We start from the raw sequence: 53,970 nt of genomic DNA, 5'->3' as shown, positions 1-53,970 counted from the left end.
CGGCCGCCCTGCGAATCCGAAGTGCAGTCAAGATGGTTGTGCTCCTTCTCGCGCTGATCCTGCCACCCTGCTCAACGCCCACCGCCCCACCCAGGGCACGGGCCACCTCCCGCCCAACAGCCGGAGCGGCCCGGACACTGCCGCCGGAACCCTTGAGGCTCAGACCCGCCCCTCGGGCAGCTCGCCCCTGAACAGCACGTGCCAGTGCTGGTGCTTGCTGTCCTGGTACTCGCCCAGGTTGGTGACGATGCAGCAGGCGCCGCGCTCCTCACGGACCCTCGCCGCCACCGAGCGGACGACCCGCATGACCTTCATCAGCAGTTCCTCCCCACCCTCGCCGAGGTCCTCCAGGGACGGGGTGTGCAGTTTGGGAACCACCACGATGTGCACCGGGTACGACGGCCGGGTGTGCTCGAAGGCAAGCACTTCGTCCGTCTCCTCGACCACCGTGATCGGAGTGTTCCCGGACAAGGCCTCCTGGCAGTAGAAGTCCGACACCTGCTCGGTCCTGGCAGCGGTCATGCCGATCACCCATCCCCTCGACTGCGGTGCCGAGCCCCGCCGGAGGCCGTCCCGACCGACGCGGCATTTCCGTGGACACCGTCCTACGGGGAGCGGTTCGGGGGCAATGCCGGGACCTCGCGGACCGTTGCTTCGTTGATCTCGGCGGTGGCCGGGACCCGGGTGGACGGGGCGGGCCGGTGCGGAGGGTGTGGGCAACGGGGCTACCCCGCCCCGATCACCGTGGGGGAGGCCGGCTACCCCTCCGTCGCCCACGCCTACTGGGCCCTGTCAGTTGCTCAGCCCGAGGCCCGGGGCACGATCGCGACGGCGGAAACAGCCTTCGCGGCGCGCAAGCTCGCGGCCGAGGCGCCTCGCCGCGAGGGCTGGGAACACGTCCGCACCGCGGTCATGACACGTCTGCTGCGCGCCAAGTACGACCAGCACCCCGAGCTCGCCGAGATCCTGTTGGCGACTGGCGACGCCACCGTGATCTACGACGACATGGACTCGGCGTTCTGGGGCGACAACGCCGGCCGAGGGCGCAACTGGACAGGCCGCCTCCTCGAACTGATCCGCTCCGAACTGCACGCGCAGCGGACCGAGCTCCCGGGTCTGTGACCGAGCCGGGCCAGTGTCTCCGGCCCGCGCCGGCTCCGGGACAGCAGGACAGTTCCCGGTTCATGACGGAGTGTTGTGCCGAGCCACGTACTCGTCGGTGAGGATGCTGCAGGTGCACCAGTCGCCCGCGCACGGGGTGCCGGCCTCGGCGCCGTAGGGGCCGAGGCCGGCCATCAGGCGGAGTACCTCGGCGCGGTCCGGCGCGGTGAGCGCAGGAAGCGGTCCACGGGGTGCCAACCGCCAGACGGCTTGGCTGTCCTCCAGGTCGCCGACGACCTCCGCGTCGACGAACAGGGTGAGGAGCGGATGCTCGGGAAAGTCATTGAGTCGCAGGACCCACCACTGCCCGTCGAGCCGGGCCGCGTAGCGGAAGACGCCTGTGCCGGTGTCGTGCCAGACCGCCTGCGGGGGCAGTGACCGATCTCCGGAGTCGATGAGTCGAGCACGAGTTGTCGAGTGGGCCGTCCGAGGACAGCGGCCTCCCCTCCGCACGGTACGTGCTGCGCCCTGCGGCATGGCTGCAGCTGCCGGGCCGCCCGGAGCAGGCGGGCGCCTACGATCGCACCTCGGCCTCGGCTCCGGCTTCGAGGAGTTCGCGGACCGCGGCTTCGGCCGTCTCCCGCGTGACGTCTTCGAGGATGGTCGCCGGGAGGCGGTCCAGGAGCAGTCTGCTGTCCCACAGGGCCATCCCGGTCCATCGGCGCAGCACTTTCACGACCTCGATCGAATGCGGCCCGGAATGGGTCAGCACCACGGCGTTGGGCACGTTGTCACAGATCAGCACGGCGTACATCTCCGCCACAGCGACTCCTCGGTCCACGGGGCGGACAACAGCGTATGCCACCGGCCGCCGACTCCGACGGGGGGACAGCCCCACCGGTCACAGGGCCGGTGGCCCGACCATGGGTCCACCTGCTGTCACCATCGCGCAGTGGATCATGGACAACGCAGGCTGAACCCAGACGCATTCCCGAACGGAAGGTACTTCCCGTGTTCAACCTGAAGCCGTCCCGTCGCCGTGCGGCCCGTCTGGCCACCGCCGGCACTCTCGCTGCGCTCGCCTGCACCACCGTCATGGCCGGGAGCGCCGAGGCCATCGTCAACGGCGGTGCCGCGACCGAGAGTTACCCGTTCATGGCAGTGATCCCGATGACGGCGCCGGACTACGGCCTGCTCGACGGCAGCTGCGGCGGGTCGCTGATCGACCGTCAGTGGGTGCTGACGGCGGCGCACTGCGTGACGGGCGAGGCCATCGAGCTGGACGGCACGGTGCGGATCGGCAGTGACCACCGGACGTCGGGCGGGACCGTCCGGCGGATCGACCGGACGTTCGTGCACCCGGGCTATCTGAACGGCGAGGGGGCGGGGCCCAACAAGGACGATCTCGCGTTGATCCGGCTCGACCGGCCGGTCGCCCAGCAGCCCGTCGGGATCGCGGGCGAGGCGGGGCGGCCGGGCACTCCGACCCGCCTGCTGGGCTTCGGCAGCACCGTGGACGGCGAGTTCGCCTTCTCGGAGCAGCTCCGGGAGCTGAGCACCCGGATCGGCGCCGTCTCCGAGTGCGCCCCGGGCTGGGCGAACTCGAACCGGCTCTGCACGATCAGCCGGAAGGCCAACGCCATGGCCTGCAACGGCGATTCCGGCGGCCCTCAGCTCCAGAAGGCCCGCAACGGTCGCTGGGAGCTGGTCGGCGTCACCTCGGGCCCCGGCGCCCCGGGCGTCCCGTGCTCGGGCGGGCCGGGCCTGTACACCAGCGCACCCGCGTACGCGAAGTGGATCAAGCAGACCATGAGGGAGGCGACCGGCCACGGATCGGCGGCCGCGAGCGGCGATGTGAACAGCAGCGCGCAGTAGGCGAGTTCAGAGCCTCCGATGGCGCAGCAGCGTTAGCAGGCCGCGAGGGAGGCGGCAAGGGGGCGGCCGCTGGCGGGATCCCGCCAGCGCGGCGAACGGGGCGATAGCGGGACATGACCGGCGGGCGGGCGGCCTCCCCCGGTCCGGTGGCGGGAGTTGGCCAATATGCGGAGGGAACCTGTCATTTCACCCTACGCATTGTCATGCTACTGGCCAACTCCCGTCCCGTTCCGCGGCGCCGTCCCCCACTCACCCTGACGGGCCGTCGAGGGTCGCACGGGAGCAGCACGTCAGCGCCCGTACCGCCTCACGGTGCCAAGCCCGGCGCCCCGGTGCGCGGCGCGACCGCGCACCTGCGGTTTCGTGGAAGGGACCCCGCACGTGAAGCGAAAGCTGACAGCCGGAGCCGTGCTCTCCGCCGCCGCCCTGCTGGCGGGCGTCGTCCAGATGGGCGCCGCCCCCGCGCAGGCGGGTGTGCCGTCGGTGGGACAGCAGCGCGACGCCCTGCTCTCGCTGGCCGGGGCCGAGGCCGCCCCGATCGCCGGGGCGCTGGCGCTGGGCGGCCAGGAACGCCTGATCGTCAAGGACGCGGTGGTGGACGCCGACGGCGACCGTCATCTGCGCTACGAGCGGACCTTCGCGGGCCTGCCCGTCGTCGGCGGCGACCTGGTCGTGCACCAGCGGGCCGACGGTTCGATCACCTCCGTCGACCGGGCCTTCGCGGGGCGGTTGTCGCTGCCGAGCCTCGCCCCGAAGCTCTCCGCCGACCAGGCCGCCACGGGAGCGGCGGACGCCGTCCGAGGCACGCTCGGGACGGCCGACGGGGAGGGGGCGGCACTCGCGCAGGTCGGTGCGGCCGGCGCGGCGCAGCTGGTGGTCTGGGCCGGCGGCGGCAGCCCGCGGCTGGCCTACCGGACGGTGGTGGAGGGCGTGCGCACCGACGGAGTGCCCAGCAGCCGGCGGCTGATCACGGACGCGGCCACCGGCGCGGTGCTGGCCGGTGACGACGGCATCCGGACCGCGACGGGCACCGGCACCGGCGTCCATGTCGGCGCCGTCACCCTGACCACCACGCAGATCGGGGCGACCTATCAGCTGAAGGACGCCACCCGGGGCAACCAGTCCACCGTCGACGCGGGCAACAAGAACGCGCTGTTCACCAGCGCCACCAACATCTGGGGCAACGGCCTCCCGTCCAACCGCCAGTCGGCCGCCGTGGACGCCCAGTTCGACGCGGCCGCGACCTGGGACTACTTCAAGAACACCTTCGGCCGGGTCGGCCTCAGGGGCAACGGCGTCGGCATCACCAGCCGGGTCCACTACGGCAGCAACCTCATGGACCTGTTCTGGGACGACACCTGCTTCTGCATCAGCTACGGCGACGGTCCGAGCGGCAACAAGCCGATGACCGAGTTGGACGTGGCCGGCCACGAGATGGCCCACGGCGTCACCTCGGCCACCGCCGGGCTGATGTACTCCGGCGAGGCCGGCGGTCTCGACGAGGCCACCTCGGACATCTTCGGGACCATGATCGAGTGGTACGCCGGCCTGCCGGCCGACCCGCCGGACTACCTGATCGCCGAGAAGCTCGACCTCGCGGGCAACGGCACCCCGGTGCGCTACCTGGACCGGCCGTCCAGGGACGGCTACTCGAAGGACTTCTGGTACCCGGGCATCGGCGGCCTCGACCCGCACTACTCCTCGGGCGTCGCCAACCACTTCTTCTACCTGCTGTCCGAGGGCAGCGGCGCGAAGGTGGTCAACGGCGTGAGCTACAACAGCCCGACGGCGGACGGCTCGACGCTCGTCGGCATCGGCCGGGACAAGGCCGCCGCGATCTGGTACCGCGCGCTGACGGTCTACTTCACCTCCACCACCACCTACGCGAACGCCCGTTCCGCGACGCTCAGGGCGGCGCTCGACCTGTACGGCGCCCCGGAGTACAACGCGGTGGCCGCGGCCTGGAAGGCGGTCAACGTCTAGCGCGGCAGCGGTTGTCCGCCGCGCCGAGGCCGAGTGGGCGACCCGCCGTGAACTGCCCGTTCGGGCGGGCGGTTCACGGGGAACGACCGAGGGCATGACGATTCCTCACCTCTCGATCGGCGCCGGCGACCACCACGTCCTGGTCCTCCACGACTGGTTCGGCACCAGCGCCGGCTGGGGCCCGTTCCTCGACTACCTCGACGGGGCCGCGTTCAGCTACGCCTTCCTCGACTACCGCGGCTACGGGCGGCGCAAGGACGTTCCCGGCGCGTACACGCTCGCCGAGATCGCCGCCGACGCGCTCGCCCTGGCCGACCAGCTCGGCTGGGACCGGTTCTCCCTGGTCGGCCACTCGATGGGCGGGAAGGCGGCCCAGCAGGTGCTCGCCGAGGCGCCGTCGCGGGTGCGGAAGCTGGTCGGCCTGGCCCCGGTGCCGGCCGGGGCGTACCCGCTGGACGAGGCGGGCGAGGCGCTGTTCTACGGCGCTGCCGAGGACCGGGAGAAGCGGCTGGCGATCCTCGACCTGGTCACCGGGCAGCGGGCCGGCCGGGTCTGGCTGGACCGCATGGTCGACCAGTCGCTGCGGCTGTCCGCCCCCGAGGCCTTCGGCGGCTACGTCCGCGACTGGGCGACGGCCGACCTGGAGAGCCGGATCAGCGGCAACCCGGTGCCGGTCAAGGTGATCGTCGGCGAGCACGACCTGGCCCTCACCGCGGACGTGATGCGCGGCACCTTCCTCACCCACTACCCCAACGCCGAACTGGAGGAGCTGGGCGGCAGCGGCCATTACCCGATGTACGAGACCCCGGTCGCCCTCGCGGCGTCCCTGGAGGGCTTCCTCCGCGACTGACGCGCTGCCACCCGCACGGGAAGCCGGCCCGGCTTCCCGTGCCCGGCAGGATCAGCCGGTGACGCGGTAACTGAGCGCCTGGTAGGGGAAGTTGGCCCAGTGCAGGCTGCCCAGCCCGTAGGCCAGGTCGCCGGTCCGGCCGGGCGCTCCGGTGCGGCAGTCGGCGTTGAAGTACACCGTGACGTTCGCCGTGGTGAAGTTGACGGCGGACTTCGCCGCGGCGGGCAGGTTGTGGCAGCCCGCGCCGGTGTCGACGGTGAACCGGGCGCCCGTCAGGTCGGCGTCCGTGGCGAAGTAGGCGACGGCCGAGTGCGGCAGGTCGACGGCAGCGGCGGGCTGGGCGAGCGCCGCACCCAGCAGCAGGGCGGCCCCGGTGGCGACGGCGGCGGTGAGGCTCTTCTGACCGGGAGCAGGCATGGCGGTCTCCTTGTCGGACGGGCGCGACGACACGCGACTCATGTGGTTATATGTTCAACTATCTCTCGGCCACCTGCCAAGACCTCTCTCCCGCCGCCCCAGCACCTGAACCGGCCGGACGTTCCCGAACGGCTCCTCTTTCACTCAACTGAGGGAACGTCAGATCGGGTGAACGCCAAAGCCGTTGCGGTTGAGCGGCCGTCCGGCGCGTCTGCGCGTTGCGGGGCGCGCAACACCCTCGCGATCCGGCATGCTGCTGTCCACCCCGGCGCAGCGGCGGCCGGGGTTGGCGCGACCGGACGGTGATGTCCGGCGGGTACGGGTGGAGGATTCGGGTGCGGCGTACATGGCGACCCGGCGGACCGATGAACGGCCGACGGGGGTGCGGAGCGTGATGGCAGGGCCCGTACGGGACGGCGGGCTGCAGCCGCTGGACCGTGAACTGAACAGGGAGTGCCGGGAGTTCGCCGAGACACTGCGGGAGCTCTTCCTGGAGCTCGGGATCTCGGTGCGCCGGTACGCGACCCGCTGCTACCTCAATCCGGGCACGCTGTCCCGGTACCTGTCGGGGTCGCGGATCGCGCCCTGGCAGTTCGTCGAGGAGTTGCTGCACCACCTCGACGAGGACTGCGGGACCAGGCTCGACCCGTCGGCGCTGGACCGGCTGCGCCGCCGGCACCGGGCGGCGCTGCGCACGGCGGCGTCGATCGGCCGGGCGGTCCAGCAGTTGGAGGGCCAGTTGCAGGCGGCCGACCGGGAGGCCCGCCGGGCGGGCGCGCGCGAGGAGCAGCTCGACCAGGCGCTGGACGACACCCGGCAGACCATCGCCGACCTGGACGCCCGGCTGGTCCGCCTGGAGTCCCGCCCGCTGCTGCCCGCACCGCCGGCGCCCGCGGACCGCGTCCCACCGCCGGGCCTCGCAGAGCCGTCGGACTTCGCCGAGCGGCCGGGCCGCGACGGGCCGCCCGCGCCGTCGGACGCCACCGCTCCCCCGGACCGCAGCACGCTGCTCGCGGAGCGCGACGCGCTGGCCCGCGAAGTGGACCGGCTGGCGGAGGAGCTGGCCCGGGCCCGGGACCGGGCGGCGTGCGCGGAGACCCGCTGCGACCTGTTCGAGCGTCAACTCGCCCTGGTGGAACAGCAGCAGGGCCTCGCGGACGTCCGGGATCCGGCCGTGCGCCCGCTGGAGGAGGGCCTGCCGCCGAAGGTGCTGCTGGTGGACGACCGGCCGGACAACCTGATGGTGCTGGAGGCCGTCCTCGGGCCGCACGGGCACCGGCTGGTGCGGGCCGAGTCCGGCCCGGACGCGCTGCGGGCGCTGCTGGAGCCGGACGACTTCGCGGTGATCCTGCTGGACGTGCAGATGCCGGGGATGGACGGCTACGAGACCGCCGCGCACATCAAGCGCCGGGCCCGCACCCGCGACATCCCGATCGTCTTCGTCACCGCGATCGGCACCGACCCGGACCATTCGATGCGCGGCTACGCGGCGGGCGCGGTCGACTTCATCCCGAAGCCGGTCGACCCGTGGGCGCTGCGCGCCAAGGTCGCCGTCCACGTCGAGCTGCACCGCGAGCGCCGGCGCCACGCCACGCTGCCCGCGCCGACCCGGCACCTGCCCGCGCCCGCCCACGCGCACGCGCACGCGGGCGCGGGCACCTCGGCGGGTGCGAAGGTTCCGAAGGCCGGTGCCCCGTCAGCGCGTTGACGGTCCGTCGGGCACCCAGTTGCCGTGCAGGCCGAGCGGGACCCGGACGGGCAGGTGGATCCGGGCGACGGGTTCGCCGGTGAAGTCCTGCGCGGCGAGGATCACCAGGTCGGCCGCGCCGCGTTCGGGGTTGTGGGCGTACGCCATCAGGTAGCCGTCGTCCTCGGCGGTGGGCGATTCGGCGGGGACGAACACGCCCTCGCCGACCGCCCCGAACCGGCCGAACTCGTGGGCCTCGACGGTGCCGCGCAGCAGGTCGTGCTTGAGCAGCGCGCTGCTGAAGCCCTCGTTCGGGCGCGGGTCGTCGGGGCCGGTGGGTGCGGCGTACAGCTCGGCCGCGGCGGCGTACCCGTAGCGGTGCGGGCGGCCGACCCGACGGGGGTCGACGCGCGGGAACTCCTGGGTGCGGTCGTCCAGCCGCTCCTCGCGGATCTTCCCGGCGGCCAGGTCGATCCGCCAGCGGTCCAGGGTGGGGCGGCTGCGGCCGAAGTCGCGGATGTCGAAGCCCTCGGGGTGGCGGACCACGTCGACGACCAGTTCGGCGCCGTCCTCGTAGGCGTTGAGGGTGTGGCCGACCAGGCAGGGGGCGACCTCGAACCAGCGCACCGGCCCGCCGCTGCGCGGCAGGACGCCGACCCGCGCCCGGTGGGTGTCGTCCCAGCTGAACGGGACGCCGGTGGGCAGGTGGGCGGGGCTGAACACGACGGGGGCGTCGAACAGCACGACGTGGTGCTCGGTCAGCGCGAAGTCGTGCATGTACGGGTTGCCGGGGGTGTGGATCAGCGTGGTGTGCCGGACGGCGCCGTACTGGTCCAGCACGATGTGCTGGACGTGGTCGGAGCCGTACCGGAACGCGAGCGAGTGCAGTTCCCGGGTGTGCGGGTCGAAGACGGAGTGCGCGTTGGCGCTGTAGCCCTCGGGGGTGGCGCCGAGGTCGCAGGGGCCCAGGGTGTCGAGTTCGTAGCCGAGTTCGTAGGGGCGGATGCCGCCCTCGATCAGCGCGAAGGTGCGGCCGGCCAGGCCGGCCACCTGGACGTTCGGGGCGAAGTCCAGCCGCGGGTCGACGGGGGTGCCGCGGCGCGGCTCGCCGAGGTGGTCGGCGACGGCGCCCGACCGCACCCAGCGGTTGCGGTACCACTCGGCGCGGCCGTCGCGGATCCGGACGCCGTGCACCATGCCGGGGCCGAGGGTCCAGATGTGCGCGGCGGGGTCCTCGATGCCCAGCGCGTTGGGGCCGTTGCGCAGGTAGCGGCCGTTCAGGTGGGCCGGGATGCGGCCGGTGACGGGCAGGTCGTGAGCGGTGACCTCTTCGGTGACCGGGGCGAAGCTGCCCGTCAGGTAGCGGTTGGTCGTCGTCATGCCGGGCGTCCTCGTCCTTGTTCCGGTGTGTGTGCGGCTCGGTCCGGGTCGGCGAGGAACGCCTGTCCGACCGCCGTCATCAGGGCGTCGAAGCGGTGGGCGGCGCTCTCCGGCGGGAAGTGGCCGGCGAGTTCCAGGCTCACCGCGCCGTGGGCCGCCGCCCAGAGCAGCTTGGAGATCTCGGGGGCGTCGCCGGGCGCGAACACGCCCGCGTCGATGCAGGCCCGGACGGCCGCCACCGAGGCGTCGAAGGCGTGGTCGGCGGCGGCCAGCGCCTCCGGTCCGGGCCGGTAGCCGGGGACGGCCTGCTCGAACATCACCCGGTAGTAGGCGGGTTCGGCGAGGGCGTGCGCCCGGTACGCGGCGCCGAGGTCGTTCAGTGCGGTCAACGGGTCGGCCGCCTGCGGCACTTGCTGCTGGGCGCGGCGCAGTCGGGCGAATCCCTCGCGGTAGAGCGCGTCGGCCAGGCCCTCCTTCCCGCCGAACATGGTGTACAGGACCTTGGTCGAGGCGCCGATGCCGGTGGCGATCCGACGCATCGTCAGTGCGGCGGGCCCCTCGGAGACCAGGAGGTCGATGGCGTGGTCGAGGATCGCGGTCCGCACGGCGCTCTGGCCGAGGCGTTGCGCGTCCTGGTAGGGCGTGTTCACGGGTAACACCGTATCCCATGGGTAACGCTGTTACCCACACTTTCCGACAATCCGCCGCGACGTCAGCATCCCTTTCCCGCACGGAAGTTCGGGGTGGCGAACTGCTCGTGACTTACCGGTAGGAAACTTTCCTTTCAACTAATCTCGTGGAGCCATCCTGCTCGAAGGGAATCCCTCATGACGACCGAGACCGCGCCCGACACCGCACCGGAGGCCGTCTGGCGGGAGGACTGCGAACGGGATTCGACCGAGCGTCCGCCGGCGGCGGCCCGTCTGGTGGTGCTGATGGTGGTCCTGGTCACCCTGCTCGGCGCCGCGCTCGGGTTCGCCCTGCACACCTGCCACCGCGACGGCTCGCACCGGGTGGTCCCGGCCGACGCCACCTTCACCCTGGACGAGCCCGGCCTGTACTACCGGGACGCCGCCTCCGGCCGGATCGCCCACCGCCCGCACGCCGACGGCGGGCCCGCGACGGTCGGCGGCCCGTCCTGCGAACGCTTCTACGCGGCGGGCGACCGGGCGCTGTGCCTGCGCGCCAGGCCCGGCCGGCCCGCCTCCACCGAGGCAGTGGTCTACGACCGGCACTTCCACCGGCTCCAGAGCTTCGCCCTGCCCGGCCTGCCGAGCCGGGCCCGGGTCTCCCCGTCCGGGCAGGTGCTGTCCTGGACGACCCTCGCGGCCGGCAGCTCCTACGCCACGGCCGGCCTCTCCACCCGCACCTCGATCGTCGACCTGCGCACCGGGTACACGGTCCGGGCGATCGAGACCATCCCGCTGACCGTCGACGGCGCCCGCCCGCGCTCCGCCGACGTCGCCTACTGGAGCGTCAGCTTCGCCGCCGACGACAACCGGTTCTACGCCACCGTCTCCACCGGCGGCCGCACCCACCTCGTCGAGGGCGACCTCCGGTCCTGGTCGGCGCACACCCTGCGGGAGGACGTCGACTGCCCGTCGCTCTCCCCCGACGGCACCCGGATCGCCTTCATGAAACGCGTCTCCGCCGGCCCGGCCGACCCCTGGCGCCTCTACGTCCTCGACCTCGCCGACCTGCGCGAGCACCCCGTCGCCGAGACCCGCGCCATGGACGACCAGGCCGCCTGGCTGGACGCCGGGACGCTCGGGTACGCCCTGCCCGCGGGGCACGGCCACGCCGCCGACCTGTGGTCCGTCCCCGCCGACGGCACCGGCCGGCCCCGCTTGCTGGCCGCCGGCGCCTCCTCCCCCGTCGCCCTCGACGCCCGCTGACCGGGCCCGCTCCGACGGCGCGTCAGCCCGTGGCGGCACGACTCGTCCGGCGCCTCGGCGTCCTCGCCCCGGGGACGCCTCACCGCACCTCCAGGTTCGCCATCATCCCCATGTCCTCGTGCTCCGCGTTGTGGCAGTGGAACAGGTACCGGCCCCGGTAGCCGTCGAAGCGGGTGATGATCTCGGCCGCCTCGCCCGGCCGCAGCGAGACGGTGTCCTTCAGCCCCGCGTCGTGCGGCAGCGGCGCGCGGCCGCCCCGGCTCAGGATCCGGAAGCCCACCAGGTGCAGGTGGACGGGGTGGTGGACGTCCGCGATCAGCCGCCACACCTCCAGGTCGCCGAGTCGGACGCCGACGTCCGCCCGCGCCGGGTCGAACGGGCGTCCGCCGATCAGCCAGCCGTGGCCCTCGCCCATCCGTCCGGCCCGGAACGCGAACTCCCGTGTCCGGACGGCCTCTTCGCGCCGCCACTGCGGCAGGTCGGTGGCCAGGGTGCGCGGCACCCGGGTGTCCTCCCGCTGCGCCCGCACCACCCGGAACGCCATCACCTCCCGGGTCCGCCCGGCGCCCAGCCGGTTCAGCAGCCGGACCGTCCCGCCGACCGGCACCGACCCGAAGTCGACCAGCAGGTCGTACCGTTCGGCCGGCGCGAGCGGCAGGCGGCGATGGGTCACGGGCGCGGCCAGCAGGCCCTGGTCGGCGCCGATCTGCACCAACTCCAGCGCCCGCCCGTCCTGGTCGACCGCCTCCAGTTCGTAGTGGCGGGCGTTGGACCCGTTGAGCACCCGCAGCCGGTGCCGCACCGCCGCCACCTCGTGCACCGGCCAGGGCGCGCCGTTGACCAGGATCACGTCGCCCAGCACCCCGGCCGTGTAGGGCTCCTGGACGCCGGGCCGGTCCGGCAGCGACGGATAGTTCAGGCTCCCGTCCGAGGCGAACGCCCGGTCGGTGATCATCAGCGGCAACTCCCGCTCACCGTCCGGGAGTTCGAGCGCCTTCTCACTGTCGTCCCGGATGATGTGCAGCCCGGCCAGGCCGCGCCAGATCGCGGGGGCGGTGTAGTCCATCCGGTGGTCGTGGTACCAGAGCATGGTGGCGCGCTGCTCGTTCGGGAAGGTGTACTCGCGCACGACGTGGCTCTGCACGGCCCGCGGGTCCGCCATCCCACCGCCGCCATGGCCACCGTGGCCGCCGCCGTGCTCGGACCAACTCGCGGGCAGCACCAGGTCGGTGGGGTAGCCGTCCGACTCGGCGGGGGTGCGCCCGCCGTGCAGGTGGACCACAGTGGGGACGGGCAGTTCGTTGCGGTGCGTCACCACGGTGGGCCGCCCGCGCCGGGCCTCGACGGTCGGCCCGGGGAAGCTGCCGCCGTACGTCCACACCGGGGTGCGCACACCGGGCAGGATCTCGGCGACCGTCTCCCGCTGGATGATCTCGTACCGGTCGACGCCCCCGGCGGTGGAGACCGGCGCCAGCACCTGCGGTCGCGGCAGCGGCACTTGGAACGCCGGCGGCAGCTCGATCGCGCTGCGCAGCAGCCTGCCCGTGCCGGCGGGCCGATGGGCGAGCGCCCCGGCCGAGGCCAGGCTGCCGGCCGTCAGCAGTCCGAACGCGCCGCCGAGCGCGAGCACCTGCCGCCTGCTGACGAGAAGTCGGCGCTCACTCACCGTCCGCCTCCGGTCCACGGCCGGGCAGCGGGGTGCGCAGCAGGCCGATGGTGAGGACGGTGAGCGCGGCGATGGTGGCCACGCCGAGCGGGAGGTGCAGCCAGAGCGTGCCGTCGAGTCCGGCGAAGTACTGGACGGTCTCGGCGATCACCACCACCGCGGTGCCGGTCAGCGGCCAGCTGATCCGGCTTCGGAACCAGAGCGCCATCGCGGCGATCAGCTGCAGGTAGCCGAGGCCGGTGACGGCGTTGGCCCCGGCCAGGTGCCACCCGAGGCCGTCGTAGGAGCCGCTGAGGTAGACGCCGGCGAACACCGGCTGCCCGTAGACGGCCACCGTGTGCACGGCCGCCAGCACGCGCAGCACCTGCCCGGCGGGGCCGGTTCGGCCGGTTCGTTCGGGGACGGCTGACACAGCCATGGCGGGAACTCCCTCAATTCTGTTGCTGCGGGCGGAACTTGCCTCCCTCTCGACGTTATGACCCGGCGGCTATCACGTCTAAGATCAATATTGCTATGGGGTTATGCCGCTCCGGGCATGGCCGGACGAGCAGCGCGGGGGACGGCCATGGATCTGCACGCACTGACCCAGTTCCTGGTGGTGGCACGGCTGGAGCACCTGAGCCGGGCCGCCGAGGAACTCCGGGTCGCGCAGCCCTCGTTGAGCCGCACCATCGCCCGCCTGGAGGACGAGCTCGGCACTCCGCTCTTCGACCGCGGCGGGCGGCTGCGCCTGAACGAGGCGGGCCGGCTCTTCCGCGGCTACGCGGAACGCTGCCTCGGCGAGCTGGAGGCCGGCCGCCGGGCCGTCGCGGAGGCGGCGGGCAACGGCTTCGGCTCGGTCCGGCTGGCGTCCGAGACCTTCCTGACCTTCACCGCGCCGCTCGCCGCGTACAAGCGCGCCCACCCGGCCGCCGAGATCGAACTGCGGCAGCTCCCAGCCGATCTGATGGCACGTCAGCTCCGCGCGCACGAGGTCGATCTCTGCGTCGCCTCCCAGCCGATTCGCACCGAGGGCCTGCACAGCGCCCAACTCCTCGACGAGCCTGTGCAGTTGGCCGTCGCCCGGGACCACCCGCTGGCCGACCGCGACTGCGTCGACCTCGCCGACCTCGGCCCGCTCCCCTTCATCACCGCCCGCCCCGGCCACTGGAACCGCCGCCTCCTCGACCACCTCTTCACCACCCTCGGCCACCCACCCCGGATCATCTGCGAGAGCGACGAACTCGCCGCCATCGCCGACCTGATCAGCTCCGGCCTCGGCGTCGGCCTGATCCCCGCCGTCGGCCGCCGGACCGCCGCCCGCCTCCCCCTCGCCGTCCTCCCCGTCAATGCCGCCGCCTGCCGCCGCACCCTCACCCTCCACTGGTCCGAGTCCGCCCGCCTGTCGCCCGCCGCGACCCTGATGCACGCCACGCTGGTCGACTGGCCCTGGCAGCAGGCCCGCTGACCGCCCGTCTCCACCCTGAAGCCCGGTTCCGATACGCGTGTTGCGTAATGGTCGCCGCTCCCGCTAGCCTCCCCCTCGTTACGAAACACGCGTAGCGGAACTCGGAGGTGGGGACATGGCCAGGCCGCGGGACACCGCCGTCGACGCCAAGGTGCTGGAGGCGGCCCGGGCGCTGCTGCGCGAGCGCGGCTACGCGGGGTTCGCGCTGGACGAGGCGGCCGCCCGGGCCGAGGTAGCCCGGACCACCGTGTACCGGCGCTGGCCCAGCAAGGACCATCTGGTGGTCGCCGCCTTCGCCACCATGTTCGAGACCGCGCCGATCCGGGAGACCGGCGATGTCCGGGCAGATCTGACGGGCACGCTCACCGCGATCGCGGCCGGTCTGCGGCTGCCCGCCACCCGGGCCCTGGTGGCCGAGTTGATCGCCGCCGGCACCCGCCACCCCGAACTCGGCGACGCACTGCGCCCCTTGTGGACGCAGCGCCGCACCGCGGCCGCCGAGCTGATCGACCGGGCCGTCGCCCGCGGCGAGTTGGCGGCCGACGCCGACCCGGCGCTGATCATCGACCAGCTGGTCGGCCCGCTCTACTACCGGGTGCTGATCAGCGGCGACCCGATCGACGACTGCTTCGCGCGCGCCCTGGTGGACACCACCTTGGCACGCCACCGCTGAACCGCCCGACAAGCAATCACCAGGGGGAGACCGTCATGAGCCTGTTCACCTGCGAGGTCAGTGCCGAAGCCGAGTTCCCGGGCAGCCCGGAGGGCGTCTGGCAGCTGATCACCGACCACGCCCGCTACCCGCAGTGGCACCCGGTGGTGGTCCGGGTCGAGGGCGAACTCGCCGTCGGCGCCCGCCAGACCGAGGTGGTGCGCACAGCCTCCGGTCGGGAGCTGACGTTCCACCCGGTGCTCACCGTGGTCGACCCCGGACGTGAACTCTCCCGGGCCGGCCGCCTCCTGGTGCCCGGGCTGCTCGACAACGCGCACTCGTACCTGATCACCGACCTCGGCGACGGCCGGGTCCGGGTGGTCCAGCGCGAGCGCTTCACCGGCCTGCTCGCGCTGTTCTTCCACGGCCGCACCGCCCGCGACACCGAGGCCCGGTTCGCCGCGGCGCTCGGCAACCTCGCAGGCCTGGCCCCGCTCGCGGGGTAGCGTGGCACGGTGAACGGCATGGAGATCGACGACGACGGCATGGTGCGGGTGCGCGGGGCGCGGGTGCACAACCTGCGGGACGTGGCGGTGGCGGTGCCGCGCGGGGCGGTGGTGGCGTTCACCGGGGTGTCGGGGTCGGGGAAGTCCTCGCTGGCGTTCGGGACGCTGTTCGCCGAGGCGCAGCACCGGTACCTGGAGTCGGTCTCGCCGTACGCCCGTCGGCTGTTGCGGCAGGTGGAGGCGCCACTGGTGGACTCGGTGACGGGGATGCCGCCGGCGGTCGCGCTGGAGCAGCGCCGTTCGGTGCCGTCCTCCCGCTCCTCGGTCGGCACCATCTCCACCATGTCGAACCTGCTGCGGATGCTGCTGTCGCGGTGCGGCGACTACCCGGCGGGCGCGGCGCGGCTGGATTCGGACGCGTTCTCGCCGAACACCCCGGCCGGCGCCTGCCCGGAGTGCCACGGGCAGGGCGTGCTGCACCGGGTGACGGAGCGCTCGCTCGTCCCCGACCCGTCGCTGAGCATCCGGGAGGGCGCGGTCGCGTCCTGGCCGGGTGCGTGGCAGGGCAAGAACCTGCGGGACATCCTGGGCGCGCTCGGCCACGACCTGGACCGGCCGTGGCGGGAGCTCCCCGCGCAGGAGCGCGAGTGGATCCTGTTCACCGAGGAGCAGCCGGTGGTGACGGTCCATCCGGAGCGCGAGCCGGGCCGGGTCCAGCGACCGTACCGGGGCAGGTACAGCAGTGCGCGCCGCCTGGTGCTGAAAGCGTTCTCCGAGTCCCGCAGCGAGGCGACCCGGGCCAAGGCGGCGGCGTTCCTGGAGCAGTCGCCGTGCCCGGTCTGCCACGGCCACCGGCTGCGTCCGGAGGCGCTGGAGGTGACGTTCGCGGGCCTGCCGATCACCGAGCTGGCCGCCCTCCCGGCCGACCGCCTCGCCGCCCTGCTGCACCCGTTCACCGCCCAGGAGGGCCCGACCGGCCTGCTCACCGCCGACCTGGCGGACCGCCTGGCCGCCCTGCGGCGGCTCGGCCTCGGCTACCTCTCGCTGGACCGCGCCGCCCCCACCCTGTCGACCGGCGAACTGCAGCGCCTGCGCCTGGCCACCCAGTTGCGCTCGGGCCTGTTCGGCGTGGTGTACGTCCTGGACGAGCCGTCGGCGGGCCTGCACCCGGCGGACACCGAGGCGCTGCGCGAGGTCCTCGCCGAGCTGCGCGCCGCGGGCAACTCGGTGTTCGTGGTGGAGCACGACATGGCGGTCGTCCGCGGCGCGGACTGGCTGGTGGACGTCGGCCCGGGCGCGGGCGCCGGTGGCGGCCGGGTGCTGTACAGCGGGCCGGTGGACGGCCTGCGCGACGTCGCCGGGTCCGCCACCCGCCGCTTCCTCTTCGCTCCCCCGGCCGCTCCCCCGTCCCGGGGCCGCACCCCGTCGGGCGTGCTGCGGCTTCGCGGCGTCACCCGGCACAACCTGCACGACGTCGACGTGGACGTGCCGCTGGGCGTGCTGACGGCGGTGACGGGCGTCTCGGGCGCGGGCAAGTCGACCCTGCTGGGCGCGGCGGCCGAGGCGGCGGCGGCCGACCCGTCGGTGGGCCGGGTGGTGACGGTCGACCAGACGCCGCTGGGCCGCACTCCGCGTTCCAACCTGGCGACGTACACGGGCCTGCTGGACGTGGTCCGCAAGCTGTTCGCGGCCACCGACGAGGCCCGCCGGCGGGGCTACGACGCGGGGCGGTTCTCGTTCAACGTGGCGTCGGGGCGCTGCCCGACCTGCGAGGGCGCGGGCGCGATCGAGGTGGAGCTGCTGTTCCTGCCCACCGCGTGGAACCCGTGCCCGGACTGCCACGGCAGCCGCTACAACCCGCAGACCCTGGAGATCGCCTACCGGGGCGCCACCATCGCCGACGTCCTCGCGCTGACCGTCGACGCGGCGGCCCCGTTCCTCGCCGACGTGCCGGCCGCGGCCCGCGTCCTGACGGTCCTCCAGCAGGTCGGCCTCGGCTACCTGCGGCTCGGCCAGCCCGCGCCCGAACTCTCCGGCGGCGAGGCCCAACGCGTCAAGCTGGCAGCGGAGTTGCACCACGCCCGCCGCGACCGCACGCTCTACCTGCTCGACGAGCCCACCACCGGTCTGCACCCCGCCGACAGCGAAGTCCTCACCGCGCAGCTGCACCGCCTGGTCGACGCCGGTGCCACCGTGCTGCTCGCCGAGCACCACCTCCCGCTGCTCGCCACCGCCGACCACCTCGTCGACCTCGGCCCGTCCGGCGGCGCCGGCGGCGGCCGCGTCCTCGCCACGGGCACCCCGGCGGTGGTCGCTGCCACCTCGACCGGCCCGACCGCGCCGTACCTCGCCGCCCACCTCCGCTCGGATTGACCCAACCGCACCACCGTCGCCCGGCGGACGCTCTACGCTCGGCCTCGGGAGAATCCGAGCTGTGGGGGACGAGCGATGGACCGTCATGACATCGAACTGGCCGACGCGATCGAGGCGATCCGCCTGGAGCTGCTGGACGCCTCCGAGCGCGGCCGCGGCCAGGCCATCCAGTTCGAAGTCGGCCCGGTGACGCTCGACTTCACCGTCGAGCTGAAGCGCGACGCCCGCGCCAAGGGCGGCGTCAAGGCCTGGGTGCTGTCCGCCGACGCGGAGGCCGGGCTCGCGCACACCCGGACCCACAAGGTCTCGGTCACCCTGACGCCGAAGGACCCGAGCACCGGCCGCAGCATCGACATCTCCAACCCCGACCTGGGCAGCCAGGACGGATTCTGACCTTGGCGCTCCGCACCCACCACGTGGCGGCGATCCGCGGCGCCACCCAGGGCAGTGGCATCCTGCTCGGTCCGCGGCTGGTCCTGACGGCGGCCCACATCGGCGGGTCGTCGCCGGAGGCCGCCGTCCTGGACGGCAACGGCTGGGCACGCTGCATCACCGTGTGGAGCTCCACCGACCTCGACGCCGCGCTGCTGCTCGCCAACCGCGACCTGGTACCCGCCAACCGCTTCGCACCGCTGCGCTGGGGCGCCGTCAGGATGCTCGACCCCGTCCCCGGCTGCCACCTGACGGGCTTTCCGCTCGTCGGACGCGACGAGGAGGGCCGACTCGACACCGTCCAAGTGCCGGCCACCCTCGCGCCCGCCACCGGGCGGCGGGCCGACCGCCAGGCCCTGCTCGTCCAGCAGTACCCGCCCCGCACCCGGCGCGGCACCGATTCGCCGTGGTCGGGCCTGTCCGGCGCCGGCGTGGTGTTCCGGGACCGCCTGCTGGGCATAGCCGTCCAGGACCGACAGCCGGACACCTGGCAGCACTCCCAGTTCGCCCTGGTACCGGCCGGCGCGCTGCTCGGCGACCCCGGCTTCCGCACCGCGCTCGAATACCATCTCGACGAACTCCCGGAGCTGGAAGGCATCTCCGCCACCGACATCGCCGACCGCGACTTCGAACGCGACTACGCGAGAGCCGTCGAGGCGGACTACGGCCGGATCCGCATCTTCGGCCTCCGTCAGGCCGCCGGCCACGGCCGCCGCGGCTGGGACCTCACCACCTCCTACCTGAGCCTGGAGATCCGCTCCACCGACACCGCCACCGGCCCCGATCTCGGCCCGCAGCGCGCCGAACAGGTCCTCCCGGGCCGCCGCCGCGTCCTGATCCGCGGCGAGGCCGGCTCCGGCAAGACCACCCTCGTGCAGTGGCTGGCCGTCGGCGCGATGAACGGCACCCTGCGCGAGGGCCTGGAGGAGTTCAACCACCGCGTCCCGTTCGTCCTCCAGCTCCGCAAGCTGTACCGCAAGGGCGTCATGACGCCCCGCCCCGAGGAGTTCCTCGCCCTCGACGACCGCATGTGCGCCGACCGCCAACCCGCCGGCTGGGCACACCGGGTGCTGGCCGCCGGACGCGCCCTGCTGCTCGTCGACGGCCTGGACGAAGTACCGGGCGAGCAGCGCGACGAGGCCCTCGGCTGGCTGGACCGGCTGCTCGGCCACTACCCCGGCACCTGGACGCTGGCCACCGTCCGCCCGTCCGCGGTGCCGCACGGCTGGCTCGGCCACCTGGGCTTCGACGAGTTGCAGCTCTGCCCGATGAACCGTCGGGACCGCGGCCACTTCATCGAACGCTGGCACCGGGCCGCGCTGCAGGAACTCCTGGCCGTCCAGCACACCGACGAGGAGGCGCAGCGCTGGCGCCGCGAGATCGAGCAGGACCGGACCGACCTCCTCCGCACCCTGGACAGCGTGCCGGAGATCGCCCAGCTCACCGACAGCCCGCTGCTGTGCGCGATGATCTGCGCCCTGAACCGCGAGTCGGACGGTGCGCTGCCGCGGCACCGCATGGCGCTGTACCGCGACGCGATGTCCATGATGCTGGTCAAACGCGACGAGGGCCGGCGGGTGCAGGGCGCGGAGCAGCTGCAGGCGTCCGAGGAGGAGCAGTTGGCGATGCTCCGCCGGATCGCCCACTGGCTGGTGCGCAACAACCAGTCGGAGGGCCGGCGGCGCGACGCGGTCGCCCAGATCGGCAAGGCCCTGCGCGACCTGCCGGGCCTGGCCAGACGGACCGGCGCCGAACGGGCGTACCTGCACGTCCTCAACCGGACCGGCCTGATCACCGAAACCGGCCCGGACACCTTCCAGTTCGTCCACCGCACCTTCCAGGACTACCTGGCCGCCATGGAGTTCCGCGAGGAGAACGACTTCGGCCTCCTGGCCGGCCACGCCGCCGACGAACAGTGGGGCGACGTGATCCGCATGACGGTCGGCCACTGCGGCCGCCGCGAACGCGCCGAACTCCTCACCGCGATCCTGGACGCCGCCGACACCGCCCCGCCCGACCACCGCCCCGCCGTCCACCTGCTCGCCGCCAGCTGCCTCCCGAGCGCCCCCGAGCTCGACGGCAAGGTCCGCCGCACCATCCTGGACCGCCTCCACCAGCACCTTCCGGCGCTCCTCACCGCCGAACCCGCTCCCGCCGAGCTGGCCGTGGTCGGCGAGGAACTCACCACCGTCGTCCGGCGGTTCGCCGAGGAGGACCCCGACGTCCTCCTCGCCGCAGGCCCGCTCGTGCCGGAAGTCCTGGCTCTCATCGGCGGGGACGAGGCGCTCGCCATGCTCGGCACGCTGGCCGAACTCCCCGCCGCCGGCGACAAGTCCCGATTGAAGGAGTCGGCCAGGCCCGGAACCCGCACCCTTCTCGAAGGCGTCGTCGACCAGTGGCAGCACTTCGGGATCCACGAGTTCAGCCGACAGGTGGTGGCCCGGGCGGACCTCTCCAGCATCCAGGTGCAGATCACGTCGTCCGACCAGATCCCCGAACTGCTCGGCCACCCGACCCTGCGCCGCGTCCTGCTGAGCCACCGGCTGCCCGTCGAACCGGAGTTGTGGAATCGGCTCGCACCACAGGTGAAGGAACTGAGCCTGTCCATGCGGGGACTCTCCGACCTCTCCTTCCTCCGACACTGGGACCCGCTGGACCGCCTGTCGATCTACCGGTGCCCCGACCTGGTCGACCTGACCCCGCTCTCCGGCCTGTCCGTCCGCAGCCTGTACCTGCACGAACTCCCCGCCGAGGCCCGGCCCGCCGAACTCCACTCGGTCCTCGGCGCCGTGGTCGGCCTGGATGCCCTCACCATCACCGCACCCGACCTGGCCGCGATCCCGAGCCCTCAACCGGTCGAACTGGTCTGGTACTTGAACCTCTCCCAGGTCCCCACCGACTACCCGCTCGACCTGCTCAACGCCTTCTTCCCCGCACTGGAGTTCCTGACCCTGGAAGTCGCCGACGACCACCCCGTCTCGCTCGACCTGACGCCCCTCGCCGACCTCCCCGACCTCAGACTCCTGATCCTCTGCCGCACCGAACGCCCGCAGTTGACCGGCCGGCACCTCTTCCCCGCCGAGCGCCTCACTGTCCAGCAGCGCGACAGCCGCTGACCCGACCGGCGGGAACCGGCCCGACGGCGGGACTCCAGCAGGCCGCACCCTGTCGACTATTCCGGGTGGTCCGGCTGCCGAGGTGGAAGAGCGCCGCCTCGATCTGGTCGGGCCGAACGGAGCGTTGCTGCGCCAGGTCGTGGACCACACCCAGGTATTGCGCATACTGGCTCGACGTCCAACCCCACAGGGGCCAACTGCCGTCGACGATCCTGAGCCTCCTGAGGGCCATCGAGACGACCCGGTCCAGAATGAGCGGACGGTGCGGCCCCGCCACGGCCCCGTCACCGGCGAAGTACAGCACCTTCGAAAAGAACGCCGGCCCCAGATACGGGATCCTGTGGTCGTTGTTGAACGCCCGGTACGCCGCTGCCGCCCCTTCCTCGCGAAGCACCGTCAGCGCCGACCCGAGTCGCGCATCGAGCTCCGCGACGGAATTGCGGGCGAATATCCGACCACGCCGCTTCACCTCACGGGCCTTGGTGCCCGAACCCCACACGAGTGCGGCGACCAGCAGCTGCCGGTTGGCCTCGACCGTCCCGGCACGGCGGGCGAGCGAGAACACGGCGCGCCGGTCGACACGTGGCCAGCTCCCCGCCTGCGGGCAGTCGTCCAGGCCGGTCGGCCACCAGGTGGCGTCCGGCAGCAAGGGCATCCAGCGGCTCCGGTCGAAGGGCACCGCCTGGCCGAGCATCGCCGCGAGATCCGGGACGGGGAAGCCGTCCGACGCCGTGTTCAGTTCGTCCCCCACTGGTGCCTGCTCTCCTCGCGGCCACGTCACGAGCGAACCGTAGCGCCGCCCGTGGGCACCGCACGGCAGAACCGGACCGTCCCGCCTTGGATCCGCAGCAGCGGACCACGGGCGGGGCCACACACCGAAGTCCGCCCGACCACCGACGCGGACAGCATGGTGGTGGGCGGACGACACACTATGGGGTACGCCGGACGCGAGGGTGGACGACGTTGTCAGCGGGCGACGCGCTCGACCGGCTCGCCGTGGACGAGCCGCCCGGGCGGCGGCAACGCGGGGTAGACCTTGTCCACCGGCCGGAGCGTCGGATACGAGTCGCCGTCCTGGCCGCTGGGCACACCACCCGTGGCCGGGGTGCCCCCGGGCGCGGCGCCATCGGCGGACAGCGGGACACCGCCGGGCGTGACGACCTCCCCCGCCAGCGGGACACCGCCGGGCGTCGCGACGTCCTCCGCCAGCGGGGCGCCGCCCGGGGTGGCGACATCGCCGAGCGAGAACGAGGTGCCGGGCACCATGATGCCGGTGTCGGCGCCCGGATTCGCCCCGGTCGGTGCGCCCGACGTGGTGCCGGCGGGCTTCGTGGCTGAAGTGGTGTTGGCGGGCTTCGCCCCAGTCGTGGTGCCGGAAGGCTTCGCCCCGGTCGTGCTACCAGCGGGCTTCGCGTTCGACGTGTTTCCGGCTGGCTTCGCACCGTTCGTGCTACCGGCCGGCTTCGCACCGTTCGTGCTACCAGCGGGCTTCGCGTTCGAGGTGCTTCCGGCGGGCTTCGCACCGGTCGTCGTACCGGTCGGCTTCGCGCCGGTCGTGTTGCCGGCCGGCTTCGCCGCCGACGTCCCGCCCGGGGCGGCGGCCGTGGTGCCGGTGGGGGCGGACTCGGAGGGCCTGGCCGGGGTGCCGAGGGCGGCGGCGGAGGGGGCGGCGAGCAGAGTGATGGCGGCGGCCGCGAGCAACGCGGTGCCTCGGAAGTGCGGTGCCATGGAGGGTTCCTCTCGATCCCGGCCGGGTGACGCGCCCTGCGGCAGCGGTCCGGCCGCGGTCGAAGCGAGTGATGGGTCGCCCGAATTCCTAACCGTTCGTCAGACCGACGGTGCGGCTCCGGCCGGCTTTCCATTCCGACGGACCATCGTTCCGGTCCGCCTTCCGTCGTTCGGTCCACCATCGTTTGCGATCGACCGGCGGCGCACCGAACATGACGGCTCATCAGCATCGTCGCGTCCCCGCACCAGCCCGGCTCCAACTGGGCTTCCAGAGCGACGAGTTCATGGAGACTCCGACGCTCCGAACCCAGCCGGTCAGCACCGCACAAGCCGTCGCCATGCCCCGACACTCGAACATCCGCACGATTTCCAGGCGGCGCGACCGCGGCACTCAGCCAGAACCACCCGGCAGGGCCGTCACCCAGCGCCGTTACCCGTAACTCCGCGATCCGCCAACTCCGCCGCCCACTCGCCTACTTGCTCATCATCGTGCAGGTACGGCTCGTCCGGTCCGGAGCGCAGATCGATGCCGTGCAGCAGGCCCAGCGCCCACCAGGACACCTCGTCCCACCGCAGCGTGTCGTCCAGCACCCATCTCGCCGCCCACCGGTCCGCCGCGTCCCGGTCCACCCGCCCCTCGGCGACGGCCTCCAACCACCCGGCGATCTCGGCCGGCCCCGGCTGCGCCTCGTTCACGACCGGCCCTCCCCGGCCGCCGCGTCCGCCGCCTCCTGGGCCGCCATCACCTGGTCGCCGTGCTCGAACGCCCAGGCTCCGAAGGCGTCGATCGGCGCCAACAGAGTGCGGCCGAGCGCGGTCAGCGCGTACTCCACGCCGGTCGCGGCCTGCGGGCGACGTTCGACCAGGCCGTGGTACTGCAGGCGGCGCAGCGTCTCGGTCAGGACCTTCGAGCTGATGCCGCCGATCCGCTCCCGCAGTTCGACGGGGCGGCGCGGGCCGTCGCGCAGCGCCCAGATCAGTACGGCGTTCCAGGTGTTGGAGAGCAGGTCGAAGGCGAGCCGGGCTCGGCAGTCGGCGAGGAAGGCGTCGGGGGTCACGTACCGAATGGTGCCCGACCGGCTCCCTACTGTCGAAGAAGATCGGTCCAACCCCGCACGGAGTGGAGCACATTGATGACCGAACCGCTCACCATCGGCGTTCTCGGCACCGGCCGCATGGCCGACGCCCTCGCCACCCGCTGGGCCCGCGCCGGGCACCGCGTCACTGTCGGCGGCCGGGACGCGGCCAAGGCCCGCCGCCTCGCCGACCGGATCGGCCACGGCGCCCGCCCGGCCGGTCTGCGTACGGCTGCGGAGGCCGGCGAGGCGGTGCTGGTGGCACTGCCGTACGGCGCGGGCGCCGAGGTGGTCGGCGCGCTGCGCGACGCGCTGGCCGGCCGCACGCTGATCGACTGCGCCAACCCGGTCGGCCCGGGCTTCCGGCTGGTCACCGGACAAGGGCCGTCTGCTGCCCAGCAGTTGGCGGACGCGGCACCCGGCGCCCGAGTGGTGAAGGCGTTCAACCTCTGCCACGAGGACGTCTGGCGCCTGCAGCCCCCGGTCTTCGACGGCCGCCCCCTCACCGTCCCGCTCTGCGGCGACCATCCGGACGCCCTCGCGCACGCCGCCACCCTGGTCCGCGACCTCGGCTGTACACCCGTCCACGCCGGCCCCCTCGCCCACGCACACCTCCTGGAGGCCACCGCGGCCCTCTTCATCGGCCTCTGGGTCGGCCAGAACGCCGACGTCCAGGCCATCGCCCCGCCCCTCACCCACGCTGCCGACTGACGCTCGCTCCACCGACCCGGGCCCGCGCGGCCATCGCCTGGCGGTCGGCGCGCCGGCCACCGCCGCACCGCGCCTCGTCACGTCCCGCACCAGTGGTCTGACCGCCGGTTGCGGCGTGATCGAATTCGCCGCTCTCGGGCGCGTCTTCGCGTTCGCCGCGCCGCTGAGCCTCGCCGTCGAGTTCCTGGGCGATGAGCGACCCCGCCGACCGGTACCGCGACGAGCCGCCGTTCTGACGCAGCCTCGGCTGGCCCCGCGGGTCTCGCGTGTCCGCCCCTGCTGCTAGACATGCCCCGTGCATACGGAACACCCCGACGCGGCCGAACTCGCCGCTCTCCGCGAAGCCTTCGCCTCCGCCGACGGCACCGCTCTCGGCTGGACGAGGGTGCACGCCTTCGAGGCGCAGCACGGCGTCGTCCTGCCGGAGCCCTACCGGACGTTCGTCGCCGAGATCGCCGACGGCTCGGCCGAAGGCCCGCCGACCTACGGGCTGGTGCCGCTGGCCGAGTTGCCCGGGGACTGGGGGGACGGCCGGCCCGAGCGGGTGCTGGGCCGGCCGTTCCCGCTGACCGAGACGTGGTTGTGGGAGGACGACGAGGACACCCCGGAGGAGGAGCTCGACGAGGCGATCGAGCCGGTGTTCAACAACGGTTCGATCGTGCTCGGCACCGACGGCTGCGGCATGTACTGGCACCTGGTCGTCACCGGCCGGCACCGCGGCCACATCTGGCTCGTGACCGGCGAGGGCGCCTCCCCGTTCGGCGACGCCTTCGGCGGGACCACGGCCGCCCCGGGCTTCGCCGGCTGGGTCGCCCACTGGGCAGCCGGCAAGGACTGGTTCGACGCCGAGGGCTGACCGGTGCGGGCGCGACCATCGAGGAGCGGCCCGGCGCAGGCCGGTCGGGTCAGGTCAGTTCCTCGGCGAGCAGGTCCATGAGCAGTCCGTCCTGCCAGGTGCCCGTCCGGTGGTCGCGCCAGTAGGACCGCATGATTCCGACGGGTTGGAAGCCGACCTTGCGGTAGCTGCGGATCGCCGCGGTGTTGGCCGCGGCGGGGTCGATGGTCAGGCGGTGGTGGCCGCGGTCGTGCACCAGCCAGCGGGCGAGGGTCCGTACGGCGTCGGTGCCGAGTCCCTTTCCGTGGTGGCGTGCGGTCAGGAAGACGTCGAGGCCGGCGTGCCGGAACTCGGGGTCGGTCTCCTCCTGGTACTGGATCGCTCCGATGACTTCGCCCTGGAGGACAACGGCGAGCATGCGCTCGAAGTCGTCCGGGGGCGACCACCATGCGGCGACCTCCGGCTCCCGGACGATCCGGGCGAGGACTTCCTCGTCACCGACGGCGACCGGCCGCAGTACGACCTCGGCTCCACGCAGTTCCATGCCCTCAGTATTCCCCGACGCACGACGCGCTCGATCGCCGACCGCGCTGTCACTCCGGCCGCCGCACCCACGGTGCGTGGCGCTCGCCAGGGCCCAACTCCCCACGCCAGTACCGGAAGACCAGGCCTTCGACGACGCGCAGTCGGCCCGCCGCGATCAGGCCCTCGGCCGGTTCGGGGCCGCCCGCGTCGGCGGTGAAGGCGATCAGGACGGATGGGGCGGCGCCGAGTCGGTCGCGTACGCCGGTCGTCTCGGCGGGCGTGGGAGCGCGGAACACCGGGTCCTGGAAGAAGGCGGGGCATGCCACCAACTCCGGTTCTTCGAAGTGCAGTTCGAGGAGGTGGTGGTACGTCAGGTCGTGGCCGGAGCCCAGGATCAGGCGGGACGAGTCCCAGGAGACCACGTCCCAGTCCCACCAGGAGCCTTCGGGCAGTTCGATCACCGCCGACGACGCTCAGCCGTCGAGGAGGGCGGCCAGGTACCGGTCGGCGTCCGCCGCCAGTTCGGCGCGGCCCAGCGGATTCGCGTGCCCGCTGCCCGCCGTCCCGTTGAACAGGACGCCGTCGCACCAGCGCACCAGCCGCCGGGCGTCCGCGGCCGGGTCGGTCGAGCCGCAGGCGCGCAGCAGGCGGACGGCCACGTCCACGAAGCCGGCTCCCAACCGGTCGTAGACGGACCGGAGTTCGGGGCGACGGGCGGCCTCCAGGGCCAGCTCGATCCGGGCCACCGTCAGCGCCCGGCCCGTCGTCAGCGCGTGGTCCAGCCCGTCCGCGACCACCGTGACCAGCAGTCGTCGCGCCGCTGCGCCCTCCCCGGGCGGCCGGGTCAGCACGTCCCCGACCATCCCGGCCGCCTCGACCTCGGCGATCCGGGTCAGGGCGACCTCCAGCAGCGCCGACCGCGTCCGCGCCAGATTGGACGTCGATCCCACGGGGAGCCCGGCCGCCTCGTCGACCGCCCGGTGCGTCAGCCCGCGCAGGCCGCGCTCCGCGATCACGGCGACAGCCGCATCGGCAATCCGGGTCGGTCGTGCCACAGTCATGGCGAGATCATCCCGCGCCCCGGCCGCTTCCCCCAAACCGCGCCGCGCCATCGGCCCGTCGAGCAGCGACGTTCCGTCAGGTCGCCGCTACCTTCTGCCACATGAACGAGCCCCGGCCGCCACGCGCCGAGCCCCTGCCGTCGCCCCGCCGACCGTCGCCGCTGTCCGGCCCGACCGCCCCCGGCGGCCCGGTGTGGTACGCGGCGTACGGGTCGAACATGCACGCCGGCCGCCTCGCCCGCTACCTCTCCGGCGGCCGTCCGACCGGCGCCGCCCGCAGCTACTCGGGCTGCCGCGACCGCACGCCACCGGAGCGGACGCTGCCGATCCTGCTGTCGGGGACCCTGTACTTCGCCCTCGAATCCTCCACCTGGACCGGCGGCACGGCCTTCTACGACCCCGCTCCGGGCGGCGACCTGCCGGCCCGGGCCTACCTCCTCACCGCCGGGCAGTTCGCCGACATCGCCACCCAGGAGATGTACCGCCAGCCCGCCGCCGACCTCGACCTCACTCGGGTCCTGACCACCGGCCGCGACCGAGTGGGGCCCGGGCGCTACGAGACCCTGCTGCGTCTCGGTGGCCTCGACGGCATCCCCGTGCTCACCTTCACCGCCCCCGGGACGCTCGCCGACGCCGATCTCAACCCGCCCTCCGCCGCCTACCTCGCCACGATGGCCGCCGGTCTCGCCGAGGCCCACGGCTGGAGCGCCGCCCGAGCCGCGACCTACCTGGCCACCCGCCCGGGCGCCGCCGCCCGCTGGACCCCCGAGTCCGCCCTCCGGGCCATCCGCTCGGCCGCCGCACCCTCCGCCTGACGGCACGCAGCTGACGGCCCGCAGCCGACGGCGCGCGAAGGAACCCGGCCCACCGGAACTACATCCGTAGTACGCTCGGCCCCAGCAAGCCGAACTACACCTGTAGTCGAATCGGTCGATCGGAGCCCGCCATGCCCTCCACCCCTGACAGCCGCCCGGCGATCGTGATCGGCGGTGGCATCGGCGGCCTCGCCGCCGCCCTCGCCCTGCACCGGCGGGGCGTCCAGGTCACCGTTCACGAGCGGGCCGCGAGCCTCGAACCGGTCGGCGCAGGGCTGGCGTTGGCGCCGAACGCGTTGCGGGCGCTGGACGTGCTGGGCGTCGGCGGACGCCTGCGCGCCCTCGCGGTGCGGCACCCGGCCGTGGGCCTGCGGCGCCCGTCCGGACGGTGGCTGGCCCGGACGGACACCGAGGCGGTGCAGCGGCACTTCGGCGATCCGGTGCTGGCGGTCGCACGGGCCGAACTGATCGCCGCGCTGGTCGACGCCCTCCCGCCCGGGACCGTCCGCACCGACTCGCCGGCCGCTCTGCACGACCCCGGCGACGCGCACGCCCCGGCCCGGGTCGACACCCCGGACGGCCGGTGCGAGGCGTCCCTCGTGGTCGCGGCGGACGGCATCCGTTCGGCCACTCGGGCCCAGCTCTTCCCGCACCACCCCGGGCCCCGCTACTCGGGGTTCACCACCTGGCGGACCGTCGTCGACCACCCCGAGCACCCGCCCGCCGCCGTCGGCGAGATCTGGGGACGCGGCGCGCTCGCCGGCATCGTGCCGCTCGCCGCCGGACGGGTGTACGTGTACGGGGCCGCCCTCGCGCCGGCCGGGCAGCGCGCCGCCGACGGCGACGAGCACGCCGAAATGCTGCGCCGGTACGGCAGTTGGTGCGCCCCGCTGCCGGAACTGCTGCGAGACGCCGACGCCGCCCGGGTGCTGCGCAACGACGTCTGGGCGCTCACTGACCCGCTGCCGGCGTTCCACCGCGGCCGGGTCGCGCTGCTCGGCGACGCCGCGCACGCCATGTCGCCGTTCCAGGGGCAGGGCGCCTGCCAGGCCGTCGAGGACGCGGTGGTCCTGGCCGCCGCACTTCCCGCCCCGCACGAGTCGTCGGACCCTTCCGCCGCCCTCGACGCCTACTCCGCCGCCCGCCTGCCCCGCACCTCCCGGATCGTGGCGGGCTCGCACACCGTGGGCCGCCTGGTCGCCGTCCGCTCCCGCCCGGGCACCCTGCTGCGCGACAGCGTCCTCGCCGCCGCCGGACGCCTGCCCGCCCGCGTCCTGCTCGACCGCTCGGCCCCCACCTACACCTGGCAGCCGCCCACCATCGGTGCTCCGACGGCCCGTTGACGCTCTGCCGATGCACACCCTCCGCGGCGGCGGCGCCCGGCAGCGGCCGATCGGCTCACGGGACTCCCAACGCCCGTTCGCACCAAGATGATTGACCAACTCATCAATACCACCCCGCAGTTGCTCAACTCACCGGAGAAGGGCAGGAGTTCGGCCCGAACACCTCGATCGCCGCCCGCACCAGCCCGGCCAGTGGGCGGGAGCGGGCGACCGGGTCCCAGGCCAGCACGGAGGTGACGGGCCGGGCATCGGGCACGGGGACGGCGATGACGCCGGGGCGCAGCTGGGTGCGGGAGGAGTCGGGCAGGACGGCGTACATCCGGCCGAGGGCGACCAGTTCGCTGAGCTGCGCGTGGTCGCGGATCTCGGGGCCCGGGCCGTCGGGGTAGCTGCCGTCGCGGCGGGGGAAACGCGGTGCGGGCAGGTCCGGCAGGGCGGTGAGCTCGGCGAGTCGCAGCGCGGTGCGGGCGGCCAGCGGATGGCCGGCGGGGAGCAGGGCGACCTGGCCCTCGGTGTGCAGCTCCTCGGCGTCGAGGCCGACGGTGGAGTCGAACGGCAGGTGCAGCAGCGCCGCGTCCACCGCGCCCTCGCGCAGCAGGCGTTCCTGCTCGCCGAACCGGCACAGCCGGAGGTCCACCGGCACCGGATCCGGCCCGGCGGCGTACGCGTCGAGCAGGGCCGCCAGCAGTTCGGTGGAGGCGCCGGCCTTCGCCGCGAGGACCAGGCCGGGCGGCTGCCCGGCCCGCCGGGTACGGGCCTCGGCGGCGGCCACGGCCGCCAGCACGGTGCGGCCCTCGCGCAACAGCACGTGTCCGGCTCCGGTCAGCGTCACGCCGCGGCTGTCGCGTTCCAGCAGGACGGTGCCGAGCCGCCGTTCCAGCTGAGCGATCGCCCGCGACAGCGGCGGCTGCGCCATTCCGAGCCGCCGGGCCGCCCGCCCGAAGTTCAACTCCTCGGCCACGGCGACGAAGTAGTGCAGTTCCCTGGTCTCCACCCGCCCCAGCCTACGGCGATACCCGCACGGTATCGCCGGGCCACCGGATCGGTCTTGGCCACCCGGCCGGGCCGGCCCGCAGCATGGTGGCATGAACGAGAACACGAACGGACCCACCGTGGCGCTGGTGACCGGCGCGAACAAGGGCATCGGGTACGAGATCGCGGCGGGACTCGGCGCGTTGGGCTGGCAGGTCGGCGTGGGCGCCAGGGACGGGCAGCGCCGCGAGGAGGCGGTGCGGACGCTGCGCGCCCGCGGCGTGGACGCGTTCGCCGTCCCGCTCGACGTCACCGACGACGACTCCGCGACGGCCGCCGCGGAGCTGCTCGCGGAGCGCTTCGGGCGGCTCGACGTGCTGGTCAACAACGCGGCGGTGACGGGCGGCATGTCGCAGGCGCCGACCGGCGTCGACCTGGCGCAGCTGCGGCTGGTGATGGAGACGAACGTGCTGGGGGTGATCCGGGTGACCAACGCGGTCCTGCCGCTGCTGCGCCGCTCCGCCGCGCCGCGGATCGTCAACCTGTCCAGCGCGGTGGGCTCGTTGGCGCTGCAGTCCGACCCGGACGCGTTCACCGGGCCGACCTCGGCCGCCTACGCGCCGTCGAAGACCTTCCTGAACGCCGTGACGGTGCAGTACGCGAAGGAGTTGACCGGCACCGGCGTCCTGGTCAACCTGGCCTGTCCGGGCTACTGCGACACCGACCTCAACGGCCACCGCGGCACCCGGACTCCCGCCCAGGGCGCGGTGATCGCGGTGCGCCTGGCCACGCTGCCGGCCGACGGACCGACCGGGCAGTTCTTCAACGAGGACGGCCCGCTGCCCTGGTGACGGACCGTCAGCAGAGACTCAGAGCTCGCCGGCCCACGGCGGGTTGGCACCGGCCACCGCCACCGTCCGGGCCGCGACCCGCGCCGCGAACGCGCAGGCCCGTTCCAGGCCCTCGGCCGTCAGCGCGTCCAACCGGCCGCCCAGGACGCCCTGTTCGGCGAGCGAGTGGAGCAGTCCGGCGGTGAACGAGTCGCCCGCGCCGACGGTGTCCACCACCGGGGTCGGCGGCGCGGGCACCCGGACCCGCCGGCCGTCCAGGGAGGCGAGGGCGCCGTGTTCGGCCAGGGTGATCACCACCAGTCGGGCGCCGGCCCGGTGGAAGTGGTCGCAGGCCTGCTCGGGCGTGGTGTCGGGGAGCAGCAGCGCCAGGTCGTCGGCGCTCAGCCGCAGGAGGTCGGCGAGTTCGCACCAGCGCGGCAGCCGCCGCCGGTAGGCCTCCGGTCCGACCAGCAGCGGGCGGACGTTCGGGTCGATCGAGACGGTGGCCCCGGCCCGCACGTCGGCCAGCAGGTCCTCGATCCGCGGTCCGCCGGGCTCGCGGACCAGGGCCAGCGAGCCGGTGTGCACGCACACCGACCCGTCGGCGCGCGCCGCTGCCAGCTCCAGTCCGGTCCACTGCCAGTCGGCGGTGCCCTCGGCGTGGAAGGAGTAGTCGGCGTGGCCGTCGCCGTCGAGCGCGGCCAGCGCCAGGGTGCTCGGTTCGGCGGCCCGCACGGCGCCCGACAGCTCCACGCCGGAGCCGGCCAGGTGGGCGCGGAACAGTTCGCCGAACGGGTCACCGGAGATCCGTCCGAGGAACCGCGTCGGCGTGCCCAGGCGGGCCAGCGCCACGGCGGTGTTCGCCGGGCCCCCGCCGGGCAGCACCCGCAGCGCCAGTTCTCCCGGCCGCGCCGCACCGGGCTCCACGAACGCGTCGGCGACGCACTCCCCGACCACGGTGATCGACCGACCCGCCATCGAAACCAGCCTCCCATCAGGGCGAACGCACAGGACCGGTCTGGACTCCATCACCGCGACCGGCCCCGCGTCAATGCGGACCGGCCCCGGGGGTGTCGCGGCCGGGCGATGTACGTTTCAGCGCGCGGGCGGACTCTCCGCACCTCAATTGGGAGCGCTCCCAACGCTATTGACACCGCCGGAACGCGTCTGGCGTCATGTCCGGTGTCCCCAAGGGCCCTTGTCGGAGCGCTCCCCCCACCCCTGTCGGACGCCCCCATCCGCGTCCAGAGAGGAACGAGACCATGCGACTCCCGTTGCCCCGGCAGCTGCCGCGCCGGCTGGCGGCCTCGGCCGCCGCGCTGGCCGCACTGCTCGCGGCCGCCTTCGCCGCCGCCCCTCCGGCGCCCGCCGCCCCTACCTCCCCGGCCGAACCTGCGGCGTCCGCCACCGTCACGGCGGGCGCCGGTTTCTGGCACACCAGCGGCCGGAAGATCCTGGACGAGGCCGGGAACCCGGTCCGGATCGCCGGCATCAACTGGTTCGGCTTCGAGACCTCCAACTATGTGGCCCACGGCCTGTGGAGCCGCGACTACCGGTCGATGATCGACCAGATGAAGTCGCTGGGCTACAACACCATCCGGCTGCCGTACAGCGACGACATCTTCAAGGGCACCACCCCGACCAGCCTGAACACCTCGGGCGGGATGAACGCCGACCTGGTCGGCCTGAACTCGCTCGGCGTGATGGACAGGCTGGTCGACTACGCGGGCACCGTGGGCATGAAGGTGATCCTTGACCGGCACCGCCCGGACTCCGGCGGCCAGTCGGCGCTCTGGTACACCTCCTCGGTGCCGGAGTCGACCTGGCTGGCGAACCTGAAGTCGATCGCCGCCCGGTACGCGGGCAACTCCGCGGTGGTGGGCATCGATCTGCACAACGAGCCGCACGACCCGGCCTGTTGGGGCTGCGGCGACCAGGCCACCGACTGGCGGCTGGCGGCGCAGCGCGGCGGCGAGGCGGTGCTGTCGGCCAATTCGAAGCTGCTGATCTTCGTGGAGGGCGTGCAGTCCTTCAACGGCTCCTCGTACTGGTGGGGCGGCAACCTGCAGGGCGCGGGCCAGTATCCGGTCCAACTGAGCGTCGCCGGACGGGTGGTGTACTCGGCGCACGACTACGCGACCAGTGTGGCGCAGCAGTCCTGGTTCTCCGACCCGAGCTTCCCGGCGAACATGCCGGGCGTCTGGGACAAGAACTGGGGCTACCTGTTCGATCAGAACCTCGCGCCGGTATGGGTCGGCGAGTTCGGCACCACGCTGCAGTCCGCCACCGACCAGACCTGGTTGCGGGCGCTGGTGCAGTACCTGCGGCCGACGGCGACGGCGGGCGCGGACTCGTTCCAGTGGACGTTCTGGTCGTGGAACCCGAACTCGGGTGACACCGGCGGCATTCTGAACGACGACTGGACGACCGTGAACACGGTGAAGGACGGCTACCTGGCGTCGGTGAAGTCCCCGGGCTTCGGCGGCGGTCCGGGCGGCGGCGGCCCGGGCGACACCCAACCGCCGTCCATGCCGGGCGGATTGGCGGTGACGGGTGTCACGGCGAGCAGTGTGTCGCTGTCCTGGGCGGCGTCCACCGACGACACCGGGGTGACGGGGTACGAGGTGTACCGGGGCGGGTCGAAGGTCGCGTCGGTGGCCGGGACCTCGTACACCGACGGCGGGTTGGGCGCGGCGACGGCGTACAGCTACACGGTCCGGGCGAAGGACGCGGCGGGCAATGTGTCGGCGGCGTCGGCGGCGGTCACCGCGACCACTTCGGCGGGCGGCGGGGGCAGTGCCGGGTGTGCGGCGGCGATCAGCCTGAACGACTGGGGCAGCGGCCTGACCGCGACGGTGACGGTCACCAACACCGGCACGGCCGCGACCAAGGGCTGGCAGGTGGTCTGGACGTGGCCCACCGGCCTCCAGATCAGCGGGAGTTGGAGCGCGGACGTGACCCGCGGCGGGCAGACCGTGACGGCGCGCAGCCTGGCGTACAACGGGGTGCTGGCCCCGGCGGCGTCCACCACGTTCGGCGTCCAGGCGACCCGCACGGACGCCTCGGCGGCGGCGTCCGCGACGCCGGTGTGCACCGCGACCTCCTGAGCCGGCTCGACTCCGCCGCGGCAGCCGCCCGGTCACCGGTCCGACAGTGACCGGGCGGGGCTGCGGTGACCGGGCGGGGCGACGGCGACCGGGCGGCTGCCGCGATCAGCTCCGCACGGCTTCCAGGAAGCCGTTGGTGACGGTGCCGGAGGCGGGCGGCAGGGTGCGGCCGTGGGTGGCGGCGAGTTCGTCGAGGGAGGTGAAGCGGGTGGTCCAGCCGTGGGCGTCGAGCCAGTCGGCGGTGCCGGGGCCGAGGCCGCCGCGCCACAGGGAGGTCATCTCGGTGAGGCCCTCCTCGACGGGGGTGCGGCTGGTGTCGCGGCCCTGCTCGACCAGCAGCCGGCTGCCGGGTGCGGACAACTCGCCGACGGTGGTGAGCAGTCGGGCGGCCTGGTCGGCCTCCAGGTAGACCAGCAGCCCTTCGGCGAGCCAGGCGGTGGGCTGTCCGGGATCGAAGCCGGCGGCCCGGAGCCGGTCGGGCCAGTCGGGGTCGGTGAGGTCGGCGGGCAGCGCGGTGCGCGCGCACCGGGGCCGGGCGTCGTGCACGGCGAGGACCTGGTCCTTGAAGGCGAGGACGGGCGGCAGGTCGATCTCGAACAGGCGGGTGCCGCCGGGCCAGGGCAGCCGGTGGGCGCGGGTGTCGAGTCCGGCGGCGAGCAGGACGACCTGGCGGGCGCCCGCAGCGAGCAGCCGGTCGTCGTAGTGGCGGGTGCGCAGGATGCCGTGCATGAGCAGCCGGGCGGCGAGCGGCCCGAGCGGCTTTCCGGTGGGTCGCGGCGGCTGCCCGGCGGCGGTGACGAAGGCGAGCGCGTAGGGGTCGACGAACAGCGGGTCGATCTGGGCGCTCTCGTAGGCGCGGCCGCGGGCCACGGCGAGGGCGGTGCGGGACACGGGGCTCAACTGCTCGGCGGCGGGCAGCCCGGGGCCGGCCGGCTCTTGGGTCGTCATGCCGGAGAAACTACATCGCCACCGATGCATCTGTGAAGATGTATTCTGCCGGGCATGGACGGCGTACGACTTCTGCGACTCGGCAAGCGACTGACGGAGCTCGGCCGGGAGATGGTCACCGACCACGCCTCGGCGACCCTCTCCCCCGGCGAGATCGCGGTGATCGCCGACGTGTACCGGCACCCGGGCACCTCCGTGCAGGACATCCGGGCCCGCACCGGCTTCGCCCAGAGCCACGTCTCCACCTCGGTCGCCCGCCTGCGCGAACGCGGCCTGCTGGACGCCGCGCCCGACCCCGCGGACGGCCGCCGCACCCTGCTGAGCGCCTCCGAGAGCGCCCGCCGCTACATCAGGGCCCGGGTCGCCCGCCCCGCCGAGCCGGTCATCGCCGGCGCCGTCCCCGACCCGGAGCAGGCCCGCCGGGTCGGGGAGCTGCTCGACGAGCTGGCCGGCCTGCTGCTCCCGCCGGACCCGGCGGCGCGGACGGGCGGGTCCGACCACCGTCGCTGACCATGGACGGGTCGGGGAATCCCCCCGCCCCGCCACGGGGCCGCACCGCCGTCGGGCCGTGCGGCCGGCGGACCGTCCAGCCGGGAGGCCGTCAATGATCTCGATCGCCGACATCCGTGAGTGGCGCGGCCACGACGTGGTCGACCAGGACAGCAAGAAGATCGGCTCCCTGGAGAACATCTACGTCGACACCGCCACCGACCTGCCGTCCTTCGCCACCGTCACGGTCGGCCCGATGTTCAGCAAACGCCGCCTGGTGTTCGTACCGGTCGCGGACGCGGTGGTCGGGCCGGACTACGTGCGGGTCCCGTTCGACCGCAACGCCGTGAAGGACGCGCCGTCCATCGACCCCGACGGGGTGCTGGCCGCCGAGATGGAGCCCGAGGTGTTCGCGCACTACAACCTCGACTACGCCACCGGCGCGGGCGGCGAACGGCGACTCGCCCGCCGCTGAGCGCCACCGCCCGCCGGTACCGCCCGAGCACCACCGCCCACCAGCACCGCCCGAGCACCACCGCCCCGGCCGGCCGCCCGCTCAGGCGGCCAGGCCCGGGCCGCCGCGCTCGACGTCCGCATTGAACGCGGCGAGTTCGTCGATGACGTGCCGGTCGGTGAAGCCGAGCCCCTCCACCAGGTGGTCCCACAGGCCGTGCGGCTCGGTGTCCAGCTGCAGCATCACCCGGGTGCCGTCCTCGTCGGCGGCCCCGACGCGGTGGAACGTCACCACCCCGGAGTGCCCGGGCCGGTCCTCGCCGCCGCTCCAGGCGATCCGGTCCAGCGGCACCACCTCGGTCGCGGCGGCGCCGCGGCCCGCGCCGCCGCGCATGCAGGCGGGCAGCGACGCACGGTCGGTCCACGCGCGGTAGACCGCCTCGATCGGAGCGTCGATCTCCACGGATTCCTCGATCCGTCCCATGGCGTCCTCCTCCTCACCGGGTGCGGCCGCCCGACTGCGGTCCGCGTCCGCGCCTGCGCCTGCCCCGTCCGCCGGCCGCCATGCGCCCGCGCCTCGAAGCCGCGCCCGGAACGGTGGCGCTCACCGAAACTTCACACGTCTGCCAGGCATGACCCGCCGACGATCGGGTACCCGGGGACGGACCGGCCGGAGACGAGGAAAGGAAAGGCATGCCTGTGCCCACTGATGAACTTCTCCTGTCCGCACCCGCCGGGGCGACCTCCGAGCCGATCGGAACGCCCCCGGTCAACGGGTCCGCCCTGGAAGCGCTCGCGGACCCGGCCCACGCCGCCCCCGCGGACGCCCGCGAACTGACCCGCGTCCTGCTGCGCCGCCTGGCGGGCCTGGAGGAGGGCACCCGCGAGTTCAGCTACGTCCGCAGCACGCTGATCGAACTGAACCTGACCCTGGTCCGGTTCGCCATCCGCCGCTTCGGCCGCACCAAGGAGCCGTACGAGGACCTGCTCCAGGTCGGCTCGGTCGGCCTGATCAAGGCCATCGACCGCTTCGACCCCGACCTCGGCGTGGAGTTCACCACGTACGCGGTGCCCACCATCGTCGGCGAGATACGCCGCCACTTCCGCGACACCACCTGGTCGGTGCACGTGCCGCGCCGGCTCCAGGAATTGCGCCTCGACCTGGCGAAGGCGCAGGACGCGCTGGCGCAGACGCTGGACCGCGAACCGACCGTCGCCGACCTCGCCGCGCACCTGTCGCTGCCCGAGGAGGAGGTCGTCGAGGGCCTGGCCGCCGCCAACGCCCACACCGCCGGCTCGCTCGACCTGACCGCCCCTGGCGAGAGCGACGGGCAGCAGCCCGCCGACCGGCTCGGCCGGGTCGACGGCGGCTACGGGCTGGTGGAGAACCTGGTCGCCTTGAAGCCGCTGATCGCCCGACTCCCCGAGCGCGAACGGCTGATCCTCTCCCTGCGGTTCACCGAGGACCTCACCCAGTCGCAGATCGGCGCCCGCCTCGGCCTGTCCCAGATGCACGTGTCCCGGCTGCTGTCCCGCACCCTGGCCGAACTGCGCACCGGCCTGGCCGACGACCGGACCTGACGGACCGTCAGCTCCCGGACCTCCCGACGGCCCGGGCATCTGACGCTGCGTCACTTCCGGAGCGGCCGGCGCCCCGAGGATCCGTCGCACCGGGTACCCCGCCTCGACCGCCGCGCCCGCCGTGCGTAAGGTCGAGCCAGGTCGGTCGAGGGAACAGGACGAGGATGCCAGCCGAGAACATGCCCGTGGCCCCCCTGGCAGTCGAGGTGCGGCACACGCCGGAGAACGCGGCGGTGTGCACCCTGTCGGGCGATCTGGACATCGAGACCCTGCATCCCGCCCGGGAGGCGCTGGACCGCTTGCTGGCCCAGCGCCCCCGGGCTCTGGTGGTCGACCTCGAACGGGTCGACTTCTGCGACTCGTCCGGGCTCAACCTGCTGCTGCAGACCCGGATGGCGGCGGCCGACACCGAGCTGTCGTTCCGCCTGGCCGCACTCTCCGGGCCAGTCCGGCACCTGCTCGAACTGACCGGCGCGAAAGCCGTGTTCACCATCCACGACACGGTGGGTGCGGCTCTCGACGCCGACCGGTGAGACCCTCCGTCCGCGCACCGTCCGCCGTACCGGGCATAATCCCGGCACGGCCGGGAAACCGACCCGTGTGCCTGCCGTCGAGACCGAAGGGAACCCGCCCGTGACGCCCAGTCGGGGAACCCTGGACGGCGACCGCCCGGACGCCGGCGCGGCCCCACCCCCCGGCGGCCAGCGCCGTCGGCTGCGGTTGGCGGGCGTCGCCCGGCCGGTGGCCCGGGCCCGAGCGTTCACCGCCGAGGCGCTCGGCGACTGGTCGTGGTCCACCCCGCCCGACGCCGACCTCGGCGAGGACGTCGTGCTGCTGGTCGCCGAACTCGTCGGCAACGCGATGCTGCACGCCGGCGGCCCGCTCGAACTCGTCCTGGACGCCACCCCGGCCCGCCTGCGGATCGAGGTCTCCGACGCGTCCGCCGTGCTGCCCGCGCTGCGCACCCCGCACCACCCCGGCCTCCCCGGCGGTCACGGCCTGTACATCGTCCAGCACACCGCCGACCGCTGGGGCGCCGACCTGCACGCCCAGGGCAAGTCCATCTGGGCGGAGATCGACGTCTCCCGTCTGCGCGCGTAGCGTCGCCGGCACTCGACGCGAAGGCGGCCCCCGAACCTCGGGGGCCGCCTTCGTGCCGGGCGCCTCACCTGCCGCGGTTGCGGCGCCGCCGGCGCAGGATGTGCTGCCGCTCCTCCTCGGTGCGGCCGCCCCACACCCCGTAGCGTTCCCGGGCGGCGAGCGCGTGGCGCAGGCAGCGCTCCCGGACGGGGCAGCGGGCGCAGACCGCCTTCGCGGCGCGGTCACGCTCCTCGTGGGCTTGGCCCCGCTCGCCGGGCGGGTGGAAGAACAGCCGGCAGTCGGCGGCCCGGCAGGCGCCCCGCAGCTGCCAGTCCCACTGCTCCTCGGTGGCTCCGGGCAGACGGGAGATCACGGTCATCGGCTCCTCCTCGCGGTCGCACGGGTGTGCCCGTCCGTGTAACCGGGATCCGATGGCCGAACCGCGTGCGGCGGTCCTCGCGGGCTCCGGCGGTCAGTCCTCCTCGGGTTCCGGCGGCGAGGAGACCGGAACGGCGAACTCCGGGCCGTCCGCCGCGGTCTTCTCGCTCTCGTCCGGCGGCGGCGAACCCTCGGCGGTCATCCGGGCCTCCGGAGTCTCGGTGGGCGGCCACTCGTCGGCCGGTGCGTCATGGGTCCCGTGCGTGTGGTGCGACATCTCGCCTCCCGCGGAAGTGCTGACCCCCTCGTCTCCATGGTGCGTCCAGGCCCGCCCCGGCACCCGGCCGTCGCCGGGCGTGTCGGCCCGGCCACCCGGCGTCCCCGGTGTCGGCTGGCAGCATCCCGGCGACGGGCGCACGGTGGACGGGGGGCCGTTGTCCACCGTCGGGAGAGGAGAGTGTGGCCATGTCGTCCAAGCGACGCCGCAAGAAGAAGGCCCGCGCCAGGCACAAGGCGAACCACGGCCGTCGGCCCCAGTACTGAGAACCACCGACGTTCCCGGCAACGCCGAACGCCGAACACGACGATCTCGAAGCGGCCGCCACATCCGGAACCCAGCCCCGGACGGCGGCCGCTTCCGTGCGCTCCGCGCCCGCCGGCACGCCCCGCCCGCGCCCTGCCCCTCGCTGTCCGCGCCCGGTGTCTCCCCGTCGAGCGGCCGACCCCGTCCCGGCCGCTTCCCGTCAACCGGCCGTCGGGGCCCCGGCGTTCGCCCGGGCGTGGGCGGCGGCCCTGATCGGGGACAGGCCGCACGCCCACACCATCACCGCGCCGAGCAGCCGGGCCTGCGGTCGGTCCCAGAGCCGGCGGACCGCCCACGACCGACGGATGCCGAGCTCGGTGCGCGCCCATCCGGGCAGCAGGCCGACCGCCGCGTTGGTGAGGATCCGTACGGCGAGGCGCTCGCGCCGGGTGCGCCCGAAGCCCCGCAGCAGCGCGACCACCTCCAACGACTCGGGCCCGGCCCGCAGTTCGCCCCGCACCCGGGCCAGGTACTCGGCGAGCGCGGCGCGTGAGCCGGGTATCCCGTCCGCGCCGAGCAGTTCGCCGATCAGCGCCACCTGCGCCAGATACGCGTCGCACTCGTCGTCGCTCAACCGGCCCCGCCCGGCGAAGACCTGGTGCCCCAGCAGGAAGCAGGACACCTCCGCGGTGTGCACCCAGCAGAGCAGTTCGGGATCGTCGGCCCGGTACGGCCGGCCCGCCGCGTCGAAGCCGCGGACGAAGCGGTGGATGCGCCGCACCTCGGCGATCGCGGCCTCGGCGGCGGCGGAGGAGCCGAGCGTGGTGGTGGACACGAAGCGGGCGGTGCGGTGCAGCCGCCCGGTGGGGTCGGTGCGGTAGTCGGAGTGCTCGGCGACGGCGCGCATCGCGACCGGGTGCAGCGACTGGAGCATCAGCGCGGCGAACCCGCCGACCAGCATCCCGGCCGGGTGCTCGTGCACCCGCCACACCACGCTGGACGCGCCGAACAGGCCGGGATCGCCGGGCGGCCGGTCGTAGCGCTCCAGGTGGAGGTCGGCGCCGTGCACCGTGGCATTGATCTCCCGCAGCAGCCTCCGCCGCAGCGCCTCGACCGGCCGTCGCCACCCGTCCGTCACCGCCGTGCACCTCCCGCCCCGAACCGCCTGGACCGCTCGGGCTCCCCGGACTCTCCCGGAGCGCCTTCTGCCGCCACCCTACGCCGCGGCGCCCCGCCGCCGAACAGGGCTGACAGCACGCCGGGGGACCCGCTACGATCACCGGCGATGACTACTCATGGATTGGAGGTCCCGTCCTTCCGAAGTGAGTGCTGATGCACCGCACTTCGCCGATGGACGAGGACACTCGTACCTGTTTCTGGCCGCGCGTCCGGCAGTTCGCCGTTCCCCCGGCCATGATCGAGACCGCCACCGCCCGCCGGGAGTCCGGCGACTGGGGCGGCGCCTGCGCTGCTGCCCGGTTCGACGTGGAGCTGGACGTCCGGGCGGTCGCCCGCACGTACGGCCCCGAGCTCGCCGGTCAACTGCGCTCCGACCTCCGCCACTTGGCTCCGGACCTGCTGCGCTGGCACCTGCCGCGGACGGCCCCTGACGGGCTGCTGCGGCCGGGGCTGAGCGTCACCCTGGCCCGCTATCCGCGGGACGGGCCTGCCGCGTTCCACCTGGTGGCCCGCACCGCGCCGCACCGGATGGCGGCGGTCGACCAGCGAGTCGGCCTGGCGCTGTGGCACACCTCCGCCCCGGGGGCCGGCCTGCGCCCGCAGCCGCGTTTCCGCCTCGACCTGCACCGACACCTGTGGGACGCCCGGCGATCCCACGAACTCGCAAACCGCACGGCCGAATTGACGGATCCTCGGTTCGCCGACGAGATCTGGCCGTTCGAGGCCGCCCTGCTGCGCACGGCGGACGGGCTGGCGCCCGATGTGCCGGTCGCGGTGCGGTCGGCCGCGCGCCGGTTCCTGCTGCTCGATCCCGCCACCGGGTCGGTCGACGCGGAACTGCGCGACGCGGGCGGCTTCCCGGTGCTCCCGGACGCCGCCACCTGGGCACCGCCCGACCTGTGGCTGCTGCGCTCCGGGGCACTGCCCGCCGACCGACTGCACCCGCTGGTGGCGGCAGCGCTCGTCCCGGGCTTCCGCTCGGCGCCCGCGCCGCCGCCGTCGACGGAGGATCCGCTGCCGGTGGACTGTCGGGGAGCCCGGCACCGGGTGGCCCTGGTGGCGGGCCGGCTCACCTCGCTCGACCACTCGCCGGAGCAACTGCGGCGGGAGGAACTGCTGTTGGCGTTCGGCGGCCCGCCGCTGCCCTGCCTGCAGACCATCGACCGCGCGCACCGGCAGCCCGACGACCTGGACGCCATCGTGCAGCGCCTGCTGCACGGCGACCGGTCCGGTGCACTCGCCGCCGTCCGCCAACTGATCGGCGACGAGCGCCCGTTGCCGGGCAGCCCGCTCGCCGAGCGGCTGGCCGCGGACGAGGAGCTGCGGGGCGTCGCCGTGCTCCGTCGCGCCGGAATCGTCCCCCGCGGGCCGCGCGATGCCCGCGCGACCCCTCAGGCACCGCCGACACTGCTGCCGGACGGCCACCCGCACCGCCTTCGCCCGCCGCGAGGGCTCCGGTGCCGGTGCTGCTCGTTCCGGCGCCACCTGCTCTGACCCTTCACCCGACGCACGCCGCGCCGGGATCCGACTCTTTCCTCCCCAGGTGATCACTCATGCCTTCCACCACCCAACTCGCCGTCGCCGACCACCTGTTGGCGATGCTCGCCGAGTCCTCCACCGAGCCCCGACAGGACCTCCAGATCGAGGCCCTGACCCTCGCCGTCGCCGCCGACCTGCCGGTCCTTCTCTGGGGTGAACCCGGCATCGGGAAGACCGCCGCGCTGAACCAGCTCGCCGTCGAACTCGACCTGCCGCTCACCACGGTGATCGCCAGCGTGCACGAGCCGTCGGACTTCTCCGGCCTGCCGGTGATCGGCGCGGACCCGGCCACCGACGGTGTGCCGCTCGCGCCGCCGGACTGGGCGGTGCGCCTGGTCCGGCAGGGGCGCGGGCTGCTGTTCCTCGACGAGCTCTCCACCGCCCCGCCCGCCGTACAGGCGGCGCTGCTCCGCCTGGTGCTGGAGCGCCGCATCGGTGCGCTGCAACTCCCGCCGGGGGTGCGGATCGTGGCGGCCGCCAACCCGCGCGGCTCGGCCGCCGACGGCTGGGAGCTGAGCGCGCCGCTGGCCAACCGGTTCGTCCACCTGGACTGGGTGCACGACCCGCAGGTGGTGGTGCGCGGCCTCGGCGGGGTGTGGCCGCGCGCCGAGCTGCCCCGGCTGGACGCCGAACGGCTGCCCGCCGCCGTCGAGTTCGCCCGCCGCGCGGTGTGCGACCTGCTGACGGTGCGGCCCGAGCTGACCCACCGGCTGCCGTCCGCCGAGACCCGGCGCGGCAGGGCCTGGCCATCGCCCCGCAGTTGGGAGATGACGGTGCGGCTGCTGGCGTTCGGCTCGGCCGCCCGCTCGTCGCGCGAGGTGCTGTCGATGCTGGTGCGCGGCACGGTCGGTGACGGGCCCGGGCTCGAACTGCTGGCCGCCGTCGACCGGATGGACCTGCCCGCCCCCGAGGACCTGCTCGCCGACCCGGACGGCGCCGTCCTGCCGGAGCGCGGCGACCTGCGGCAGATCGCGCTGGACGCGGTGGTCGCCGCGGTGCGCTCCCGGCCGACCCTGCAACGTTGGGACGCCGCCTGGGCGTTGATGGCGCGGGCGCTGCAGACCGGCAGCCCGGACGTGCTGGTGGTGCCCGTCACCACGCTCGCCTCGCTGCGCCGACCCGACTGGGAGGTACCGGCGTTGATCGAGCGGTTCGCGGGTGCGCTGGAGGTTTCCCGGCGGGCCGACCGGGCCGCCGCACGGGTGCCCGCCGCCGCCCGGGCGGGCCTCCGATGAGCGCGCCCCGCCCGATGCCCGGACCGCCGAAGCCGGGACCGCCCCGTGCGACACCAAGGCCGACGCCCCGTCCGGCCCCGAGTCCCGCGCCCGACCGCGCGAGGCCGGGACCGTCCCGCCCGGCCGGGCCGCCGCTGGACCTGGAGAAGCTGTACGCGGCCCGCCTGCAGGCGGTGCGGGCCCGCCCGTACCTGGCCACCGCGCTGTTCGCGATGCACGTGGTCGAGTCGGCGCAGGTGCCGACCATGGCGGTGGACCGGTACTGGCGCTGCTACGTCTCACCCGTGTTCGTGGCCGCCCGGCCGGTGGAGGAACTCGCCTCGATCTGGGTCCACGAGGTCTCCCACCTGCTGCGCGACCACGCCGGCCGCGGCGACCGGGCGATCCGCAAGTTCGGGCTGAACGGGCCGGGCGACCGCCTGCGGATCAATGTGGCGGCGGACTGCGAGATCAACGACGACATCTTCGGCGACGGCCTGATCCGGCCCGCGGACGCCGTCCACCCGGAGACGCTCGGCCTGCCGCCGGACCTGCTGATGGAGGACTACCTGCCGAGGTTCACGCTCGGCCCGCACACCGACACCGTCGGCTGGCTGGAGTGCGGCAGCGGCGCCGACGGCTTCGACCGGGCGTGGGACCTCGGGCCGGGCGGCGGGCTCGGGCTGCAGCCGCACGAGCGCGACCTGGTCCGGTTCCGGGTCGCCGAGGGCATCCTCGGGCGGCCGGGCGACGCCCCGGCGGGCTGGCGGCGCTGGGCCCGGGAGGCGTTCCATCCGCCGCAGCCGTGGCGGGAGTTGCTCGGCGCGGCGGTCCGCTCGGCGGTGGCCGGCGCGGGCGCGGGCTCCGACTACACGTACGGCCGACCGGCGCGCCGCGCCACCGCGCTGCCGGGTGTCGTGCTGCCCTCGCTGCGCCACCGACTGCCGCGGGTGGCCGTGGTGGTGGACACCTCCGCCTCGGTGAGCGATCAGGAGTTGGGCACCGCGCTGCTGGAGATCGCCGCGATCGCCCGCACCCTGGGCGGGCGGCGCGAACTGCTGTCGGTGCTGTCCTGCGACGCCGCCGCCCATCGGGTCCAACGGATCAGCGGCGACGGAGTGTTGGCGCTGGTCGGCGGTGGCGGCACCGATCTGCGGGAGGGCTTCGCGGCGGCCCTGCGACTGCGCCCGGCCCCGGACGTGGTGGTGGCGCTGACGGACGGCCAGACGGCCTGGCCCTCCCAACGGCCGTCCTGCCGGACGGTGGTCGGCCTGTTCAGCCGTCCGTCGTACGTCGACGAGGACGATCCGGACTACCGGCCCGATCTGCCGCCGGAGTGGGCGCGGGTGGTGCAACTGGAGCGATAGCCGGGCGAGTTCAGGCGAGCCGGAAGTGCAGGGTGTCGCCGGGGCGGGCCTGGGCGGCGGCGCCGAGGTCGGCGCGGCGGACCACCGCGATGACGGGGTAGCCGCCGGTGACGGGGTGGTCGGCGAGGAACAGGATCGGCCGCCCGGACGGCGGCACCTGCAGCGCGCCGCCGACCATGCCCTCGGAGGGGAGTTCGCCGGTGCGGGCGCGTTCCAGGGCGGGCCCGTCCAGGCGCATGCCGACCCGGTCGCTGTCGGGGGTGACGGTGTACGGCTCGGCGAGCAGGGTGCGCAGCGCGTCGGCGGTGAACCAGTCGTCGCGGGGGCCGGGCAGCACGTGCAGCACGGTGCGGTCGGCGGGGGCGGGCCGCGGAGCGTGGTCGGCGGTGGGCCAGCCGGTGGCGGCGTCGCCGAGGGGCAGCAGTTGACCGACCGTCAGCCGGTCGGGGCCGATTCCGGCGAGGGTGTCGGTGGAGCGGGAGCCGAGCACCGGGGGGACGTCCAGGCCGCCGCGGACGGCGAGGTAGACGCGCAGGCCGCGGGTGGGGGTGCCGAGGCGCAGCCGGGCGCCGGCGGGGACGTGCAGCGGGGTGCGGGTGGCGGCGGGGCGTCGGTCGATCCAGGCCGGGCAGTCGGCGCCGGTGAGCGCGCAGGTGGCGGCGCGCGGGAAGGCCAGTTCGAGGCCGCCCATGGGTGCTTCGAGACCGGCGGCGTCCTCGGGGTTGCCGACCAGGCGGTTGGCCAGGCGCAGCGCGTCGCGGTCGGCGGCTCCGGCCCGGCCGACGCCGAGCGCGGCGAGTCCGGGCCGGCCGAGGTCCTGCACGGTGGCGCCGAACCCGGCGCGGACGACCAGCAGTTCACCGCGGGTCATGATCCGCTCCCGGGTGCTCCTGGGCTTCGACGAAGCGGACGGCGGTGCCGGGGCGCAGCCGGGTGGGCGGGTCGGCGGCGGGGTCCCACAGGGTGAGAGCGGTGGTGCCGAGCAGGTGCCAGCCGCCGGGCGAGGGGCTCGGGTAGATGCCGGTGTACTCGTCGGCGACGGCGACGGTTCCGGCCGGCACCCGGGTGCGGGGCTCGGTGCGGCGGGGCAGGCGCAGCTGCGGGTCGAGGCCGGTGAGGTAGGCGAAGCCCGGGGCGAAGCCGCAGAACGCGACGCGGTAGTGGGCGGCGGTGTGGCGTTCGACGACCTGGCGTTCGGTCAGTCCGGTGCGGGCGGCGACCTCGGCGAGGTCGGGTCCGTCGTACCGCACGGGGATGCGGACGGTCTCCGTCGTCCCGGCGGGCGGGAGGGCGGCGGTGCGGGGCGGCTCGGCGAAGGCGGTGAGCGCGGTGCGCAGGCGGTGCGGGTCCGTGGTGCGGGGGTCGTAGCGGACCAGCACGGTGCGGGCGGCGGGCACGAGTTCGGTGACGCCGCCGGGTGGTGCGGCGCGCAGTGCACCGTGCAGGTGCTGCACCTGTTCGGCGCTGTCGACCTCGATCAGGACGGCGTCGCTCCCGCATGCCAGTACTCGCACCGGACCGTCCTGTTCCGTTCGCGCGGCCGCCGCCGGGCCGTCCTCGGCCCAAGCTACCAAGCGGGCGGCGGGTGCGGTGCGTACGCCGTACACCGGAGCGCAGTACGCACTGACGCGGCGCGGTGCCCCCCGGCACCGCGCCGGACACCGCCCGCGGCCCCCGAACCGCTCGGCGTGCGGGGGCCGTGGGCGGTCTGCACGGCGCGGGCCACGCTCCCGCGCCGTGGGTCGCCCCCGGTCAGGCCGGGGTCGCCGGGCGTTCGGCGAGGCGGCGCGCCTTGCGCTTGCTCAGCGGCTGCTCGGGGAGCCAGCCGAAGGCGAGGGTGCTGCCGACCAGGCCAAGCAGCAGGCCGATGAAGAAGCCTCCGATGTTGGACGTGATCCAGCTGCCGAGGGTGGCGAGGACCGCGACCAGGGAGTAGAAGACCCGTTGCACGGGGTGGAAGATCAGCAGCAGTCCGCAGAGCACCATGAGCGCCGGGACGATGTATCCGGCCAGGCCGAGCAGTCCGATGCGGATGACGGTGTGCATCGGGGCTTTCTCGGTGAACAGGATCTCGGCGCCGGCGAGGGTGACCAGCAGGCCGCCCCAGAAGGGCCGGCGGTCGCGCCAGCCGGCGAAGCCGGTGCGGGTGATGACGGCCGGCGGGGCGTCCGTGGCGGGGTCCTCGGGACCGGTGGGCCGGGCGGCCGCGGTGTTCTCGGCCGCCCGGTCCGGTGCCGAGTCGAACTCAGCAGCCATTGGTGCTGAAGCTGAGGTGCATGTTGGGCAGCCGGAACACTCCGGCGGTGGTGGCGTAGTTCTGCTGGCGGAAGTGGTCGACGGTCACCTCGTCGCCCTGCTGGCCGAACATTCCGGGCGGGCCCTGGACCGGGCCCTTGTCGAAGGTGCTGGCGTCCCGGCCGACTTCGAGACCCTTGAACTCGGCCTCGCCGCTCATCAGGTCGGAGTCGGTCGTGAGGTTCTCGGCGTGGACCGGGGTGCCCTTGTCGCCCGCCGTGATCAGCAGGTTGATGCCGCCCAGGTTGACGCTCTGACAGAGCTTGGTCAGGTCGGCCGACTTGACTGCGGTCTGGATCAGGAACAGCTGGCCGCCGGTGTCGCCGGCGTTCGGGCTGTTCTCGATCATGTTGTCCAGGACGCCGAACTGCGCGACCCCGGTGCCGTGCAAACGGTCGGCAGTGACCTCGAAGGCCATGCCCGAGATGGCGAACTGGTTGGCGAGGACGTTCTGCGCGGTCATGGTCACCAGCACGCCGGCGGTCACGCAGGCGGGAATCGCCATCAGTGCGGCGCGGCGCAGCCGGACCCGGCCACGCCCGACAGGGGTGGCGGCGGGTTGTTCTGCGGGGTGGGGCATGTGCAGCTCCAGAGGGTTCGAGTGGGGGTGCGCTGCCCGCCGGCGGTGAGGTCCTGGCGTGGACGGATACGTCAACGATCTTTCGTTTCAACGAAGTTGACGATCTTTCTCATACCTGCGGGCTGACTGGAAGTTACCCCGGGGTACATGGCGGGTCAATACTTCGCGCACCGTCCCCACACATCTGAAAACCAGTCAACTCCTGTTACTGGTGAGACTCTTGGGGCGACACCGAGATCGAACTCCACTCACCGGCCTGCCAACTTCCGCACATCTTCTTGACGTTGTCGTCCGACCCCCATAGAAATTGGCGATGTACCCGGCGGTAACACCGCGCCGTCACGGCGCACCCCGGGCCCTTTCCACCCCGCCTGTCGGTGCCCTCGCGACCCGGGGCGCCGCTCCCGGTGCCACGTTCCGCCCGGTACCCAGGACCGCCCCGGCGGCACGGTGGCAGTCGTGCGCCTTCGGGCCGGTCGCTCGTGGCGTCGAGCGACCCGCCCGCTCGCCGAACACCCGCACGCCGCACCGCCGTTGGCGCGTCCAGCACGGGCCCGCCACCCCGTCCCCCTTGCCGTGAGGAGTCCCCCCACCATGCGCCGCACCCAGCCGGACCACTCCGCCAGCAGCTCCGACCGCCCCGCCGCCCGCCACGGCTCCCGGCGACTGCTCGGCCGTCTCGCCGTCCCGGCCGCGCTGGCCAGTGCGGCGCTGCTGGCCGGCACCGTTCCGGCCTCCGCCGCCGCACCGGGCGGGCCGTACACCGGCATGGGCAACTGCCCGCTGAACGCGCCCGCCATGACCAACCCGGCGAACCTCCAGGTCGGCTGTCTGGTGTCGATCACCAACGGCGGCAAGTTCACCCTGGGCAGCACGGTGGTGCCCTTCAACTCGCCGATCAAGCTGCAGTTCGGCTTCTACTGGGACAAGTCCGCGCCCGAGGTGACCTTCCCGGACGGCACCACCGCCAACCAGTACAACGTGGTGCCGCCGACCAACGCCCCGCTGATGAGCGCGCCGATGGTGGAGATCACCATCCCCGGCATCCAGAACTTCCTGCCCGGCATCACCAGCGTCTTCGCTCAGGTCGAACTCGCGGGCCAGGTCTCCAAGTTCACCCCGATGGCGACCGGCGAGCCGTACCCCGTGTTCCAACTGCCGATCAAGCTCCACCTGTTCAACGCGCTGTTCGGCCCGGACTGCTACGTCGGCTCCAACTCCGCGCCGCTGGTGCTCAAGCCCACCACCGGCACCACCGCGCCGCCGGCGCCGACCGCCCCGATGACCGGCGACCCGGGCGCCATCGACTTCACCATGGACCCGAACGGCCACAACGCGCTGGTGGTCTCGGAGAACAACGCGAACCTGGTCGACAACACCTTCTCGGTGCCCGGCGCCAACGGCTGCGGCCTGCTCGGTTCGCTCAACCAGATCATCAACTGGACGATGAACCTGCCCGCGACGCCCGGCAAGAACTCGGTGAGCTTCCAGCAGACCAACGCCAACTTCGCGCTGGACGAGAGCATCTCCGACCTGACCGCCGCGATGGCCGCCAGCGCCGCCCACTGACCCACCCGCCCGACGACGGCCCACGCGTCGACCGGGCGGCCCTCCCCCACCGACCCGTGCCCGCGCCACCGCGGGCGGGCACGCGCTCCGCACCGTCGGAGCGACGCCCCGGCCACCCGGCCGGGGCCTCCCTCACCGGACGCCCCACCCACCGGAAGGAACCCTCGTGCGCAACCGTCTCTTCGCCGGCGCCGCCGCCCTGGCCGCCGCCACCGCCCTGATCGCCCTCCCGGCCGGCTCTGCCAGCGCCACCGTGCCCGGATCCCCGGTCCTCTACACCGCCGGGCCCGCCGTCAACGTCGGCGACCCGCTGTCCGCCGACCTGGTCTCCGGCACCATCGCGACGATGTACAACCCGGGCACCACCACCGGCGTCAAGTGCGCCGCCTCCCACATCGGTGGAACCGTCGCCTCCAACCCGAACGCCCCCGGCACCGCGTCCGGCCCGGTCAACACGCTCACCTTCGGCAGCTGCACCTCCAACGTGGTCGGCGTGTCCTCCGTGATCAGCCTGACCATGGACCACCTGCCCTACACGCTGAGCATCTCCGACTCGGCCGGCTTCCCGGTCTCGCTCTCCCCGACCTCGGCGGGGGTGATCCAGGCCACCGTCGTGCTCAAGACGCTGGCCGGCACCGCCACCTGTGTGTTCCACTCCACCGCGGGCAGCCTGACCGGTTCCGCCACCAACAGCCCGGCGCAGATCACTCTGAGCACCCAGAACTTCACCAAGACCACTGGTCCGAGCATCTGCTTCCCGTCCATCGACTTCTCGGCCTCCTACGGCCCGGTCACGGACACCGCCCCGGGCAACGGCCAGGTCGTCCTCGTCAACTGACGCCCCGCCCCGGCCACATCGGCGCCGCGCCCTCCCCGGGGCGCGGCGCTCCGCCGTACCGGGCCGTCAACTCTCCCTGCCCGCGCTCCTGGCCCGCACCTCCACCCGCTCCCCTGCGGAAGGAACCCCTCGTGCGCAACCGCCTCCTCGCCGGCGCCGCCGCCCTGGCCGCCGCCACCGCCCTGATCGCCCTCCCGGCCGGCACCGCCGGCGCCGTGCCCGGAGCCCCGGCTCTCCACATCCACAGCCCCGCCGTCAACCTCGGCGGCCCGCTGTCCGCGGACCTGGCCTACGGCACCGAGGCGACGATGTACATCCCGGGCACCACCACCGGCGTCCGGTGCGCCGCCTCCCACATCGGCGGCACGCTCGCCGTCGATCCGAACCCCCCGGGCACCATGTCCGGCCCGGTCGACACGCTCACCTTCGGCTCCTGCACCTCCAACATCGTCGGCGTCATCTCCGTGACCAGCCTGACCATGGACCACCTGCCGTACACGCTCGCCATCTCCGACGCTTCCGGCTACCCGGTCGTTCTCTTCCCGACCTCGGGAAGCACCATCCAGGCCACCCTCGTCCTCAAGACGCTGGCCGGAACCGCCACCTGTGTCTTCCGTGCGAACACCCTGAACGGCAACGCCACCCACGGCCTGACGCAGATCGACCTGAGCAACCAGAACTTCACCAAGGCCATCGGTCCGAGCATCTGCTTCTCGACCATCGGCTTCTCTGCTTCCTATGGCCCGGTCGCTCTCGTTAACTGACCGCCCGCACCGGCCACTTCGGCCCGCCGCGCCGAGCCGTCAACTCTCCTTGCCCGTGGTCCTGGCCCGTACGTGCACCCGCTCCCCCTGCGGCCCGAACAGGCTCAGGAACTCCACCGGGGTCGAGCCCGCGTTGGTGAACACGTGCGGCGTACGGGTGTCGAACTCGGCCGCCTCGCCGGCCTTCAGCACCACGTCGTGCTCGCCGAGCCGCAGCCGCAGCTGCCCCGACAGCACGTACAGCCACTCGTGGCCCTCGTGGGTGCGCTGCTCGGCGTCCTCCCGGCTCCCCGGCGGGACGATCATCTTGTACGCCTGCATCCCGCCGAGGTTCCGGGCCAGCGGCAGGTACGTCCAGCCGTGCCGGACGAACGGACGCAGCCGGACCCGGGGGTCGCCCGTCGGCGGCGCGTCCACCAGTTCGTCGAGCGCGACCCCGTGCGCCCGGGCCAGCGGCAGCAGCAGTTCCAGGGTGGGCCGGCGGCCGCCCGACTCCAGTCGGGAGAGCGTGCTCACCGAGATGCCGGTCTCCTCACTGAGCTGCGCCAGCGTGGTACCGCGCTGCTGGCGGATCGCCCGCAGCCGCGGTCCGACCCCGCTCAGCACCGCCTCGAAGTCCTCGTTCTCCGCGCCCACCGCGCCACTCCCTCCGCTCGATCATCGCCCGACCTTCGCCCGACCATCGCTCGGCGTCCGCTCGGCCCACGCCCGGCTTCCGCCCGGTCCTTCCATTTGCCACCTCAGCAACATTGTTTGTCAATCCGGCCAGGGCGGCGCACCATCGGACCATGACCGCCACGCACCGCGACTCGCACCCGCACCCCTCCCGCCACCACGACGTCCTGGTCGTCGGCGGCGGCGCCGCCGGACTGAGCGGGGCCCTCGTCCTGGCCCGGGCCCGCCGCTCCGTCCTGGTCGTCGACGCCGGCCGGCCGCGCAACGCGCCCGCCGCAGGCGCCCACGGCCTGCTCGGCCAGGAGGGCGTCCCGCCCCTCGAACTCGTCGCCCGCGGCCGGGCCGAAGTCGGCTCGTACGGCGGCGAGTTCCACGACGCGGAGGTGCGCGGCATCACCCGCGATCCGGACGGTGCCTTCCGCGCCGAGCTGTCCGACGGCAGCACCGTGCATGCCCGCCGGGTGCTGCTGGCCACCGGCGCCACCGACGTCCTGCCCGAGCTGCCCGGCCTGGCCGAGCGCTGGGGCCGCCAGGTGCTGCACTGCCCGTACTGCCACGGCTGGGAGGTCCGCGACCGGCGGATCGCCGTACTCGCCACCGAGCCCGCCGTCGCCGTCCACCAGGCGCTGCTGTGGCGGCAGTGGAGCTCCGACGTCGCGCTGCTCGCCCACACCGCCGGGCCGTTCACCGAGCAGCAGCGGCGCGAACTCGCCGCCCGCGGCGTCACCGTGCACACCGGCGAGGTCGTCGCCGTCCTGCCCGAGGGCGAATCCGATGCGCTCACCGGCGTCCGGCTCGCCGACGGCACCGTGATCGACTGCGACGCGCTCGGCGTCGGCACCGGCCTGACCGTGCGCGCACCGTTCCTCGCCGGTCTCGGCCTCGCCCCGACCGCCCTGGTCCGCGACGGCGCCGAGCTGGGCGACCACCTCGCCACCACCGGCCCGACCGGCGCCACCGAGGCGCCGGGCGTGTGGGCGGTCGGCAACCTCGTCGACCCGATGGCGCAGGTCGCCGTGGCCGCCGCCGACGGTCTGCGGGCCGCCATCGCGATCAACGCCGACCTGATCGCCGAGGAGACCCGACTCGCCGTCGAGGCCGTCGAGTTCTGGGAGAAGCGCTACGGCGAGAGCGCGCAGATCTGGAGCGGCCGGCCCAACGCCTCGCTCACCCATGAGGTCGCCGACCTCGCCCCCGGCCACGCCCTGGACCTCGGCTGCGGCGAGGGCGGCGACGCGATCTGGCTGGCCCAGCAGGGCTGGCAGGTCACCGCCGTCGACATCTCCCAGGTCGCCCTCGACCGGGCCGCCGCCCGCGCCGCGGTGGAAGGCGTCGCCGACCGGATCAGCTGGCGGCGCACCGACCTGGCAAACGCTTTCCCGACCGGCTCCTACGATCTGGTCTCCGCCCAGTTCCTGCACTCCCCCGCTGAGTTCCCGCGCGAGCGGGTACTGCGCCGCGCCGCCGACGCGGTCGCCCCCGGCGGCACCCTGCTGATCGTCAGCCACGCCGTCGCCCCCGCCCGGTTCAGCGAGGCGCAGGACCACCACGATCAGCACGGGCACGGCCAGGACCACGGCCACGGCCACGGCCACGGGCATCACGCGATGAACTTCCCCACTCCCGCCGAGGTGCTCGACTCCCTGCGCCTGGCCCCCGGCGCCTGGACGGTGGAGCGCGCCGAGGAGCATCCTCGCCACGACCACCCCGAGCACCCCGTCGCCGACCCCGACGCCCGCCCGCACCGCGACTCCACGGTCCGCCTGCGCCGCAACCCCTGACCGGCCCGCCCCGCTGCACCGACCCCACTCGGCCGCCCGCGCGCACCCGCACGCGGGCGGCCGTGCTTCTGCCCACCCGCCTGACGAACCGTCAGCCCTATGATCACGACGTGCCCGCCCGAGCCCCCTGGCACTCAGTTCCCTCCGTCGGGACACTGAGTCCCCTCTCACTTCGACAGAGAGTGGATCTGTGGCACGGAGTGTGGTCTAGTGGGGGTACTGAGTTCCCTCCGATGTGAGGCGTGAAAGGACTAGGTGGCCGTGAGCTTGAGGATCGTTGTCTGTGTGAAGTACGTGCCCGACGCGACCGGTGACCGTCGCTTCGCGGACGATG

At 73.9% G+C, this 53,970-nt stretch carries 58 protein-coding genes and 1 pseudogene (1 of these 59 only partly in view); 31 read left to right on the top strand and 28 right to left on the bottom strand.

Translation table 11 applies throughout. From position 1 onward, the window contains the following. Window positions 1-31, bottom strand: the start of a protein-coding gene (locus IEZ12_RS29900; RefSeq protein WP_189276377.1) for a CAP family protein. The gene continues 608 nt to the left of window position 1, outside the view; only the first 31 of its 639 coding nucleotides appear in the window; its start codon is at window positions 29-31; the stop codon falls past the left edge of the window. Window positions 32-159: 128 nt separating this feature from the next. Next, window positions 160-522: an HIT domain-containing protein gene (locus IEZ12_RS29895; protein ID WP_189276375.1), complete on the bottom strand. Its 363-nt coding sequence runs from the start codon at window positions 520-522 to the stop codon at window positions 160-162. Window positions 523-714: 192 nt separating this feature from the next. Between IEZ12_RS29895 and IEZ12_RS29890 the strand changes: the two are divergent. After that, window positions 715-1,122: pseudogene (locus IEZ12_RS29890) on the top strand (NADAR family protein); the annotation flags it as partial. Between the two features lie 60 nt (window positions 1,123-1,182). Here IEZ12_RS29890 and IEZ12_RS29885 read toward each other — a convergent pair. Next, the gene (locus tag IEZ12_RS29885; protein ID WP_189276373.1) at window positions 1,183-1,359 is read right to left on the bottom strand and encodes a hypothetical protein; all 177 of its coding nucleotides are present in this window, start codon (window positions 1,357-1,359) and stop codon (window positions 1,183-1,185) included. Window positions 1,360-1,675: 316 nt separating this feature from the next. Then, on the bottom strand, window positions 1,676-1,915 hold the full coding sequence (locus IEZ12_RS29880; RefSeq protein WP_229848294.1) for a ribosomal protein L7/L12: 240 nt from the start codon (window positions 1,913-1,915) through the stop codon (window positions 1,676-1,678). A 197-nt stretch (window positions 1,916-2,112) separates the two neighbouring features. Between IEZ12_RS29880 and IEZ12_RS29875 the strand changes: the two genes are divergently transcribed. The 3 genes from IEZ12_RS29875 to IEZ12_RS29865 all read left to right on the top strand — a co-directional run bounded on the left by IEZ12_RS29875 (window position 2,113) and on the right by IEZ12_RS29865 (window position 5,809). Then, window positions 2,113-2,976: a S1 family peptidase gene (locus IEZ12_RS29875; protein ID WP_189276369.1), complete on the top strand. Its 864-nt coding sequence runs from the start codon at window positions 2,113-2,115 to the stop codon at window positions 2,974-2,976. A gap of 381 nt (window positions 2,977-3,357) precedes the next feature. Beyond that, window positions 3,358-4,959: a M4 family metallopeptidase gene (locus tag IEZ12_RS29870; RefSeq protein WP_229848286.1), complete on the top strand. Its 1,602-nt coding sequence runs from the start codon at window positions 3,358-3,360 to the stop codon at window positions 4,957-4,959. Between the two features lie 94 nt (window positions 4,960-5,053). After that, window positions 5,054-5,809, top strand: coding sequence for an alpha/beta fold hydrolase (locus IEZ12_RS29865; protein ID WP_189276367.1), 756 nt, complete (start codon window positions 5,054-5,056; stop codon window positions 5,807-5,809). 51 nt (window positions 5,810-5,860) lie between these two features. Here the strand turns inward: IEZ12_RS29865 and IEZ12_RS29860 are convergent, their stop codons facing one another. Continuing rightward, on the bottom strand, window positions 5,861-6,226 hold the full coding sequence (locus IEZ12_RS29860; RefSeq protein ID WP_189276365.1) for a hypothetical protein: 366 nt from the start codon (window positions 6,224-6,226) through the stop codon (window positions 5,861-5,863). A 394-nt stretch (window positions 6,227-6,620) separates the two neighbouring features. Here IEZ12_RS29860 and IEZ12_RS29855 point away from each other — a divergent pair, with 394 nt between their 5' ends. Further along, a complete protein-coding gene (locus tag IEZ12_RS29855; RefSeq protein WP_189276363.1) occupies window positions 6,621-7,934 on the top strand; it encodes a response regulator in 1,314 nt (437 codons plus the stop codon). Here IEZ12_RS29855 and IEZ12_RS29850 read toward each other — a convergent pair. Together IEZ12_RS29850 and IEZ12_RS29845 are read right to left on the bottom strand one after the other, a co-directional pair. Continuing rightward, complete coding sequence (locus tag IEZ12_RS29850) at window positions 7,923-9,293, bottom strand: carotenoid oxygenase family protein (RefSeq protein WP_189276361.1); 1,371 nt, start codon at window positions 9,291-9,293, stop codon at window positions 7,923-7,925. The two genes, IEZ12_RS29855 and IEZ12_RS29850, sit on opposite strands and share 12 nt — an antisense overlap. Then, window positions 9,290-9,943, bottom strand: a complete 654-nt coding sequence (locus IEZ12_RS29845) for a TetR/AcrR family transcriptional regulator (protein ID WP_189276359.1) — start codon at window positions 9,941-9,943, stop codon at window positions 9,290-9,292. Before IEZ12_RS29845 ends, IEZ12_RS29850 begins: the two co-directional genes overlap by 4 nt. Before the next feature lie 177 nt (window positions 9,944-10,120). On the opposite strand from IEZ12_RS29845, the gene IEZ12_RS29840 reads away from it, so the two are divergent. Then, complete coding sequence (locus IEZ12_RS29840; protein WP_229848285.1) at window positions 10,121-11,188, top strand: TolB-like translocation protein; 1,068 nt, start codon at window positions 10,121-10,123, stop codon at window positions 11,186-11,188. A gap of 79 nt (window positions 11,189-11,267) precedes the next feature. On the opposite strand, the gene IEZ12_RS29835 is transcribed toward IEZ12_RS29840, so the two are convergent. Together IEZ12_RS29835 and IEZ12_RS29830 are read right to left on the bottom strand one after the other, a co-directional pair. Beyond that, on the bottom strand, window positions 11,268-12,854 hold the full coding sequence (locus IEZ12_RS29835) for a multicopper oxidase family protein (RefSeq protein WP_229848284.1): 1,587 nt from the start codon (window positions 12,852-12,854) through the stop codon (window positions 11,268-11,270). Then, window positions 12,847-13,272 carry a hypothetical protein gene (locus IEZ12_RS29830; protein ID WP_189276357.1) on the bottom strand — a complete coding sequence of 142 codons (426 nt, stop codon included), beginning with the start codon at window positions 13,270-13,272 and terminating at the stop codon, window positions 12,847-12,849. Before IEZ12_RS29830 ends, IEZ12_RS29835 begins: the two co-directional genes overlap by 8 nt. A gap of 147 nt (window positions 13,273-13,419) precedes the next feature. Between IEZ12_RS29830 and IEZ12_RS29825 the strand changes: the two genes are divergently transcribed. From IEZ12_RS29825 to IEZ12_RS29800, 6 genes are all read left to right on the top strand, one after another. After that, window positions 13,420-14,301, top strand: coding sequence for a LysR family transcriptional regulator (locus IEZ12_RS29825; protein WP_189276355.1), 882 nt, complete (start codon window positions 13,420-13,422; stop codon window positions 14,299-14,301). 115 nt (window positions 14,302-14,416) lie between these two features. Continuing rightward, window positions 14,417-14,974, top strand: a complete 558-nt coding sequence (locus IEZ12_RS29820) for a TetR/AcrR family transcriptional regulator (RefSeq protein ID WP_189276353.1) — start codon at window positions 14,417-14,419, stop codon at window positions 14,972-14,974. A 35-nt stretch (window positions 14,975-15,009) separates the two neighbouring features. Further along, complete coding sequence (locus IEZ12_RS29815) at window positions 15,010-15,459, top strand: SRPBCC domain-containing protein (protein WP_189276351.1); 450 nt, start codon at window positions 15,010-15,012, stop codon at window positions 15,457-15,459. 18 nt (window positions 15,460-15,477) lie between these two features. After that, on the top strand, window positions 15,478-17,832 hold the full coding sequence (locus tag IEZ12_RS29810) for an ATP-binding cassette domain-containing protein (protein WP_189276348.1): 2,355 nt from the start codon (window positions 15,478-15,480) through the stop codon (window positions 17,830-17,832). Between the two features lie 75 nt (window positions 17,833-17,907). Beyond that, window positions 17,908-18,225 (top strand): trypco2 family protein, encoded by a 318-nt coding sequence (locus tag IEZ12_RS29805; RefSeq protein ID WP_189276346.1) that lies wholly within the window; start codon window positions 17,908-17,910, stop codon window positions 18,223-18,225. A gap of 2 nt (window positions 18,226-18,227) precedes the next feature. Next, on the top strand, window positions 18,228-21,380 hold the full coding sequence (locus IEZ12_RS29800; protein ID WP_189276344.1) for an NACHT domain-containing protein: 3,153 nt from the start codon (window positions 18,228-18,230) through the stop codon (window positions 21,378-21,380). Here the strand turns inward: IEZ12_RS29800 and IEZ12_RS29795 are convergent. The 4 genes from IEZ12_RS29795 to IEZ12_RS29780 all read right to left on the bottom strand — a co-directional run bounded on the left by IEZ12_RS29795 (window position 21,352) and on the right by IEZ12_RS29780 (window position 24,166). Next, window positions 21,352-22,161, bottom strand: coding sequence for an 8-oxoguanine DNA glycosylase OGG fold protein (locus IEZ12_RS29795; RefSeq protein WP_189276342.1), 810 nt, complete (start codon window positions 22,159-22,161; stop codon window positions 21,352-21,354). The genes IEZ12_RS29800 and IEZ12_RS29795 overlap by 29 nt on opposite strands. Window positions 22,162-22,346: 185 nt before the next feature. Further along, window positions 22,347-23,108 (bottom strand): hypothetical protein, encoded by a 762-nt coding sequence (locus IEZ12_RS29790; RefSeq protein WP_189276340.1) that lies wholly within the window; start codon window positions 23,106-23,108, stop codon window positions 22,347-22,349. A gap of 417 nt (window positions 23,109-23,525) precedes the next feature. Further along, a complete protein-coding gene (locus tag IEZ12_RS29785; RefSeq protein WP_189276338.1) occupies window positions 23,526-23,804 on the bottom strand; it encodes a YxzC family protein in 279 nt (92 codons plus the stop codon). Further along, a complete protein-coding gene (locus IEZ12_RS29780) occupies window positions 23,801-24,166 on the bottom strand; it encodes a winged helix-turn-helix transcriptional regulator (protein ID WP_189276336.1) in 366 nt (121 codons plus the stop codon). The genes IEZ12_RS29785 and IEZ12_RS29780 overlap by 4 nt, the downstream gene beginning before the upstream one ends. Before the next feature lie 75 nt (window positions 24,167-24,241). Here IEZ12_RS29780 and IEZ12_RS29775 point away from each other — a divergent pair, with 75 nt between their 5' ends. Next, a complete protein-coding gene (locus tag IEZ12_RS29775) occupies window positions 24,242-24,895 on the top strand; it encodes an NADPH-dependent F420 reductase (protein ID WP_189276335.1) in 654 nt (217 codons plus the stop codon). A 295-nt stretch (window positions 24,896-25,190) separates the two neighbouring features. Then, on the top strand, window positions 25,191-25,751 hold the full coding sequence (locus tag IEZ12_RS29770) for an SMI1/KNR4 family protein (protein WP_189276333.1): 561 nt from the start codon (window positions 25,191-25,193) through the stop codon (window positions 25,749-25,751). 49 nt (window positions 25,752-25,800) lie between these two features. Here IEZ12_RS29770 and aac(6') read toward each other — a convergent pair whose 3' ends face one another. From aac(6') to IEZ12_RS29755, 3 genes are read right to left on the bottom strand one after another with little or no spacing between them, the layout of a single operon-like run. Next, window positions 25,801-26,274, bottom strand: a complete 474-nt coding sequence (gene aac(6') / locus IEZ12_RS29765) for an aminoglycoside 6'-N-acetyltransferase (protein ID WP_189276331.1) — start codon at window positions 26,272-26,274, stop codon at window positions 25,801-25,803. Between the two features lie 49 nt (window positions 26,275-26,323). After that, window positions 26,324-26,716: a hypothetical protein gene (locus tag IEZ12_RS29760; protein ID WP_189276329.1), complete on the bottom strand. Its 393-nt coding sequence runs from the start codon at window positions 26,714-26,716 to the stop codon at window positions 26,324-26,326. Between the two features lie 12 nt (window positions 26,717-26,728). Then, a complete protein-coding gene (locus IEZ12_RS29755; RefSeq protein WP_189276327.1) occupies window positions 26,729-27,316 on the bottom strand; it encodes a TetR/AcrR family transcriptional regulator in 588 nt (195 codons plus the stop codon). 101 nt (window positions 27,317-27,417) lie between these two features. Here IEZ12_RS29755 and IEZ12_RS29750 point away from each other — a divergent pair, with 101 nt between their 5' ends. Together IEZ12_RS29750 and IEZ12_RS29745 are read left to right on the top strand one after the other, a co-directional pair. Further along, window positions 27,418-28,131 carry a histone deacetylase gene (locus IEZ12_RS29750; protein WP_308431092.1) on the top strand — a complete coding sequence of 238 codons (714 nt, stop codon included), beginning with the start codon at window positions 27,418-27,420 and terminating at the stop codon, window positions 28,129-28,131. A 131-nt stretch (window positions 28,132-28,262) separates the two neighbouring features. Continuing rightward, on the top strand, window positions 28,263-29,474 hold the full coding sequence (locus IEZ12_RS29745; protein ID WP_189276325.1) for an FAD-dependent oxidoreductase: 1,212 nt from the start codon (window positions 28,263-28,265) through the stop codon (window positions 29,472-29,474). Window positions 29,475-29,598: 124 nt separating this feature from the next. Here IEZ12_RS29745 and IEZ12_RS29740 read toward each other — a convergent pair whose 3' ends face one another. After that, window positions 29,599-30,468: a LysR family transcriptional regulator gene (locus IEZ12_RS29740; RefSeq protein WP_189276323.1), complete on the bottom strand. Its 870-nt coding sequence runs from the start codon at window positions 30,466-30,468 to the stop codon at window positions 29,599-29,601. Window positions 30,469-30,559: 91 nt separating this feature from the next. On the opposite strand from IEZ12_RS29740, the gene IEZ12_RS29735 reads away from it, so the two are divergent. Further along, complete coding sequence (locus IEZ12_RS29735) at window positions 30,560-31,297, top strand: SDR family oxidoreductase (protein ID WP_189276321.1); 738 nt, start codon at window positions 30,560-30,562, stop codon at window positions 31,295-31,297. 18 nt (window positions 31,298-31,315) lie between these two features. Here IEZ12_RS29735 and IEZ12_RS29730 read toward each other — a convergent pair whose 3' ends face one another. Then, window positions 31,316-32,254, bottom strand: a complete 939-nt coding sequence (locus IEZ12_RS29730) for a carbohydrate kinase family protein (RefSeq protein ID WP_189276300.1) — start codon at window positions 32,252-32,254, stop codon at window positions 31,316-31,318. A gap of 284 nt (window positions 32,255-32,538) precedes the next feature. On the opposite strand from IEZ12_RS29730, the gene IEZ12_RS29725 reads away from it, so the two are divergent. Continuing rightward, the gene (locus IEZ12_RS29725; RefSeq protein ID WP_189276298.1) at window positions 32,539-34,383 is read left to right on the top strand and encodes a cellulase family glycosylhydrolase; all 1,845 of its coding nucleotides are present in this window, start codon (window positions 32,539-32,541) and stop codon (window positions 34,381-34,383) included. Window positions 34,384-34,488: 105 nt separating this feature from the next. Here IEZ12_RS29725 and IEZ12_RS29720 read toward each other — a convergent pair whose 3' ends face one another. Beyond that, the gene (locus tag IEZ12_RS29720) at window positions 34,489-35,331 is read right to left on the bottom strand and encodes an SAM-dependent methyltransferase (RefSeq protein WP_189276296.1); all 843 of its coding nucleotides are present in this window, start codon (window positions 35,329-35,331) and stop codon (window positions 34,489-34,491) included. 54 nt (window positions 35,332-35,385) lie between these two features. Between IEZ12_RS29720 and IEZ12_RS29715 the strand changes: the two genes are divergently transcribed. Continuing rightward, window positions 35,386-35,841, top strand: coding sequence for a MarR family winged helix-turn-helix transcriptional regulator (locus IEZ12_RS29715; protein WP_189276295.1), 456 nt, complete (start codon window positions 35,386-35,388; stop codon window positions 35,839-35,841). Window positions 35,842-35,935: 94 nt separating this feature from the next. Further along, entirely contained in the window at window positions 35,936-36,295 is a 360-nt protein-coding gene (locus tag IEZ12_RS29710) for a PRC-barrel domain-containing protein (RefSeq protein WP_043911774.1), read from the top strand. Window positions 36,296-36,376: 81 nt separating this feature from the next. Here the strand turns inward: IEZ12_RS29710 and IEZ12_RS29705 are convergent, their stop codons facing one another. Beyond that, window positions 36,377-36,757 carry an SRPBCC family protein gene (locus tag IEZ12_RS29705; protein ID WP_189276293.1) on the bottom strand — a complete coding sequence of 127 codons (381 nt, stop codon included), beginning with the start codon at window positions 36,755-36,757 and terminating at the stop codon, window positions 36,377-36,379. Between the two features lie 209 nt (window positions 36,758-36,966). Here IEZ12_RS29705 and IEZ12_RS29700 point away from each other — a divergent pair, with 209 nt between their 5' ends. The 3 genes from IEZ12_RS29700 to IEZ12_RS29690 all read left to right on the top strand — a co-directional run bounded on the left by IEZ12_RS29700 (window position 36,967) and on the right by IEZ12_RS29690 (window position 38,955). After that, a complete protein-coding gene (locus IEZ12_RS29700) occupies window positions 36,967-37,854 on the top strand; it encodes an RNA polymerase sigma factor SigF (protein ID WP_189276291.1) in 888 nt (295 codons plus the stop codon). 179 nt (window positions 37,855-38,033) lie between these two features. Then, the gene (locus tag IEZ12_RS29695) at window positions 38,034-38,387 is read left to right on the top strand and encodes an STAS domain-containing protein (protein WP_189276289.1); all 354 of its coding nucleotides are present in this window, start codon (window positions 38,034-38,036) and stop codon (window positions 38,385-38,387) included. Between the two features lie 100 nt (window positions 38,388-38,487). Further along, entirely contained in the window at window positions 38,488-38,955 is a 468-nt protein-coding gene (locus IEZ12_RS29690) for an ATP-binding protein (RefSeq protein WP_189276287.1), read from the top strand. Window positions 38,956-39,019: 64 nt separating this feature from the next. Here IEZ12_RS29690 and IEZ12_RS29685 read toward each other — a convergent pair whose 3' ends face one another. Both IEZ12_RS29685 and IEZ12_RS29680 read right to left on the bottom strand, forming a co-directional pair. Then, a complete protein-coding gene (locus tag IEZ12_RS29685) occupies window positions 39,020-39,313 on the bottom strand; it encodes a WhiB family transcriptional regulator (protein WP_189276286.1) in 294 nt (97 codons plus the stop codon). Between the two features lie 93 nt (window positions 39,314-39,406). Then, on the bottom strand, window positions 39,407-39,589 hold the full coding sequence (locus IEZ12_RS29680; protein WP_043911770.1) for a hypothetical protein: 183 nt from the start codon (window positions 39,587-39,589) through the stop codon (window positions 39,407-39,409). A gap of 188 nt (window positions 39,590-39,777) precedes the next feature. Between IEZ12_RS29680 and IEZ12_RS40925 the strand changes: the two genes are divergently transcribed. Beyond that, window positions 39,778-39,855 (top strand): 50S ribosomal protein bL37, encoded by a 78-nt coding sequence (locus tag IEZ12_RS40925; protein WP_494516455.1) that lies wholly within the window; start codon window positions 39,778-39,780, stop codon window positions 39,853-39,855. Window positions 39,856-40,055: 200 nt separating this feature from the next. Here the strand turns inward: IEZ12_RS40925 and IEZ12_RS29675 are convergent, their stop codons facing one another. Then, a complete protein-coding gene (locus IEZ12_RS29675) occupies window positions 40,056-40,973 on the bottom strand; it encodes an oxygenase MpaB family protein (protein WP_229848282.1) in 918 nt (305 codons plus the stop codon). A gap of 194 nt (window positions 40,974-41,167) precedes the next feature. On the opposite strand from IEZ12_RS29675, the gene IEZ12_RS29670 reads away from it, so the two are divergent. From IEZ12_RS29670 to IEZ12_RS29660, 3 genes are read left to right on the top strand one after another with little or no spacing between them, the layout of a single operon-like run. Further along, window positions 41,168-42,508: a hypothetical protein gene (locus IEZ12_RS29670; protein WP_229848280.1), complete on the top strand. Its 1,341-nt coding sequence runs from the start codon at window positions 41,168-41,170 to the stop codon at window positions 42,506-42,508. A gap of 59 nt (window positions 42,509-42,567) precedes the next feature. Next, window positions 42,568-43,788 carry an AAA family ATPase gene (locus IEZ12_RS29665; protein WP_189276281.1) on the top strand — a complete coding sequence of 407 codons (1,221 nt, stop codon included), beginning with the start codon at window positions 42,568-42,570 and terminating at the stop codon, window positions 43,786-43,788. A 14-nt stretch (window positions 43,789-43,802) separates the two neighbouring features. Continuing rightward, complete coding sequence (locus IEZ12_RS29660; protein WP_189276437.1) at window positions 43,803-45,134, top strand: vWA domain-containing protein; 1,332 nt, start codon at window positions 43,803-43,805, stop codon at window positions 45,132-45,134. Between the two features lie 10 nt (window positions 45,135-45,144). Here the strand turns inward: IEZ12_RS29660 and IEZ12_RS29655 are convergent, their stop codons facing one another. The 4 genes from IEZ12_RS29655 to IEZ12_RS29640 all read right to left on the bottom strand — a co-directional run bounded on the left by IEZ12_RS29655 (window position 45,145) and on the right by IEZ12_RS29640 (window position 48,009). Continuing rightward, window positions 45,145-46,005 (bottom strand): 5-oxoprolinase subunit C family protein, encoded by an 861-nt coding sequence (locus IEZ12_RS29655; protein ID WP_189276279.1) that lies wholly within the window; start codon window positions 46,003-46,005, stop codon window positions 45,145-45,147. Beyond that, complete coding sequence (locus tag IEZ12_RS29650; RefSeq protein WP_189276277.1) at window positions 45,992-46,648, bottom strand: 5-oxoprolinase subunit B family protein; 657 nt, start codon at window positions 46,646-46,648, stop codon at window positions 45,992-45,994. The genes IEZ12_RS29655 and IEZ12_RS29650 overlap by 14 nt, the downstream gene beginning before the upstream one ends. Window positions 46,649-46,886: 238 nt before the next feature. Beyond that, the gene (locus tag IEZ12_RS29645; RefSeq protein ID WP_229848279.1) at window positions 46,887-47,390 is read right to left on the bottom strand and encodes a DUF6114 domain-containing protein; all 504 of its coding nucleotides are present in this window, start codon (window positions 47,388-47,390) and stop codon (window positions 46,887-46,889) included. Next, entirely contained in the window at window positions 47,380-48,009 is a 630-nt protein-coding gene (locus IEZ12_RS29640) for a DUF6230 family protein (protein WP_043911765.1), read from the bottom strand. Before IEZ12_RS29640 ends, IEZ12_RS29645 begins: the two co-directional genes overlap by 11 nt. A 594-nt stretch (window positions 48,010-48,603) precedes the next feature. Here IEZ12_RS29640 and IEZ12_RS29635 point away from each other — a divergent pair. From IEZ12_RS29635 to IEZ12_RS29625, 3 genes are all read left to right on the top strand, one after another. After that, window positions 48,604-49,578: a hypothetical protein gene (locus IEZ12_RS29635; protein ID WP_189276275.1), complete on the top strand. Its 975-nt coding sequence runs from the start codon at window positions 48,604-48,606 to the stop codon at window positions 49,576-49,578. 166 nt (window positions 49,579-49,744) lie between these two features. Further along, on the top strand, window positions 49,745-50,416 hold the full coding sequence (locus IEZ12_RS29630) for a Tat pathway signal sequence domain protein (RefSeq protein WP_189276273.1): 672 nt from the start codon (window positions 49,745-49,747) through the stop codon (window positions 50,414-50,416). Window positions 50,417-50,547: 131 nt separating this feature from the next. Then, window positions 50,548-51,180, top strand: coding sequence for a Tat pathway signal sequence domain protein (locus IEZ12_RS29625; RefSeq protein ID WP_189276271.1), 633 nt, complete (start codon window positions 50,548-50,550; stop codon window positions 51,178-51,180). Window positions 51,181-51,219: 39 nt separating this feature from the next. On the opposite strand, the gene IEZ12_RS29620 is transcribed toward IEZ12_RS29625, so the two are convergent. Further along, complete coding sequence (locus tag IEZ12_RS29620) at window positions 51,220-51,816, bottom strand: helix-turn-helix domain-containing protein (RefSeq protein WP_189276269.1); 597 nt, start codon at window positions 51,814-51,816, stop codon at window positions 51,220-51,222. A 152-nt stretch (window positions 51,817-51,968) separates the two neighbouring features. Here IEZ12_RS29620 and IEZ12_RS29615 point away from each other — a divergent pair, with 152 nt between their 5' ends. Next, the gene (locus tag IEZ12_RS29615; protein ID WP_189276267.1) at window positions 51,969-53,636 is read left to right on the top strand and encodes an FAD-dependent oxidoreductase; all 1,668 of its coding nucleotides are present in this window, start codon (window positions 51,969-51,971) and stop codon (window positions 53,634-53,636) included. Window positions 53,637-53,970 lie beyond the last annotated feature (334 nt).

Source organism: Kitasatospora griseola (genome assembly GCF_014648555.1).
GTDB lineage: Bacteria > Actinomycetota > Actinomycetes > Streptomycetales > Streptomycetaceae > Kitasatospora > Kitasatospora griseola.
This window is presented reverse-complemented; position numbering and strand designations above follow the sequence as displayed.

What these genes read in the sequence shown, in the direction of transcription:
- IEZ12_RS29695 (WP_189276289.1), top strand. Translation starts at nt 38,034, where the DNA reads ATGCCCGTGGCCCCCCTGGCAGTCGAGGTGCGGCACACGCCGGAGAAC.
- IEZ12_RS29660 (WP_189276437.1), top strand. Translation starts at nt 43,803, where the DNA reads ATGCCCGGACCGCCGAAGCCGGGACCGCCCCGTGCGACACCAAGGCCG.
- IEZ12_RS29850 (WP_189276361.1), bottom strand. Translation starts at nt 9,293, where the DNA reads ATGACGACGACCAACCGCTACCTGACGGGCAGCTTCGCCCCGGTCACC.
- IEZ12_RS29685 (WP_189276286.1), bottom strand. Translation starts at nt 39,313, where the DNA reads ATGACCGTGATCTCCCGTCTGCCCGGAGCCACCGAGGAGCAGTGGGAC.
- IEZ12_RS29640 (WP_043911765.1), bottom strand. Translation starts at nt 48,009, where the DNA reads ATGCCCCACCCCGCAGAACAACCCGCCGCCACCCCTGTCGGGCGTGGC.
- IEZ12_RS29860 (WP_189276365.1), bottom strand. Translation starts at nt 6,226, where the DNA reads ATGCCTGCTCCCGGTCAGAAGAGCCTCACCGCCGCCGTCGCCACCGGG.
- IEZ12_RS29720 (WP_189276296.1), bottom strand. Translation starts at nt 35,331, where the DNA reads ATGACGACCCAAGAGCCGGCCGGCCCCGGGCTGCCCGCCGCCGAGCAG.
- IEZ12_RS29865 (WP_189276367.1), top strand. Translation starts at nt 5,054, where the DNA reads ATGACGATTCCTCACCTCTCGATCGGCGCCGGCGACCACCACGTCCTG.
- IEZ12_RS29775 (WP_189276335.1), top strand. Translation starts at nt 24,242, where the DNA reads ATGACCGAACCGCTCACCATCGGCGTTCTCGGCACCGGCCGCATGGCC.
- IEZ12_RS29705 (WP_189276293.1), bottom strand. Translation starts at nt 36,757, where the DNA reads ATGGGACGGATCGAGGAATCCGTGGAGATCGACGCTCCGATCGAGGCG.
- IEZ12_RS29805 (WP_189276346.1), top strand. Translation starts at nt 17,908, where the DNA reads ATGGACCGTCATGACATCGAACTGGCCGACGCGATCGAGGCGATCCGC.
- IEZ12_RS29815 (WP_189276351.1), top strand. Translation starts at nt 15,010, where the DNA reads ATGAGCCTGTTCACCTGCGAGGTCAGTGCCGAAGCCGAGTTCCCGGGC.
- IEZ12_RS29635 (WP_189276275.1), top strand. Translation starts at nt 48,604, where the DNA reads ATGCGCCGCACCCAGCCGGACCACTCCGCCAGCAGCTCCGACCGCCCC.
- IEZ12_RS29715 (WP_189276295.1), top strand. Translation starts at nt 35,386, where the DNA reads ATGGACGGCGTACGACTTCTGCGACTCGGCAAGCGACTGACGGAGCTC.
- IEZ12_RS29730 (WP_189276300.1), bottom strand. Translation starts at nt 32,254, where the DNA reads ATGGCGGGTCGGTCGATCACCGTGGTCGGGGAGTGCGTCGCCGACGCG.
- IEZ12_RS29820 (WP_189276353.1), top strand. Translation starts at nt 14,417, where the DNA reads ATGGCCAGGCCGCGGGACACCGCCGTCGACGCCAAGGTGCTGGAGGCG.
- IEZ12_RS29855 (WP_189276363.1), top strand. Translation starts at nt 6,621, where the DNA reads ATGGCAGGGCCCGTACGGGACGGCGGGCTGCAGCCGCTGGACCGTGAA.
- IEZ12_RS29880 (WP_229848294.1), bottom strand. Translation starts at nt 1,915, where the DNA reads ATGTACGCCGTGCTGATCTGTGACAACGTGCCCAACGCCGTGGTGCTG.
- IEZ12_RS29670 (WP_229848280.1), top strand. Translation starts at nt 41,168, where the DNA reads ATGCACCGCACTTCGCCGATGGACGAGGACACTCGTACCTGTTTCTGG.
- IEZ12_RS29825 (WP_189276355.1), top strand. Translation starts at nt 13,420, where the DNA reads ATGGATCTGCACGCACTGACCCAGTTCCTGGTGGTGGCACGGCTGGAG.
- IEZ12_RS29645 (WP_229848279.1), bottom strand. Translation starts at nt 47,390, where the DNA reads ATGGCTGCTGAGTTCGACTCGGCACCGGACCGGGCGGCCGAGAACACC.
- IEZ12_RS29665 (WP_189276281.1), top strand. Translation starts at nt 42,568, where the DNA reads ATGCCTTCCACCACCCAACTCGCCGTCGCCGACCACCTGTTGGCGATG.
- IEZ12_RS29840 (WP_229848285.1), top strand. Translation starts at nt 10,121, where the DNA reads ATGACGACCGAGACCGCGCCCGACACCGCACCGGAGGCCGTCTGGCGG.
- IEZ12_RS29895 (WP_189276375.1), bottom strand. Translation starts at nt 522, where the DNA reads ATGACCGCTGCCAGGACCGAGCAGGTGTCGGACTTCTACTGCCAGGAG.
- IEZ12_RS29615 (WP_189276267.1), top strand. Translation starts at nt 51,969, where the DNA reads ATGACCGCCACGCACCGCGACTCGCACCCGCACCCCTCCCGCCACCAC.
- IEZ12_RS29810 (WP_189276348.1), top strand. Translation starts at nt 15,478, where the DNA reads ATGGAGATCGACGACGACGGCATGGTGCGGGTGCGCGGGGCGCGGGTG.
- IEZ12_RS29735 (WP_189276321.1), top strand. Translation starts at nt 30,560, where the DNA reads ATGAACGAGAACACGAACGGACCCACCGTGGCGCTGGTGACCGGCGCG.
- IEZ12_RS29680 (WP_043911770.1), bottom strand. Translation starts at nt 39,589, where the DNA reads ATGTCGCACCACACGCACGGGACCCATGACGCACCGGCCGACGAGTGG.
- IEZ12_RS29830 (WP_189276357.1), bottom strand. Translation starts at nt 13,272, where the DNA reads ATGGCTGTGTCAGCCGTCCCCGAACGAACCGGCCGAACCGGCCCCGCC.
- IEZ12_RS29745 (WP_189276325.1), top strand. Translation starts at nt 28,263, where the DNA reads ATGCCCTCCACCCCTGACAGCCGCCCGGCGATCGTGATCGGCGGTGGC.
- IEZ12_RS29790 (WP_189276340.1), bottom strand. Translation starts at nt 23,108, where the DNA reads ATGGCACCGCACTTCCGAGGCACCGCGTTGCTCGCGGCCGCCGCCATC.
- IEZ12_RS29725 (WP_189276298.1), top strand. Translation starts at nt 32,539, where the DNA reads ATGCGACTCCCGTTGCCCCGGCAGCTGCCGCGCCGGCTGGCGGCCTCG.
- IEZ12_RS29710 (WP_043911774.1), top strand. Translation starts at nt 35,936, where the DNA reads ATGATCTCGATCGCCGACATCCGTGAGTGGCGCGGCCACGACGTGGTC.
- IEZ12_RS29750 (WP_308431092.1), top strand. Translation starts at nt 27,418, where the DNA reads ATGAACGAGCCCCGGCCGCCACGCGCCGAGCCCCTGCCGTCGCCCCGC.
- IEZ12_RS29755 (WP_189276327.1), bottom strand. Translation starts at nt 27,316, where the DNA reads ATGACTGTGGCACGACCGACCCGGATTGCCGATGCGGCTGTCGCCGTG.
- IEZ12_RS40925 (WP_494516455.1), top strand. Translation starts at nt 39,778, where the DNA reads ATGTCGTCCAAGCGACGCCGCAAGAAGAAGGCCCGCGCCAGGCACAAG.
- IEZ12_RS29700 (WP_189276291.1), top strand. Translation starts at nt 36,967, where the DNA reads ATGCCTGTGCCCACTGATGAACTTCTCCTGTCCGCACCCGCCGGGGCG.
- IEZ12_RS29655 (WP_189276279.1), bottom strand. Translation starts at nt 46,005, where the DNA reads ATGACCCGCGGTGAACTGCTGGTCGTCCGCGCCGGGTTCGGCGCCACC.